Origin of the sequence: Actinoplanes sp. NPDC049802 (genome assembly GCF_040656595.1) — a bacterium.
Classification (GTDB): Bacteria; Actinomycetota; Actinomycetes; order Mycobacteriales; family Micromonosporaceae; genus Actinoplanes.
The window spans coordinates 55,686-104,320 of record NZ_JBFAMR010000029.1 but is presented as its reverse complement, the minus strand read 5'-3'; the positions used below and the strand labels follow the sequence as shown (position 1 = coordinate 104,320).

General features: G+C 71.9%; 40 protein-coding genes (1 of these 40 only partly in view). 21 read left to right on the top strand and 19 right to left on the bottom strand.

The annotated features are described in order from the left end of the window. Positions 1-230: 230 nt before the first annotated feature. Complete coding sequence (gene eccCa / locus AB0I88_RS21365; protein ID WP_361027001.1) at positions 231-4,181, bottom strand: type VII secretion protein EccCa; 3,951 nt, start codon at positions 4,179-4,181, stop codon at positions 231-233. Between the two features lie 91 nt (positions 4,182-4,272). Here eccCa and eccD point away from each other — a divergent pair, with 91 nt between their 5' ends. The 5 genes from eccD (at position 4,273) to AB0I88_RS21340 (ending at position 9,623) form a co-directional block, all read left to right on the top strand. Then, entirely contained in the window at positions 4,273-5,682 is a 1,410-nt protein-coding gene (gene eccD / locus AB0I88_RS21360; RefSeq protein ID WP_361026998.1) for a type VII secretion integral membrane protein EccD, read from the top strand. Between the two features lie 5 nt (positions 5,683-5,687). Next, positions 5,688-7,046, top strand: a complete 1,359-nt coding sequence (gene eccB, locus AB0I88_RS21355; protein ID WP_361026995.1) for a type VII secretion protein EccB — start codon at positions 5,688-5,690, stop codon at positions 7,044-7,046. A 276-nt stretch (positions 7,047-7,322) separates the two neighbouring features. Then, positions 7,323-7,838: a hypothetical protein gene (locus AB0I88_RS21350; protein ID WP_361026992.1), complete on the top strand. Its 516-nt coding sequence runs from the start codon at positions 7,323-7,325 to the stop codon at positions 7,836-7,838. A gap of 706 nt (positions 7,839-8,544) precedes the next feature. After that, a complete protein-coding gene (locus tag AB0I88_RS21345; RefSeq protein WP_361026989.1) occupies positions 8,545-8,955 on the top strand; it encodes an NUDIX domain-containing protein in 411 nt (136 codons plus the stop codon). Positions 8,956-9,200: 245 nt separating this feature from the next. Beyond that, the gene (locus AB0I88_RS21340; protein WP_361026986.1) at positions 9,201-9,623 is read left to right on the top strand and encodes a hypothetical protein; all 423 of its coding nucleotides are present in this window, start codon (positions 9,201-9,203) and stop codon (positions 9,621-9,623) included. Positions 9,624-11,635: 2,012 nt separating this feature from the next. Here AB0I88_RS21340 and AB0I88_RS21335 read toward each other — a convergent pair. The 4 genes from AB0I88_RS21335 to AB0I88_RS21320 form a co-directional block, all read right to left on the bottom strand. After that, positions 11,636-11,797 (bottom strand): hypothetical protein, encoded by a 162-nt coding sequence (locus AB0I88_RS21335; protein WP_361026983.1) that lies wholly within the window; start codon positions 11,795-11,797, stop codon positions 11,636-11,638. A gap of 312 nt (positions 11,798-12,109) precedes the next feature. After that, positions 12,110-13,351 (bottom strand): S8 family serine peptidase, encoded by a 1,242-nt coding sequence (locus tag AB0I88_RS21330; RefSeq protein WP_361026980.1) that lies wholly within the window; start codon positions 13,349-13,351, stop codon positions 12,110-12,112. A gap of 74 nt (positions 13,352-13,425) precedes the next feature. Then, entirely contained in the window at positions 13,426-13,710 is a 285-nt protein-coding gene (locus AB0I88_RS21325) for a WXG100 family type VII secretion target (RefSeq protein ID WP_361026977.1), read from the bottom strand. Positions 13,711-13,730: 20 nt separating this feature from the next. Continuing rightward, positions 13,731-14,090, bottom strand: coding sequence for a WXG100 family type VII secretion target (locus AB0I88_RS21320; protein ID WP_361026974.1), 360 nt, complete (start codon positions 14,088-14,090; stop codon positions 13,731-13,733). A gap of 201 nt (positions 14,091-14,291) precedes the next feature. Between AB0I88_RS21320 and AB0I88_RS21315 the strand changes: the two genes are divergently transcribed. Together AB0I88_RS21315 and AB0I88_RS21310 are read left to right on the top strand one after the other, a co-directional pair. Next, positions 14,292-15,302, top strand: a complete 1,011-nt coding sequence (locus tag AB0I88_RS21315) for a hypothetical protein (RefSeq protein ID WP_361026971.1) — start codon at positions 14,292-14,294, stop codon at positions 15,300-15,302. A gap of 4 nt (positions 15,303-15,306) precedes the next feature. After that, positions 15,307-17,490, top strand: coding sequence for a hypothetical protein (locus AB0I88_RS21310; protein ID WP_361026968.1), 2,184 nt, complete (start codon positions 15,307-15,309; stop codon positions 17,488-17,490). A gap of 18 nt (positions 17,491-17,508) precedes the next feature. Here AB0I88_RS21310 and AB0I88_RS21305 read toward each other — a convergent pair whose 3' ends face one another. Further along, the gene (locus tag AB0I88_RS21305) at positions 17,509-17,877 is read right to left on the bottom strand and encodes an RDD family protein (protein ID WP_361026965.1); all 369 of its coding nucleotides are present in this window, start codon (positions 17,875-17,877) and stop codon (positions 17,509-17,511) included. Between the two features lie 191 nt (positions 17,878-18,068). Here AB0I88_RS21305 and glnA point away from each other — a divergent pair, with 191 nt between their 5' ends. From glnA to AB0I88_RS21290, 3 genes are all read left to right on the top strand, one after another. Further along, entirely contained in the window at positions 18,069-19,493 is a 1,425-nt protein-coding gene (gene glnA, locus AB0I88_RS21300; RefSeq protein ID WP_361026962.1) for a type I glutamate--ammonia ligase, read from the top strand. 165 nt (positions 19,494-19,658) lie between these two features. Further along, positions 19,659-20,855, top strand: coding sequence for a sensor histidine kinase (locus AB0I88_RS21295; protein WP_361026959.1), 1,197 nt, complete (start codon positions 19,659-19,661; stop codon positions 20,853-20,855). Continuing rightward, entirely contained in the window at positions 20,852-21,523 is a 672-nt protein-coding gene (locus AB0I88_RS21290) for a response regulator transcription factor (RefSeq protein WP_361026956.1), read from the top strand. The genes AB0I88_RS21295 and AB0I88_RS21290 overlap by 4 nt, the downstream gene beginning before the upstream one ends. Before the next feature lie 30 nt (positions 21,524-21,553). Here AB0I88_RS21290 and AB0I88_RS21285 read toward each other — a convergent pair whose 3' ends face one another. The 3 genes from AB0I88_RS21285 to AB0I88_RS21275 form a co-directional block, all read right to left on the bottom strand. After that, positions 21,554-24,082: an FtsX-like permease family protein gene (locus tag AB0I88_RS21285; RefSeq protein WP_361026953.1), complete on the bottom strand. Its 2,529-nt coding sequence runs from the start codon at positions 24,080-24,082 to the stop codon at positions 21,554-21,556. Between the two features lie 3 nt (positions 24,083-24,085). After that, positions 24,086-24,832, bottom strand: coding sequence for an ABC transporter ATP-binding protein (locus AB0I88_RS21280; RefSeq protein ID WP_361026950.1), 747 nt, complete (start codon positions 24,830-24,832; stop codon positions 24,086-24,088). A gap of 233 nt (positions 24,833-25,065) precedes the next feature. Beyond that, positions 25,066-25,512 carry a DUF1772 domain-containing protein gene (locus AB0I88_RS21275; RefSeq protein ID WP_361026947.1) on the bottom strand — a complete coding sequence of 149 codons (447 nt, stop codon included), beginning with the start codon at positions 25,510-25,512 and terminating at the stop codon, positions 25,066-25,068. Positions 25,513-25,598: 86 nt separating this feature from the next. On the opposite strand from AB0I88_RS21275, the gene AB0I88_RS21270 reads away from it, so the two are divergent. Beyond that, the gene (locus tag AB0I88_RS21270) at positions 25,599-26,177 is read left to right on the top strand and encodes a TetR/AcrR family transcriptional regulator (protein WP_361026944.1); all 579 of its coding nucleotides are present in this window, start codon (positions 25,599-25,601) and stop codon (positions 26,175-26,177) included. A gap of 246 nt (positions 26,178-26,423) precedes the next feature. Here the strand turns inward: AB0I88_RS21270 and AB0I88_RS21265 are convergent, their stop codons facing one another. The 3 genes from AB0I88_RS21265 to mptB all read right to left on the bottom strand — a co-directional run bounded on the left by AB0I88_RS21265 (position 26,424) and on the right by mptB (position 29,305). Then, positions 26,424-26,675 carry a hypothetical protein gene (locus AB0I88_RS21265; RefSeq protein ID WP_361026941.1) on the bottom strand — a complete coding sequence of 84 codons (252 nt, stop codon included), beginning with the start codon at positions 26,673-26,675 and terminating at the stop codon, positions 26,424-26,426. Between the two features lie 181 nt (positions 26,676-26,856). Then, positions 26,857-27,993, bottom strand: a complete 1,137-nt coding sequence (locus AB0I88_RS21260; protein WP_361026938.1) for a glycosyltransferase 87 family protein — start codon at positions 27,991-27,993, stop codon at positions 26,857-26,859. After that, entirely contained in the window at positions 27,920-29,305 is a 1,386-nt protein-coding gene (mptB, locus tag AB0I88_RS21255; RefSeq protein WP_361026935.1) for a polyprenol phosphomannose-dependent alpha 1,6 mannosyltransferase MptB, read from the bottom strand. The genes AB0I88_RS21260 and mptB overlap by 74 nt, the downstream gene beginning before the upstream one ends. A 57-nt stretch (positions 29,306-29,362) precedes the next feature. Between mptB and AB0I88_RS21250 the strand changes: the two genes are divergently transcribed. Continuing rightward, positions 29,363-31,222: a hypothetical protein gene (locus AB0I88_RS21250; protein WP_361026932.1), complete on the top strand. Its 1,860-nt coding sequence runs from the start codon at positions 29,363-29,365 to the stop codon at positions 31,220-31,222. A gap of 162 nt (positions 31,223-31,384) precedes the next feature. Here AB0I88_RS21250 and AB0I88_RS21245 read toward each other — a convergent pair whose 3' ends face one another. Continuing rightward, a complete protein-coding gene (locus tag AB0I88_RS21245) occupies positions 31,385-31,600 on the bottom strand; it encodes a hypothetical protein (RefSeq protein WP_361026929.1) in 216 nt (71 codons plus the stop codon). Between the two features lie 66 nt (positions 31,601-31,666). Between AB0I88_RS21245 and AB0I88_RS21240 the strand changes: the two genes are divergently transcribed. Both AB0I88_RS21240 and AB0I88_RS21235 read left to right on the top strand, forming a co-directional pair. Beyond that, complete coding sequence (locus AB0I88_RS21240) at positions 31,667-32,107, top strand: MarR family transcriptional regulator (RefSeq protein ID WP_361026926.1); 441 nt, start codon at positions 31,667-31,669, stop codon at positions 32,105-32,107. A 55-nt stretch (positions 32,108-32,162) separates the two neighbouring features. Beyond that, positions 32,163-32,936 (top strand): hypothetical protein, encoded by a 774-nt coding sequence (locus tag AB0I88_RS21235; RefSeq protein ID WP_361026923.1) that lies wholly within the window; start codon positions 32,163-32,165, stop codon positions 32,934-32,936. On the opposite strand, the gene AB0I88_RS21230 is transcribed toward AB0I88_RS21235, so the two are convergent. Together AB0I88_RS21230 and AB0I88_RS21225 are read right to left on the bottom strand one after the other, a co-directional pair. Then, positions 32,937-35,888, bottom strand: a complete 2,952-nt coding sequence (locus tag AB0I88_RS21230) for a bifunctional [glutamine synthetase] adenylyltransferase/[glutamine synthetase]-adenylyl-L-tyrosine phosphorylase (RefSeq protein ID WP_361026920.1) — start codon at positions 35,886-35,888, stop codon at positions 32,937-32,939. Further along, positions 35,888-36,673 (bottom strand): type 1 glutamine amidotransferase, encoded by a 786-nt coding sequence (locus tag AB0I88_RS21225; RefSeq protein ID WP_361026917.1) that lies wholly within the window; start codon positions 36,671-36,673, stop codon positions 35,888-35,890. Before AB0I88_RS21225 ends, AB0I88_RS21230 begins: the two co-directional genes overlap by 1 nt. Positions 36,674-36,707: 34 nt before the next feature. Between AB0I88_RS21225 and AB0I88_RS21220 the strand changes: the two genes are divergently transcribed. Together AB0I88_RS21220 and AB0I88_RS21215 are read left to right on the top strand one after the other, a co-directional pair. Continuing rightward, a complete protein-coding gene (locus AB0I88_RS21220; protein WP_361026914.1) occupies positions 36,708-37,622 on the top strand; it encodes a zinc-binding dehydrogenase in 915 nt (304 codons plus the stop codon). Between the two features lie 335 nt (positions 37,623-37,957). Further along, positions 37,958-38,326 (top strand): VOC family protein, encoded by a 369-nt coding sequence (locus AB0I88_RS21215; protein WP_361026911.1) that lies wholly within the window; start codon positions 37,958-37,960, stop codon positions 38,324-38,326. A 4-nt stretch (positions 38,327-38,330) separates the two neighbouring features. Here AB0I88_RS21215 and AB0I88_RS21210 read toward each other — a convergent pair whose 3' ends face one another. Next, complete coding sequence (locus AB0I88_RS21210; RefSeq protein ID WP_361026908.1) at positions 38,331-39,023, bottom strand: WYL domain-containing protein; 693 nt, start codon at positions 39,021-39,023, stop codon at positions 38,331-38,333. Between the two features lie 202 nt (positions 39,024-39,225). Then, complete coding sequence (locus AB0I88_RS21205) at positions 39,226-39,651, bottom strand: DUF350 domain-containing protein (protein ID WP_361026905.1); 426 nt, start codon at positions 39,649-39,651, stop codon at positions 39,226-39,228. 165 nt (positions 39,652-39,816) lie between these two features. Between AB0I88_RS21205 and AB0I88_RS21200 the strand changes: the two genes are divergently transcribed. Both AB0I88_RS21200 and AB0I88_RS21195 read left to right on the top strand, forming a co-directional pair. Next, the gene (locus tag AB0I88_RS21200) at positions 39,817-40,452 is read left to right on the top strand and encodes an RNA polymerase sigma factor (protein WP_361026902.1); all 636 of its coding nucleotides are present in this window, start codon (positions 39,817-39,819) and stop codon (positions 40,450-40,452) included. Further along, on the top strand, positions 40,449-41,156 hold the full coding sequence (locus AB0I88_RS21195) for a hypothetical protein (protein ID WP_361026899.1): 708 nt from the start codon (positions 40,449-40,451) through the stop codon (positions 41,154-41,156). Before AB0I88_RS21200 ends, AB0I88_RS21195 begins: the two co-directional genes overlap by 4 nt. A gap of 200 nt (positions 41,157-41,356) precedes the next feature. Here AB0I88_RS21195 and AB0I88_RS21190 read toward each other — a convergent pair whose 3' ends face one another. Continuing rightward, positions 41,357-42,709: a glutamine synthetase family protein gene (locus AB0I88_RS21190; protein ID WP_361026896.1), complete on the bottom strand. Its 1,353-nt coding sequence runs from the start codon at positions 42,707-42,709 to the stop codon at positions 41,357-41,359. Positions 42,710-42,821: 112 nt separating this feature from the next. On the opposite strand from AB0I88_RS21190, the gene AB0I88_RS21185 reads away from it, so the two are divergent. Beyond that, the gene (locus tag AB0I88_RS21185) at positions 42,822-44,567 is read left to right on the top strand and encodes an NAD+ synthase (protein ID WP_361026893.1); all 1,746 of its coding nucleotides are present in this window, start codon (positions 42,822-42,824) and stop codon (positions 44,565-44,567) included. Positions 44,568-44,669: 102 nt separating this feature from the next. Then, positions 44,670-45,500: a 3-methyl-2-oxobutanoate hydroxymethyltransferase gene (gene panB, locus AB0I88_RS21180; protein WP_361026890.1), complete on the top strand. Its 831-nt coding sequence runs from the start codon at positions 44,670-44,672 to the stop codon at positions 45,498-45,500. 119 nt (positions 45,501-45,619) lie between these two features. Here panB and AB0I88_RS21175 read toward each other — a convergent pair whose 3' ends face one another. Further along, the gene (locus AB0I88_RS21175; protein WP_361026887.1) at positions 45,620-47,134 is read right to left on the bottom strand and encodes an RNB domain-containing ribonuclease; all 1,515 of its coding nucleotides are present in this window, start codon (positions 47,132-47,134) and stop codon (positions 45,620-45,622) included. A gap of 389 nt (positions 47,135-47,523) precedes the next feature. Between AB0I88_RS21175 and AB0I88_RS21170 the strand changes: the two genes are divergently transcribed. Beyond that, positions 47,524-48,635, top strand: the start of a protein-coding gene (locus AB0I88_RS21170; RefSeq protein WP_361026884.1) for a hypothetical protein. 1,474 nt of this gene lie beyond the right edge of the window; 1,112 of the gene's 2,586 nt are visible here — the first part of the coding sequence; the start codon lies at positions 47,524-47,526; its stop codon lies off the right edge, out of view.

Below are 48,635 nucleotides of genomic sequence, written 5' to 3'. Positions count from 1 at the left end.
CGCTACCCGGCACCCACGTCGTGCGGCCTGGCAAAGCGGGGCCGGACCGGATATGCGCTGGTAGCGAGCCTTTACTGATAAGCCAGCAGGGTCAGCACTGAGAACGAGCCGAAACGCGCGCGTCAGCCCGGCGGGCGCGGCACGGGCTTGACCCGGCAGTGGGCCGCGTGGGTGCCACGGGACTGTCGTGGTTGCGTTTGAGGGCGGGCTCACGCGTACCGGAAATGATCTCAACGGGCCGGTGGGGACCAGGCGAGCTGGACCAGCCGCGCGCCGTGCCGTCGGGTGATCATCCAGGCGCGGCCCGGCGGCAGCGGCTGGGGTTTGATGTTGCCGAAGAGCGGGCCCTCCTCGCGGGAGCCGGACATCATGATGCCGGGCGAGGCGAGTTCGCGGATGCGGCCGATGACGGGGTCGAACATGGCGCGGCCGGCGCCGCCGATACGGCGGGTGATGATCACGTGGAGGCCGATGTCGCGGGCCTGTGGCAGGAATTCCAGCAGCGGGGTGAGCGGGTTCGGGCTGGCCGAGGCGATCAGGTCGAAGTCGTCGACGAGGACGTAGAGCTCAGGGCCTTTCCACCAGCTGCGGTTGCTGAGCATCTCGGGGGTGACGTCGGCGCCGGGCAGTCGTTCCCGCATCGCGACCGCCACCTGGTTGACCAGGTCGGCGGTGACCTGATGCGACGTGCCGTAGCCGATGGTGTGTTCGGGGGCGACGCAGCCGAGCAGGCTGCGCCGCAGGTCGATGAGGAGCAGCCGGGCCTGGGCCGGGGTGTGCGAGGCCGCGATCGACCGGGCCAGGCTGCGCAGGAAGGAGCTTTTGCCGCTTTCCACGTCGCCGAAGAGCAGCGCGTGCGGTTCGGCGTCGAAGTCGAGGTGGACCGGTTGCAGGTCGACTTCGGCGATGCCGATGGGGACGGCGCCGCCGCGGGCCGCGGGCAGCGCCTCGAACGGCAACTCGGCCGGAAGCAGGCGCACCGGCGGGGCGGGTGTGGTGGTCCAGTGCTCACCGACGTGCCGGACCAGTTCGGCGACGGCGTCGGCCAGGTCGTCGACGCGTTGTTCCCGGTCGATGCGGGGCAGCGCCGCGAGGAAGTGGTAGCCGTCGGGGGTGAGGCCGCGGCCGGGGGCGCCCTCGGGCACGTTCACCGCCTCCCGCCGGTTGATCACCGAGTCGCTGGCCTCGCCGAGACGCAGTTCGATGCGGGTGCCGAACACGTCGCGGATCTGCGGGCGGACGTCCATCCACCGGTTGGTGGCGGCCAGGATGTGGATGCCGAAGCCGAGCCCGCGGTTGGCCAGCTCGTGCACGGTCTGTTCCAGGTCCTCGAACTCGGCGCGCAGCGTGGACCAGCCGTCCACCACGAGGAAGACGTCACCGAACGCGTCCTCGGCGAACCGGCCCTGCGCCTTGGCCCGCCGGTACGCCGCGGCGCCCTCCACGTTCGCGGCCGCGAACATCTCCTCCCGGGCCCGCATCAGCCCGTGCAGCTCGGCGATGGTGCGGCGGACCTTGTCGACGTCGCGCCGGGTCGCCACGCCGCCCACGTGCGGCAGGTCGGCGAGGGCGCTGAGCGGGCCGCCGCCGAAGTCGAGCCCGTAGAACTGCGCCTCACGCGGGGTGTGTGTGAGCGCCAGGCTGACCACCAGGGTGCGCAGCAGGTTGGACTTGCCGGACTGGGCGGACCCGACCACCATCACGTTGCCCGCGGCGCCGGCCAGGTCCAGCCACATCGGGTCGCGGCGCTGCTCGTACGGCTTGTCGATGATGCCGCCGAGCGCGTGCAGGGCGCCGAACCGTTCCTCGGCGTCGACGGTGAGCCCCCGCTCCGGCATGGTGATCGCGGGCGGCAGCATCTGGCCCAGGGTGGGCGCCTTGTCCAGTGGCGGCAGCCACACCTCGTGGGCGGGCGCGCCCTTGCCCTCCATCTGCCGGACCAGCACCTCGATGAGGGTGTCGCCGACGGCGGTCTCCTCCTGCGGTGTGTCCTCCTCGTCCCGTGAGTCGGAAAGCAGCGGGGCCACGTAGAAGGTGGAGAACTCACGGATCGGGTTGCCGCCGCGGCCGCCGGTGCCGGGCAGGTCGCCGTTCTGCCGGACGGCGCCGGAGACGTAGGCGGCCTTCACCCGGATCAGGCCTTCGGTTCCGGTACGCAGGTAACCGTGGCCGGGCGAGCGGGGCAGCTCATACGCGTCCGGCACCCCGAGCACGGCCCGTGACTCCATCGACGAGAAGGTCCGCAGGCCGATCCGGTACGACAGGTGCGACTCCAGCCCGCGCAGCCGCCCCTCCTCGAGTTTCTGCGAGGCGAGCAGCAGGTGGATGCCGAGCGACCGGCCGACCCGGCCGATCTGGACGAACATGTCGATGAAGTCGGGCCGGGCGCTGAGCAGTTCGGAGAACTCGTCGACGATGAACAGCAGGCTGGGCAGCGGGGCGAGCGGCACCCCGGCGGAGCGGGCCCGCTCGTAGTCGCGCTGGGACGCGTAGTTGCCGGCCTTGCGCAGCAGCTCCTGCCGCCGGGTCAGCTCGCCCTGGATGGCGCCGAGCATCCGGTCGACCAGGGGCAGCTCGTCCTCCAGGTTGGTGATCATCGCGGCGGTGTGCGGCAGGCGGTCCAGTGAGGCGAACGTGGCGCCGCCCTTGAAGTCGACCAGCAGCAGGTTGAGGATCTCCGGGCTGTGCGTCATGGCGAGCGCCAGCACCAGGGTGCGCAGCAGCTCCGACTTGCCGGAGCCGGTGGCGCCGACGAGCAGGCCGTGCGGGCCCATCCCGTCCTGCGCCGACTCCTTGAGGTCCAGCTCGACCGGCCGCCCGTCCAGACCCACCCCGATCGGCACGCGCAGCCGGTCGCGGTTGGGGCGGCTGGCCCACAGCTCGTTCAGATCGATCGAGTACGGGTCGGGCTGCTCCAGCAACTCGGCCAGCCCGGTGTCCTGGGAGATGGCCGGCTGGTCGGCGAACGAGGCCGCGGACAGCCGCAGCGGGGCCAGCTCCCGGGCCAGCACCTCGGCCTCCGGCAGGCTGAGCACGTCCGCTTTGCCGACCTCGGTGGGGCCGTCCATGGTGGTGCCGGTGACCGTGCCGTCGGCGGCGATCTCCAGCACCACCGAACTGTCGTCGAGCAGCCGGGGCGGCGGCACCGACAGGTCGACGAGGGTGACCCCGGCGACGCCGCCCTCGGTCATCAGGTGGTCGGAGCCGGCCGTCGAGCCGCCGTCGATGATCACCATGACGTGCGGGCCGCCGCCGGGCGCGCCGGCCGGGTCGAACCGGGGCCGGTTGACCAGCACGTCGTCGAGCATCGCCTCGAGCGCCGGGATGCTCGGCGCGACCAGCCGGACCGGGCCGATGGCGTCGGTCTTGCCCGGATGCTGGCCGTGCGGCAGCCATTTCACCCACTCCCACCGGGCCCGCTCGTGGTCCGGCACGCAGACGCCGATCCGCAGGTCGTCGGGGGCGTGGAAGGTGGCCATCTGGGCGATCAGGGCCCGGCTGAAGTCGTGCGCCGGCTGGGCGGCGCCGCGCACGTAGATGTGCGAGAAGTCGCGCAGCGCCACCGACACCGGCAGGTCCGGCACCACCGAGTAGGTGTTGACGAACTTGCGCAGCGCCATGGCGCAGAGCGGCTCCAGCTCGTCGACCGGCCGGGTCTGCGGCGGCACGAGACGGGTGGCGACCTCCTGCGGGCCGACCGCGATCCGTACGACGGTGAAGTCGGCGTCGCCGCGGCGGCGCTCCCACAGACGGCCGCTCTCGGTGAACGTCCACAGGGTCTCCGGGTCCGGGTTGCGGTAGTAGAGGGCCTCCCGCTGGCGGCGGATCGTGTCCCGCAACTGGGCCCGCAGCTGGGAGAGATGCCGCAGGTACTGCCGGCGTGCCTCGATCATCTCGCGTTTGCCGGGGCCGGTCTGGTTGCTCGCCATCATCGCGATCATGCCGAGGATGGACACGCCGTACATCGCGCCGGCCACGTAGGCGATCGGGCCGCTGCGCTGGGTGCCCATCATCAGGCCCATGGCCGCCGCGCCGGCGCCCATCGGCAGGATCATCAGCATCCGCTGCCAGCCCTTGCCCTGCGGCGGCGGCACCTCGGGCGGCGGGTCGAGGGGGACCTCGCCGGAGGGCATCACGGGCGCGGGCCGGCGCGGCGGTCGCTTGATGATCGTTACTGTCACGCTGGGCTCCCCGTCGGTGACGTAGCGACGACCATCCTAGCGTTCATCCGTAAGCGTGAATGGATCTTCGCAGCTTGCTACGTTGTCCACTGTGAGCGCACCCGCAACGAGCGGGCCCTCCCTGGCCCGGGTGACCATCGCGGCGCCGACCCGCCGCCTCGACCTCGCCCTGCCCGACAACATGCTGGTCGCCGAGCTGCTGCCGCACCTGCTCCGGCACGCCGAGGGCGCGCTCGGCGAGCCCGCCGAGCGGTACGGCGGATGGGTGCTGCGCCGCGCCACCGGCACCGCCCTCGAACCGGGCCGCAACCTGGCCGCGCAGGGTGTCCGCGACGGCGAGCTGCTGCACCTCAACCCGGCCCGGGAGGACTGGCCGGAGCTGGCGTACGACGACGTGGTCGAGGTGATCGCCAGCGGCTCCCGGCGGGCCGCCCGGTCGTGGAGCCCGGCCGCGACCCGGCGCTGCGGGCTCGCCGTCACCGCCGCCGCCCTGCTGCTCGGCCTGGCCGGGCTGGCCGCGACCGGGCCGTCGTGGGTGCTGCCGGGCGTGGTCGCGCTGGTGGTGTCGCTGTCCTGCGCGGTCCTGGGGATCCTGCTGTCCCGGGCGTTCGGTGACGCCGGCGCCGGCGGGGTGGTGGCGGCGAGCGGCCTGCCGTACGCGTTCTTCGGAGGCGCCTGGCTGCTCACCCAGCCCGGCGGCGGATTCCTCAGCGTGAGCGCCCCCGGCCTGGTTCTGGGCTCGTCGGCGCTGCTGGTGGTGAGCGTGATCGGGCACGCCGGGGTGGCCGGGACGGCCCGGCTGTTCGTGGCCGGCATCGCGGCCGCCCTGACCGGCCTGCTGTCGGCGACGCTGGCGCTCGGGGGGATGTCCGCGGAAGGCGCCGCCGCGGTGGCGATGACCGCGGCGATCGGGCTGCTCCCCGCCTATCCGGTGCTGGCCGGCTGGCTGGGCCGGCTGCCGTTCCCGGACCTGCCGAACCGGGCCGAGGAGATCCTGGCGGACAAGCCGATGCCGCGCCGGGCGGACGTGTTCGCGGCCGTGGTCCGCGCCTCCGAGGTGCTGACCGGGTTCATCCTGTCCGCGGCGATCTGCAGTGTGGTGGCGATGGCCTGGCTGGCGCTGTCCGGTCCGGACACGGCGGCCGTGCTGCTGATGGTCGCCGCGATCACCGCGCTGCTGCTGCGCGCCCGGCTGCTGCCCACCCCACAGCAGCGGGTGCCGCTGCTGACGGCCGGGCTGATCGGGCTGGCCGGGCTCGGTGCCGGGCCGGTCGTCACCGGCGCCGTCTCCGGAGTGGTGCTGGTCGCCGGGGCCGCCCTGGTGGTGGCGGTGGCCCTGCCGTCGGCGCTGATCTACAGCCGCAAGGCGCCGTCGCCGTACCTGGGGCGGGCCGCGGACATCCTCGACATCGTGGCGATCATGGCGCTGATCCCGCTCGCCTGCGCGGTGATCGGCGTGTTCGACGACATCCGCGGCCTGTTCGCCTCGTTCGGGGGGTGACGCCGGTGATCTCACGTCGCGACCAGTTGCAGTCGTACCAGTTCATGAACCAGCGGGTCATCTCGGCGCTGGTGATGCGCGAGACCGATCCGGCCCAGTCGCCGCTGCGCCGCGGCATCGGCGCCCTGTTCGGCGGTCTCATGGTGGCGATCCTGGTCGCCGCCGGGTTCGGCATCTACGGGCTGCTCACGCGTACCGGCTCGAACCAGTGGCAGCGCGAGGGCTCGGTGGTGGTCGAGCGGGAGACCGGCGCCAGCTTCGTCTATCTCGGCAACCGGCTCAACCCGGCGCTCAACTTCACCTCCGCGAAACTGGCCGCCGGCCGCCCCAACCCGCCGGTCTTCCGGATCGCGGCGAAATCCCTCACCGGCACCCCGCGCGGCGTCACCATCGGCATCGCCGGCGCCCCCGCCTCACTGCCCGAGGCAGGCCGCCAGGTGCGCCTGCCGTGGACCATGTGCGCGGTCCCCGGCAACCGCCCCACCACGGTCCTGCTGGTCGGCTCCGGCGGCCCCACCGCCACCCCCACCGGCGACCGCGCGCTGCTCACCACCGACGTCATCGCCGGCGACGTGCACCTGGTCTGGCAGGGGCGCAAACACCAGATCCAAGATCCGCGTACGACGGTGCAGGCTCTGTTCGGCGCCGCCCAGCCCATCCGGATGGGCACCGCCTGGCTCGACGCCCTCCCGTCCGGCGCCGACATCGCCCCGATCAACGTCAACGACCGCGGCGACCCGTCACCGGCCGCCGGGGGCTTCGACAACGGCGACATCCTGGTCACCCAGACCGGCAGCGGCCAGCAGTTCTACCTGATCCTGAACGACGGCCGGGCCGCCATCACCCCACTCCAGCAGGCGGTCCTCAACGCCGGCTTCCCGGCCCGGCCGAAACAGATCTCGGTCAACGACCTGACCGCCATCCCGGAGAGCCGCGCCCTGCAGAACGACGACCCGTCCGTCCGCGGCCCGCAGATCGTCCCCGAACTCGCGGCCATCGACCAGGGCGCGTCGGCGTGCGCGGTGACGACCGCCGCGGACAAGCCACCGGTCGTCTCCACGGGCGCTCCCGCCGCCGCTCTGGGCGCGACCATCCCGACCGGCGGCGCCACCGGGAACGGCCGCCCTCTCGCCGACGCGGTCCAGGTCCCGGCGGGCCGCTTCGAGCTCGTGCGGGTCCCGGGGTCGGGCGGATTCATGCTGGTCACCGACGTCGGGTTGCGGCATGCGGTGCCCGATGCGGAGACTCTGGCACGCCTCGGATATGCCGCCGGCAACGCCATCGAGGTCCCCACCGCCTTGATCAACTCACTGCCGGCGGGGGTCACCCTCGATCCGGAGGCCGCCGGCCAGCCCGCCACCTGACCATGGGGCCCCGGTGCGGCGCTCGCTCTTCCGGTGCGGCGTACGGCAGCCTGATCAGCCCACCGTCCCACCTGGCTGCTTCCCGGACGGTGGCCGGGCCGTCCGCTCACCGATGACACCGTCGCCCGACGGCTGCACGAACATGGGGACCACAACCACGCCAAGCCCGCAACACGCCCTGTTCATGCTCGGCACCGGACCTCCTACGCCGCCGACGTCAGTGCCCGCTCGTCGTCTTCCGTCAGCCCTGCCACCTCGAACAACAGGACACCCCCGATGAACCCCGACTCTCTCGATCCACGCTGGGTCCGCACCTGGGCCGCCGGCATCACCACACACCTGCAAGCAGTGCTGGCCGCATTCGACACCTACTACCCGTTCCCGCCCGGACGAAATGAGGTCGTCCTCGCTGGTCCCAGCCAGGGCCCTCTCGACATTCTCCGGGCACGATCGAGCGCCCCATCGGACCTCATCGCCTTGTATCAGGTGATCCAAGAAGTGACCATGCCCGACATCGGAAACGGCATCTTCATCCACGCGCCCGAGGACGTCATCGTCGGGCTCGCCGACGGCCCTGTCCCGCTTGACGACGGCAACACCGGCACCACCTTCGCCAGCAACGGCGGCGGAATCCTCTACGCCATCGACCGCAGCAACAGAGTGCACCGCTCACACGACGCTTCCACCGACAGCGGCTTCGAACCCGTCGCCACCGACCTACGCGTCTTCCTCGAACACGTCCTCGATACCGTCGCAAACTTCGCCGCTACCAGAACCGCCGGCGACATCTGACGCTCATCTCGCGACCGACGGCAGGCATTCCAAGACTTCCGATAGCCGATCTCACCATTACACGGGTCCGGAGACTTTCATGAACACGGCCTTGCGCAAGGCCCTCACCCCGGCGTTCGACACGCCGCACGGGCAAGAGAAGGAGCGGTAGACGGCGGCCAAGCTCGACTATCGATGGAATCTGTGGCAGGTGATGGCCAGCCGGGAGATGTTCCAGACCACAGATCTGCTCGAACCGCTGGCCCAGCGCGAGATCCGGCTGTCGTCCAGTCGGATCTACCGGCTGGTGGCCGCGGGCATGCCCGCCTCGGCGACCAAGGCACCTCGCGTCGGCTGTTCCCAAGCGGAGAACCCGAGCGGCACGTCAACTCCTCCCGTCTCGCCGAACGGCTCCGTCGACTCGGGCCTACGGCCAGGGCAGATGGGCCGCCGCGCTGTTTCAACTCAGCACCGAACTCCCCGCAGCTTTGCTTGCCCGGATGCCTGGCATCCACATCACCGTCGCGGTCGCCTGGCAACGCGCCTCGGCAGGAGACCGGGCCATCTACGCAGCGGACGTCAGCCGCCGGTGAAGCAGATGTCAAGCGGCAGAGTCCGCACCGGCCCAGGATCACCACAGCGGTGTTTTCAACCACCCCGGACCGCATTGGCTATCCGGGCTCAGTCATCGAATCCAGTGCCGGCAATGCCATGACACGATCTTGCGATGGCCACCTACGAAGTCGCACTCGTGATCCTTGTCGATCCGTCAGGATCCGTGCTCATGCAGCACCGCGATGAGCATGCCCCAGTGTCGCCGAATCAGTGGAGCCTGCCAGGTGGCCGTCTGGAACCGGGAGAGACGCCCGCGGAGGCGGCTCACCGGGAACTGCTGGAAGAGACCGGCCTCACGGCCGACTGTTTGCACCCGCTGTGGAGCGGTCCGCGGCCATACGAGGCCGGGTTCCCGCACACCGTGACGGTCCACGTCTTCCGCGGCGCAACCAACGCCCGGCAGGACGACGTGGTACTCGGCGAGGGACGCGCCATGGTCTTCGTCCCGCGGAACGACCTCCTCGAACGCGACCTGGCGGTCACAACCGCCGCGATCCTGCCGTTCCACCTCAACGGCGGATGAACCCATCGACGTCACGGACCAGCCGCGCACCGATCCCGCGGGCCGGCGCCGCAGTCGACAAGCCGTGGGCACACACGAAGTTCGTCCGATCAGCACTCTCTACAGCTGCGGCCAGCCCGACACCTCGCACGCGATCGGCCACCGATGCCGCTCCGCCGGCAGGGAAGGAGCGTCGAGAGCGCCGACCCACGTTCGGCATCATCCGACGAGACCACTGACGAATCGCGCGGCGCGAAGACGGGCACGTGCGCGAGCGGTACCGGCAAACGATACGTCTCATCCCGGACCGGCACGATGTTCCGAACAAAACCGACACACTGAACAACTCCCATCCGGCCCCGGCCTTGCGCCGCACAAGAAGACGCACGATCACCACGGGCTCGGGAACCTCGATGTCGGCGCCGACCCAAACCTCAGCGGTGCTCCCCGAGGGAAGCCACGACGCCTCCGGCACGGACTTGATCGACTTCAGAGAGTCGATCAAGCAGCCCCTGTTGCCCGGCACTGTCGACGCCGATCAGGATCTTGCGCCGGTAGCCGGCCGGGAGCTGGACGATCGCGGCGCATTCAGGCTGAACAGCCGAGGCCAAACGGGCAGAACCATTGTTGGGCAGCGCTCGTCGATCCGGTTTCGTGTTCCTGTCGTCATCGTCATGGCCCTTCCGTAGGCGCTCGTCTGCGGAAGGCGGCCGGGTTGTGGCCTCGCTGCCCATCGGCGGTCGCTGAGCGGACGGGCTGCGGTCAGGGTAGTCGGGCAGATCGGCGTCGGTGGCCGGGCTTGCCGGAACCGGGCGTACTCACAAGCCTCGACCCGCTCCTCGGCGGGCCGACGATGCTCCGTCGACGAGGGTGCTGTGGCCGCATCGCTCAAGTTGTCGCATCGATACGCGGCTGCCGCATAGAAATCCTCCAGCACCCTGAGATTGGCATGATCTACTTCCTGGCCGGGCTTACACTTTTCGGCGCGGGCGCAGGACAATTCATGCATGCGGCAGATACAGCTATTCGGCACCGGGCAGTTGGCCGCAATACGCGACCGGAACGCACGGCGGAATTACTCTCCGGCCGCTGAGAGTTTTCGTCGGGAGCATGAGCGTCACCGGGCTTGGGGATTGACTCAGCGTCACGCTCAGCGGTTGCGGCGCGCCCGCGCCGAAGCCAGCGCCCGCCAGTCTGCCGCGGCGGCCGGCGTGGTCCCAGGATGCGACAAGGGTGACGGTTCGGCGGCGAGACCGATGTCGACGACCACGTCAACGACGGTCGTTCGGGACGGGGCGTCTCGCTCTTGCCGGGCCCTCACCGAAATCGGTTCCCAGGCGCTGGGCGGCGGGGGCAGATCGCACGCCGATCCTGACCGGCCACAGCATGGCCAACCGCAGATCGCTGCGGCAAAGGCCACGGGCCCGGGTCGCTCGCCTGCATCTCCGGCAACCCAGAGTTGTGAGCCTGGTCATGACAGGCGCCCTTGCCGCGAGCCGAGCGAACAAGCGAGCTCCGGCCATCACTCATCGAGCATCGGGAACCAGGCCCCCACCCGAACGAACGCCCAGACCTCAGCCGTCGGCCTGCACGGACTCCGAGCCGTGGCTGCACGACGGTTGAACGAGCAGGCAGACGTCCTTTCGAGTTCGGGCCCGGAGGTGAGAGCTGCCCCCTGAGCGAGTCCGTCAGGCCTGGGGAGCTCTGCGCTACCTCCTCTGGCCAGGGCAGCCCGGCAGTCCGAGCCGGAGGTGAGGGCGATGCGCCGGCCGATCTCGGCGGCCGGATTCGCGCGCTGTTCGAAGCCGGGCGGCCGGGTGGGCTTACGGCGGAGTCCTTTGATCCGCAACGTGCACGGCCTGGATCTGGTGGGCATGGAGCAGGCTCCGAGAGGCCCGCCCGAAGCGCCGATGCCAACAATTGCAAAAGATCGGGCACCCCAGCGACGTCACTACGGATTGTAGTCAACCATCAGCCCACAATCAGGCCTTGACCGCTTTCGAAACGGCTGACACGTAGGGGTCTGAGCCGTGGATCGAAACGGCGCTTCGAATGAGCTCAGGGCCATTATCCAACACCATCGAAAATCTCGGCCGCCCAACCCTGGAAACACATTCGGCAGCATTTGCGGTCACCGCCGCTTTATCCTGTCCGTTTCGTGGGCACGTTCCCGTAGTGGCCCAGGCAGGCGTTGACGCTGATGCCGCTTGCCGCAAGCTGATCAAGATCGCCGGATCCGCGGCGGTGGCCGGTGCGCGGCGCAGCCGAACAGGGACGATACGAGGAAGGCTTCGCCTAGGCCGTAGGACTGAGGGCTCGGGCTGCACCGCCCGTATTCAGAACAGGGGTGACCGGACTTCGAGGCCGTCGCCGATCTTGCAAGCTCACCCCGGCCGAAGATCACCTCAGCCTCGACCAAAGAGTCGTCGGCGAGCGGTGTTTCGGCACGAGGCCTGCATGCCGGCTCCGGGCGGTGGATCGGACAGACTTCGCCGGCTGGCGCCTACGAAGGTTGCGCTTGGTGCCGCTGCAACGTGATGGTCTCAGCGAGCGGGATGCGGCGGGCAGGAGCCGACAATCATGTGGCCTCGAGCGCCATGAATACAGCCGCAGGCGGTATTTTCCCAGGCCACGTCAGCCAAGATGAAAGCCCGTGACCGTGCAGGCTCGCAGCAGCCGAACGCTATGCCGGAGACCACGGTCAGCGATCACGCAGGCTGCCCAGCGCTACGCCGACGACGAACACAAAGTGATCATGCGGGCCGGCCAGGTTTGGGGCCGCGCCATGCAGGGTCGGAACATCGATCAAGACAACGAGACGGTGAAGCCGCAGCCGCCGCATCGGAACCGCCCGCAGCGACATGGAAGATCGTCGCGGTAGACGGCGGCCGACGGTGGTTCAGCCGCGTTGAAAGCAACGAACACCGTGCAAGAGGGGGACGGTGCGGGGTCCGACCCCGTGTCCGAAGCCCCCTACCGGGGACGGAACCTGGAAGGAACGCCGGAAGAAGGCGGCCAGGAAACGCCGGGAAGGAACGCTGCCCGGCAACTGCAGGCAGGGGCGTTGCCAGCAACAGCGTGCAGGGCGGGACCAGGCGCGACGGGCAGGACGCAACCAACAACAGGGACGCGACCAAGCAACAGCGGACAGGACGCGATCAGCGATGAGGCGGGGTCAGGGGCGGCGGGCGGGTTCGGGAGGCTTGGGCGGGTCGTCGAGGAGCATGATCGGCGGGCCGGGTTCCAGGGGCTCCGGTGGGGTGTCCAGGTGGGGGGCGAGGCCGGGCCGCCAGTGACGGCGGCGGCTTCGGCGTAGGGCGGTGGCGGCCAGGAGCAGGGCCGGCACCAGGACGGCGGCTGTCGCGGCGCTCGTCAGTGCTATCGACCGGCGCCGGAGTTCGGCGTCGTCGACGGCGGGTGGGGGCGCGTCGAGTGCGGGCAGGCGGCGGGCGGCGACATCGACGACCTGGGCGGTCAGTGCCGCGTACGGGTTGACCACGCCGGCGCCGAACGCGGGGCCGGTGGGGGCGGGGCTGGCGGTCGCGACCAGGTGCCGGGCGGTTTCGGCGGCGTTCAGGTCGGGGTGGCGGGCCCGGGTCAGGGCGGCGGCCGCGCCCACGTAACCGGCGGCCACCGCGGTGCCGTCGACTTCGACCAGGCCGCGGCCGGTCTGGAGGGTGGGTACGGCGACGCCGGGTGCCACCAGGTCGACGTAGTCGCCGCGCTGGGAGTCGGGCCAGATCCGGCCGGTCTGGTCGATGGCGCCCACGCCGAGGACGTTCGGGTAGGAGGCGGGGTACGGCTTCGGGTTGCCTTCGTCGGGGCCGCCCAGGTCGCCGACCGCCGCCACGACGACGACGTTCCGGGCGGCCGCGGCTTCGACGGCGGCTTCCAGATCCCGGTCGTCGTCGTAGACGGGAGCGGCGACCACCACCACGTCGGCGCCGTTCTGCACGGCGACGGTGATGCCTTCGGCGAGTGTGCCGGGGGTGGGTTCGGAGCCGGCCGGGTCGTCGAGCATCACCCGGACCGGCAGGATCCGGGCCGCCGGGGACAGGCCGGCCACGTCGTTGTCGCCTCCGGATCGCTGGCCGCTGATCACTCCGGCCACCTGGGTGCCGGTGCCGGTGCAGTCCTGGGCGGCGCCACCGGCACCGATGACGCCGGCGCCGGCGAGGACCCGGTTGCCGAGCTGCGGCTGGCCGGCGTCGACTCCGGTGGAGAGGACGGCCACGGTGACGCCGGCGCCGTTCTCCAGCGGGGTGACGGCGTCGGCCCGCAACATCGCGCGCGGCCATGATCCGTTTATCTGGGCACGGCCGGGTTCGGCGCAATTCTGGCCGGGCGCGGCGAACGCCGGAACGGGCGCCGAAAGAATCGGAACAATGATCGACAGGAACAGCATCGAAGGTTTCATGAGACCCACCCGGGGAAATGGGAACGGCCGTCGGCGGAATGCCGACGGCCCGGTCCTCGCGTTACCGTTTCCGATCACATGTTGCTGGCGATCTGCGCGTCCACCTGCTGCATGCGCTCGGCGGAGGCCCCCAGCCGGACGCCGACGCTGGCCAGCGCGGATTTGATCTCGGTGGCGCCCTGGTTCCACTTCTGCCGGGCCTCGTCGCAGGCGGTGCCCGCGGCGCCGGTCCAGTCCTGGGCGAACAGCTGGGTGAAGGCGGTGTACAGGTCGTTGAGCTCGCGGTCCATCTGGCCCTGGAAGGTGTTGATGGCGGCCGACACGTCGGCGATCTGGCCGAAGTTGTAGGTGATGTTCATGGTTCGGTCTCCGTTCCGGGTCAGCCGCGAAGGGCGTTGATGACGGCGCTGTCGGCGCCACCGGCGGCGGCGGCGCGCAGGTCCTGGGCGGCTTCCTCGTCGTTGGTGCCGTACGTCTGGGAGGCGGCCGACATCTTGCCGCCAAGCTCCTCGAGCGCCTGCATGATCTTCGCGAGTCCGTCGTTGAGCTGCGCCGAGACGTCCTGGAGGGCGTTGTTCGCGGTTCCGGCGAAGGCGCCGCCGCTGAGACCCTGGATCTGGCCGAGCAGCTGGTTCATGCCCCGGGAGATGTTCTGCCCGGTGTCGGAGCAACGGCCGGCCATCGCGTTGAGCTGTTCCTGTGTGGCATGGACCTGACCCATGCCCGGAGTACCTGCCACGATCTTCTCCCCGATTCTCGTGAGTGGGTTATGCCAGTCCGTACGCCCACCGTACGGATCCGGTTCGAAGCTTTTTCAGGGAAATTCCGTCGAACCCGATCCGGGGATCCGGCGTACTCTCCTGCGTCACCTGCTCACCGCGATCGACAATCAATTTGATCAATTGCGGTGACGAATCAACGACAGTCCGGGGGAGGCGTGATGAGCGTAGACAATCCTTACGCGGACCAGACCGCGCAGAACACACGCGCGCCGTGGCTCGGCGGTGGCCCGCCGGTCGACGTCGACCTCGACGGGATCCGTGAATACGCGACCCTCATGGCGAACCAGCAGACGGACATCATGTCCCGCGCCGCGTACCTGGCGCCGCTCGGCCAGATGCCGGCCGCCGCCTTCGACGGCGACGTGCTGGGCGAGGCCGACGCGGTCCGGGCCCGGCTGGTGGCGAACGCCGGCGAGCTGACCGTCTACATGCAGAAGCTGGCCGAGTCGCTGGGCAACATCGGCAACGCGGCGCGGACCATCGCCGACAGCTACGGCAGCGGCGACGCGATTTCCGCGGCCTCGCTCAACGATGTGCTCTTCGCGTACGGCGACAAGAGCGTGCCCCGGCCGGAGGGCCTGCCGCAGGGCGTCGGGACGACCTTCCAGGAGCAGCAGGCGGCCGCCCAGCCGGCGATCCCGGCCGCGAACAGTGGTGAGTGGACGACGACGTCGGTGACGCCGCTGTCGGCGTACCAGTCGCTGGAGACGGCGGTCGGGCCGAACGGCGAGCGCCGCGAGGTGATGACGTTCAGCGCGCCGGGCAGTGGGGTCACCACGGTCACCACCACCATGTTCGGCAGCAACGGCGAGACGGTCTCGTCGGTCACCACCCGCACCTCGACCCGGCAGACCGGGAACGTCGAGATCAACGTCGAGGAGACCTTCGGACCCGACGGCAAGCAGACCGGCACGACGGAGACCCGGACACGGTACGACGGGGAGCACGTGATCGGCCGCAGTTCCGAGGTCCGCGACGCCGAGGGCCAGGTCGTCCACCGGACCGTCGAGACCACCGACGCGACGAATGGCGAACAGGTGACCGTCACCTCGGAACGCGACGAGAAGGGCCGGGTCGTCGACACGAACCGGGTGGTCACCGGCATCGCCACCCAGGGGCAGGAGGCTCCCACTCCGCCCATCGCCGAGAAGTACCGAGTGAACGGCTGATCCGATGGCTGACTACTACGGCGCGACCGCCAACCCCAACTACGGGTACAGCCCGTACAGCGGACAGACCCACTACGGCAGCTACCCGCCCTCGACGACGCCGTTCACCGGCGCGCCGGGCGGCGGCAACACGACGAGCATCGAGGAGATCCGGCAGCGGATCCGGAACATGCATCCGGAGCAGATGGCGGCGCTCGCCGACCAGTGGCAGAACGCCTGGTCGTTCCTGGCGGACGTGAAGACGTTCGTGCTGAGTCAGAGCAACGTGCTGCGGGACGAGGCGTGGCAGTCGCCGGCCGCCCGGGACGCCTTCCTCAAGCGGGGGCCCGGGGAGACGCTGGCCTACCTGGACGTGTGGATGGACGCCGCGCAGCAGAACGTGACCGCCCTCCGGCACATGGTCAACGTCTCCACCGAGGCCCGGTACGCGATGGAGCGGCTGGTCCTGGACTACGAGCAGGAGCTGCGGGAGGCGCAGCGGGTCGACTTGCTGGAACACGTCGGCGCGTTCTTCACCGAGGGCGTCAGCTGGAGCGCCGCGGAGCTGGAGGAGATCGAGGAGGACCAGTCCCGGGTTCAGGAGAAGTACCGGTTCGAGGCGCAGAAGCTGGCCGCCTACTACGGGGACCAGTTCTTCGACTACATCGCGCCGCTCTCCAGCGGTGTCGGTCCGCCGGTCCAGCCGATGAACGCGGTGCTCAGTCAGCCCGCCGGACTGCCCGGCGGTGGACTTCCGGGCGGGCTTCCGGGCGGGCTGGGGCAGGGCGGTCCGGGTTTCCAGCCGCTGCCGGTCGGCAACCCGCCGGCGGCTCAGCTGCCGCCGGGCACCCTTCCGCCGGGCGGCCTTCCGCCCGGGCAGCTGCCGCCCGGAGTGGAACTTCCGGCGCCGGGGCAGCCTGGCGTCGTACCCCCGGGGTCTCTGCCGCCCGGTGTGACGCCTCCCGGAGCCTTGCCGCCGGGCCTGTCGCCGCCGGGTCTGCCGGCGCCGGGTGGTCAGCTGCCGCCCGGTGTCGTGCCGCCGCCCGCGACGCTCCCACCGGGGACGTTGCCGCCGGGAACGCTGCCGCCGGGCACCCTTCCGCCCGGGCAGCTGCCGCCGGGCGGTGGGCCGTCGGTCATTCCGCCGGGCAGCATCCGGCCCGGGCTTCCGCCACAGCTGGGGCGGCCGGGGCGGGGGCCGAACGCGGTGCCGCCGGGAAGCCTGCCGCCGGGACGGACGATCCGGCGCCCGATCGGGCCGGTCGCGCCGGTCGCGCCGCCGGGTGGGCGCGAGATCCGGCGTACCGGGCCGGCGGGTCTTCCGCCGACCTCTCCGGCCGGCCGCCCGGGACGTCCCGGACGGACCACGCCGGGTGTCACCCCGCCGCCCGGACGGACCACGCCCGGCGTCACCCCGCCGCCCGGACGGACCACGCCCGGCGTCACCCCGCCGCCCGGACGGACCACGCCGGGTGTCACACCGCCTCCCGGCCAGCCCGGGCGGACCCCACCCGGTGTCACGCCGCCGCCGTCGCAGGCCGGCCGCCCCGGGCGGAACGCGCCCGGTGTGACGCCGCCTCCCGGGCAGACCGGGCGGCCCGGTGACCGTGGCCGCGGGCGCCCCGGCACACCCGCCCGGCCCACCGGCTCCGGAGTGGACGCGTTCGGCCGCCCGCCCGGCCAGGCGGCGCCCCCGGTGCTGAAGAATCCGGCGGAGGAACGCGGCGCCCGGCCAGGCAGCGCGGCCGAGATGCGTCACCCGGCCACCCCGCAGCGGCCCGGCGGCACCGCGCCGCCGGTGCTGAACCGGCCCACCTCGCCGGCCGCTCCCCCGCCCTACCGGCCGACCCGCCGGGATCGCGGCCTGCCGCCGTGGTCCGATCTGTTCGGTGCCGAGGAGGCGCGCAAGCGGGGCGGATCCGGCGTCGTCGACGCGCCGGAACGGGCCAGGCCGGACGGCGGCCCGTGGGGTCTGCGCAGCCGGGCGGCCACCCGGCCGGAGACGCCGGCCGAACCGAACCGGCCCGGAACGGTCGCGCCCGAACTGGGCCGGCGGCGGGGCGGCGGCGACCCGGTGCCGGTCCGCGAGGACCACGACCTGGTCACCGACAAGCAGGCTTTCGAGGTACGGACGCCGGGCGGCAACGTGGTGACCGGCCGGGGCGAGGAACCGCCGGAGCCGGAGATCCGCCGGGCCTTCCGGTCCTGAACGGCCTTTGAAACGGCGTCAGGGCCGGGGCACTGCCACCACGATCGAGCCGGCGGCCCGGTCGTGCAGTCCCCGGCCCTCGCTGTTGAGCAGGATCGCCGGCACGAAGAGCGCGAGCAGGCAGGCGCGCAGCAGGCCACGGCCGAGTCCGATCACACCCCCCTCGGGGTACGCGTCACAGCGGATCCGGAACAGGCGCATGCCCGGTGTCTGGCCGAACAGTCCGAGGAAGAAGGTGTTGGCGGCGACCAGCACGAGGACCGCGGGCCAGGCCTGCTCCGACGGGCTGGCGTAGAGGCTCGCGATCAGCAGGCACAGCACCCAGTCGATGACCAGCGCGCCGAGTCGTGGGCCCAGACCGGCCGTCTCGTTCACTGAAGCCGCCACGGCCGACGAGCCTACGCGATAGGGTCGCGGATGATCGGCTCGCGCCCCGCCGTGCCTGCTCGAAGCGTTACGTAACACGGCGGAAACAATCGGGATACGCCGGGGCAACTCCGTACCCATAACGTCGCGACCAGCCCTGCCAGGTGGCGGCCTGTGCCGCCCGGTATCGGAAAACTGTGCCAGGAGGACGTGTGTTCGCCAATCCCGAGGAACTCCTGCGATACCTCAAAGACGAGGATGTCAAGTTCGTCGACGTACGTTTCTGTGACCTTCCGGGTGTGATGCAGCACTTCAACATCCCGGTCGAGTCGTTCGACGACAGCGTCGTGACCGACGGCCTCGCCTTCGACGGGTCCTCGATCCGCGGCTTCCAGGCCATCCACGAGTCCGACATGATGCTGCTGCCGGACGTCGCCACCGCCTTCGTGGACCCGTTCCGCATCCAGAAGACGCTGGCGCTGAACTTCTTCATCCACGACCCGTTCACCCGCGAGGCGTACTCGCGTGACCCGCGGAACGTGGCGAAGAAGGCCGAAGCCTACCTGGCGGCCAGCGGCATCGCCGACACCGCCTACTTCGGTGCCGAGGCGGAGTTCTACATCTTCGACTCGATCCGTCACGAGACCTCCGCCCACCAGGCGTTCTACTACATCGACTCGATCGAGGGCGCGTGGAACTCGGGTCGTGAGGAGCCGGGCGGCAACCTGGGCTACAAGACCACCTTCAAGGGTGGCTACTTCCCGGTCTCCCCCGTCGACCACTACTCCGACCTGCGCGACATCATGGTCCGCAAGCTGATCGACACCGGCTTCACCGTCGAGCGCTCGCACCACGAGGTCGGCACCGCGGGCCAGGCCGAGATCAACTACAAGTTCTCGACCCTGCTGCACGCCGGCGACCAGATGCAGCTGTTCAAGTACATCATCAAGAACACCGCGCGGGCCGAGGGCAAGACGGTCACGTTCATGCCGAAGCCGCTCTTCGGTGACAACGGCTCCGGCATGCACACCCACCAGAGCCTGTGGCTGAACGGCGAGCCGCTGTTCTACGACGAGACCGGCTACGCGGGTCTGTCCGACATGGCCCGGTGGTACATCGGCGGCCTGCTGCACCACGCGCCGTCGCTGCTCGCGTTCACCAACCCGACCGTCAACTCGTACCGGCGTCTCGTGCCCGGCTACGAGGCCCCGGTCAACCTGGTCTACTCGCAGCGCAACCGCTCCGCCTGCACCCGTATCCCGGTGACCGGCAGCAACCCGAAGGCCAAGCGCGTCGAGTTCCGCGTCCCGGACCCGTCGTCGAACCCGTACCTGGCGTTCTCGGCGATGATGATGGCCGGCCTCGACGGCATCAAGAACAAGATCGAGCCGCCGGCCCCGATCGACAAGGACCTGTACGACCTGCCGCCGGAGGAGTGGGGCAACGTCAAGCAGGTTCCCGGCTCCCTCGACGCCGTCCTCGACTCCCTCGAGGCCGACCACGAGTACCTCACCGCCGGTGGCGTCTTCACCGAGGACCTGATCTCCACCTGGGTCGACTACAAGCGCACCAACGAGGTCGACCCGGTCCGGCTCCGCCCGACCCCGCACGAATTCGAGATGTACTACAACGTCTGAGCGCTCAACACCCTGGACCGCGGTTGCACCATCGCTGCGGGCCGCGGGAGCGAGACGGGAACATCCGGCGAGCCGTCGACCGCCCCACCGAGGGCGCGGTCGACGGCTCGCCGAGCCTTGTCCGGTGCCGGCGGCTAGGCTCGGCTCGTGATCATCCTGCCGACGATGTTCCGGACACGTTCGGACGCATTCGACGTGCTGGTGGCCGCGCTCGTCGGTGCCCTGGCACTGATGGCCTGGAACATCGGGCCCTCCGCCGTCCCGCTGACCGTCCTCGGCCTGGCGATGGCGGCCGTGCTGCTGGTCCGCCGCCGCCGCCCGCTGACCGTGCTTGCCGTCGTCAGCCTCCTGGCCCTGGCCCAGGTCCTGCTCTACCCGCCCCGGTACGACCCGATGCCGCACGACGTGGCGGTGCTGATCGCCATGTACACGGTGGTCGCGGGCGCGATCCCGACGTGGCACACCGTGATCGCGGTGGCGCCGGTTGCCGCCGGTTGCGGCATCGAGGCGTACCGGCACAGCGAGTCCTTGACCTACCAGCTGTCGATGTACCTGGCGGTCACGGCGGGCACCTGGCTCGGCGCATACGCGGTGCGTACCCGGCGGCTGTACGTGGCCGGGCTGGAGGAGCGGGCGGCCGCCGCCGAGCGGGAACGCGACGCGCTGGCCCGCGTCGCCGTCGCCGAGGAACGTGCCGCCATCGCGCGCGAACTGCACGACGTGATAGCGCACAGCCTGGCCGTGATGATCGTGCAGGCCGACGGCGCGGCCTACACCCTGGACACCGACAAGGAGCAGGCCCGCGCCGCGATCCGGCAGGTGGCCGGCACCGGCCGGGAGGCTCTGCAGGACATGCGCCGCCTGGTCGGCGTGCTGCGCCACGGCGGCCCCGACGCGTCGGCGGCCGAAGCCGAGCCGCGGGCCGGAGCCGACCGGCGAAGCCTGCACCTGGGCGGGCTCGACGCGCTGGTGGAACGCGCCCGGTCGGCGGGTGTACGCCTGACCACCGAGGTGGACGAGAACCGCCCGGACCTGCCACCCGCGCTGGAGCTGACCGCGTACCGGCTCGTTCAGGAGGCGCTGACCAACGTGCTGCGGCATGCCGGCGCGAACCCGCGGGCCACCCTGCGGCTCGGCTGCACGGCCGGCGCCCTGACGATCGAGATGGTCGACGACGGCGGCGCCGGGCCGGCCCGGGAACCCGTGCACCCGGGCGGGCACGGACTGATCGGCATGCGCGAGCGGGCCGCCGTGCACGGTGGGCGGTTCACCGCCGGGCCGGTCCCGGGCGGCGGCTGGCGGGTCGCCGCGACCCTGCCACTGCCGGCGTGCACCGCCGCGGCCGAGGCGGTCGCCGCGTGACGATCCGGGTCGTGGTCGTCGACGATCAGGCGCTGATCCGGGCCGGTTTCCGCATGGTGCTGGCCGCCCAGGAGGACGTCGAGGTGGTCGGTGAGGCCGCCGACGGTGCGCAGGCCCTGCGCCTGCTGCAACGGGTGCGGGCCGACGTGGTGGTGATGGACGTACGGATGCCGGTCATGGACGGGGTGGAAGCCACCCGGCGGCTGGCCGCACGCGGCGGGGACGCGCCTCGCGTGCTGGTGCTGACCACCTTCGACACCGACACCGACGCGTTCGCCGCGCTGCAGGCCGGGGCCAGCGGGTTCCTGCTCAAGAACGTGCCCCCGGAGGACCTGCTGGCGGCGATCCGGGTGGTGGCCGGTGGGGACGCCGTCGTCGCGCCGCGGATCACCCGGCGGCTGCTGGACCGCTTCGCCGGCCAGCTGGTGCCGCGGGCCGGGCGTACCGGCGCGGACGACCGGCTCGCCCAGCTCACCGAGCGGGAGCGGGAGGTGTTGATGCTGGTGGCGCAGGGGCTGTCCAACTCGGAGATCGCCGGTCGGCTGGTGCTCGCCGAGACCACGGTGAAGACCCACGTGGGACGGATCCTGACCAAACTGGGCCTCCGGGACCGGGTGCAGGCCGTGGTGCTGGCGTACGAGACGGGCCTGGTGCGGCCCGGCGAGTGACCGCCGGACCGCACCAGGCGCCGCAACCGCTCAGGTGTCGGCCATACCCGCCACGATCGAGGATCGGGCCGCCAGGCGGGCCGGCAGGACCGCCGCCAGCACCGCGGCCCCGGCCGCCACCGCGACGTAGCAGGCCAGCCGTCCCCACGGGACGGTGATGGCGGTGGTGAACCCGACGTACATCACCCGGCTGGTGGCCGACCCGTACAGCAGCCCGAACCCGATCCCGACCAGGGCGCCCACCGCGCCCATCAGCAGCGCCTCGAGAAGCATCGTGACGCGCAGCCGGCCGCGGGTCAGGCCGAGCGCCCGCAGGGTGGCCGACTCGCGGGTGCGTTCCAGCACGGACAGCGACATCGTGTTGACGACACCGATCAGCGAGATCACGATGGCGAACCCGAGCAGGGCGTCGACCACCCCGAGCAGCTGGCCCAGCGTCGCGGTGGTCCGCTGCCGCCAGCCGGCCAGGGAGTTCATCGTCACCAGCGGGTAGTCCGCGGTGACCGTCTCCACGGCGGTCCGGGCCCGCGGGACGCTCCCGTCCGCGGCCTTCACCCCGACCATGGTGTCTCCGTCCGCACCGGCCACGGCGGTGAGATCCGGCCAGTTCAGCAGCAGGTCACCGAACTGTCTGGCGGCGTGTGCCACGGCCACCACGGTCACCGTCGTGGAGCGGCCGTTCCTGGTGACCGTGACCTGGTCGCCGACCTTGCGCGCGCCGATCGGGCCGCTGCCGGCGAAGGCGATGGCGGTACCGGGCCGGAACCGGGCGTACTCGCCGGCGGAGACGTACGGCCGGACCAGGACCCCGGTGCCGCCGGGGTCCACGGCGCCGGCCTCGACGCTCGAGCCGTCCACGGTGGCCGTGACGACCCGTACCTCGGCGACCGCGCCGATCCCGTCGGCGCCGCGCAACCGCTGCGCGACCGCGGCCGGGACCCGCGCGTCCGGGCCGCCGGCCCGGTCCGGCTGGAGGATGAAGTCGACCGGCAGGTACGTGGTGATCTGGGTCCGCGCCGTCTGCTCCACCGACGACAGGGTCACGCTCGCCGCGGCCATCAGCCCCACCGCGATCATCAGCGTCGCCGTGGTCGTCGCGGTACGGCCGGGGTTGCGTCGCCCGTTCGCCACCGCCAACCGCGCCGGCACCCCGAGCAGCCGGACGGGCAGCCAGCCCAGCACCGTGATCAGCCGGCCGAGGAACAGCGGTGACAGCAGCAGCACCGCCAGGAAGTTGACCATGCCGCCGATCACCACCTCGAGAATCGCGGTGTTGCCCTCCCCCTGCGAACCGGCCACGGTCAACAGGGTGCCGGCGACCGCGCACAACGCCGCGGTCGCCGAGAGCACGACCCGGGTCCGCCGCCGGGCGCCGGTGACCCCGGCCGACACGGCCAGCGCCGCCACCGGCCGGACCCGGGTGGCCCGGATCGCCGGCACCACCGCCGACACGGCCGTGACCGCGACGCCGAGCAGCAGACCGGCCGCCACCGGAGCGGCGGTCAGCACCAGCGGGTGCGCGGGCAGCGTGGTGACCAGCCCGTTCAAGCCGTGGAACAGGCCGTAGGCGACGAGCATGCCCAGGGCGACCCCGCAGACCGCGCCGACCAGGCCGACCACGGCCGCCTCCAGCAGCACCGACGCGAACACCTGCCGGCGCCCGGCGCCCACGCAGCGCAGCAGGGCCAGTTCACGGATCCGCTGGGCGATCAGGATGGTGAAGGTGTTGTAGATGACGAACACCGCCACCACGCAGGCGATGATCGCGAAAACCAGCAGGACGTGCTGGAACGAGCCGAGCTGACCGATCGCCGCGGTGGCCAGGTCCTCGCGGTACCGGGTGCCGGTGCTGATCCGGTCCTGGTGCGGCAGGGCGGCGCGGACCCGCTCGGACAGGGCCGCCTGGGACACCCCGGGTGCGGCGGCGATCACCACCTCCCGGAAACCGTGGGCGCCGGTGAGCGCGGTCAGGTCGGCGTCGGTGAGGACCAGCACGGAGCGGTCGGCGTACTGCCGGGCGGCGCCCAGACCGGCGATGCCCACCAGGGTCAGGGTGTGCCGCCGCTGCCGGGCGTCCAGCACCGTGACGGTGTCGCCGACGTGGTAACCGGTGTGCCCGGCCGTGTCGCTGTCCAGCAGGGCCTGGCCCGGCGCGGCCGGTACGGTCCCGGACACCACGTCGTACGGGCGCAGCTTCGGATGCTCACCGGCGGACAGGGCCAGCCCGGAGTGCTGGGCGTCGCCGACCACCTTGCCGTCCCGGGACAGCAGCGGCAGACTCTGCGAGTTGCGGCCCTCCACCGCGGAGACGCCGGGAACGGCACGGATCGTGTCGACGACCGAGCGCGGCAGGTCCGAGCGCGACGAGCCGTGCGGCGCGCGGACGGCCACGTCGACGTTGCGGGCGGTGCGGGCGACGCTGTCGTACAGGGCGGCACGGGCGGTGTCGCTGAAGATCAGAGTGCCGGCGACGAGGGCGACGCCGAGCACCACCGACAGCGCGGTGGCGGCCAGGCGCAGCGGGCGGGCCCGCAGCCGGGCCAGGGTGACGCGGACCATGGGTCAGGCCCCCAGCAGCTTCAGCGCGGCCAGCACCGAGTCCGGTGTCGGCTCGTCGATCGAACCGGCCGGCCTGCCGTCGCGCAGCAGGACCACCTCGTCGGCGTACCCGGCGGCCACCGGATCGTGGGTCACCATGACCACCGTCTGGCCCATCTCCCGGACACAACGACGCAGGAACGCCAGCACCTCACCACTGGCCGCGGAGTCCAGGTTGCCGGTCGGCTCATCCGCGAAGATCACCTCGGGGCGGCCGAGCAGCGCCCGGGCGCAGGCCACCCGTTGCTGCTGTCCGCCGGACAGCTGCGCGGGCCGGTGCCCGAGCCGCTCACGCAGGCCCAGGACGTCCACGAGGTGCGCCAGCCAGTCCCGGTCCGGGGTACGGCCGGCCAGTTCCAGCGGCAGTGTGATGTTCTGCTCGGCGGTCAGCATGGGCAGCAGGTTGAACGCCTGGAAGATGAAGCCGATCCGGTCGCGGCGCAGCCGGGTCAGTTCGGCGTCGCGGAGCCGGGTCAGGTCGGTGTCGCCGAGGCGTACGGTGCCGCCGGTCGCCGTGTCCAGCCCGGCGGCGCAGTGCATCAGGGTGGACTTGCCGGAGCCGGACGGGCCCATGATCGCGGTGAACCGGCCGGCGGGGAAGTCGAGGGTCACCCCGGCCAGCGCGGACACCGCCGTCTCGCCGCTGCCGTACACCTTCGTCAGGTCGCTGACCTGCACCGCGGGCTTGGTTTTCGTAGTGGAAACGCTCACGGTTCGACGCTAGGGACGGCGGCGCCCGCCGTCGTCGACCCGCAGATCGGTTCTGCGGTACACCGCAGGTACCACGGTCGCCCCCGGGGTGGTACCCGAGGACGACCCGCGCACCGGTCAGTAACCGAAGCCCCGCGTCAGGCGTTCGGCCCGGCGGGTGGCGACCGTGATCACGTCGGCCGGGTTCCGGGGCAGGGCGGTGCGGCAGGTCGGCATCCCAGCTCACGGCCGGCTCAGGTGAGGGCGGAGACCAGCAGGACGAAGGCGGCGATGATGACGGCGACGCGGACGTAGTGAAAGCGGTCCCAGCGGCTGGTCTGCTGCTTCCAGTCGGCGGGCCGGTTCTCGGGGGTCCACGTCTTGCTGCGGTTGTTGATCGGGACGAGCAGCAGGATCGACATGATCACACTGAGGATCAGAAGTGCGCCGGCGGTGACGACGAGGCCGACGTCATGGTGGCGCCATCCGGCGGTTGCCCAGATCGCGACGAGGATGAGCGAACTGATGTACCAGACCGGCATCACGGCGCCGAGCATCCGGCCCCCGTGGGCGCGGCCGAGTTGGCCACTGTCTGCGGGAAGGGCGTTGAGGATCGGGTTGATGACGAAGGCGACGGAGAACTCCACCCCCACCATCACACCGACGACCACGGTGGTGACGACCTCGAGTGCGCTGAGCATGACGCCTCCCGTTCCTAGCATTGCTAGATTCTGGGGCAACGCTAGCATTGCGTCGCTCGATTTCCTAGCGATGCTAGGATCGTGTCATGTCGGTTCAGGAACGCAAGGGACGCGAACGAGCGGAGCGTGAGCGCCTCATCGTGGCGACAGCCCGGGATCTCGCCGAGCAGCAGGGCTGGGATGCGGTCACCACCCGTCGGCTCGCCGAGTGCATCGAGTACAGCCAGCCCGTCCTCTACAGCCATTTCCGCGGCAAGCGAGAGATCATCGGTGCCGTCGCCCTCCAGGGCGCCACCGAGATGGCCGCGGCGGTGCGGGCCGCGACCGACGCGATGGGCAGACCTCGCGAACGGGTCGCCGCCCTCGCGCGCACCTACCTTGACTTCGCCGCACGCAACCCGGCGGTCTACGACGCCCTGTTCCAGCTCGACGGCGGGCTTGCATACGCGCAGGAAGGCACCCCACAACCGCTCAAGGACGCTTTCGCCGCGCTGCTGGAGTGCCTGAGCGAGGTCGCCGGGGATGACGTCGACCCCGCGCTGTTCACCGAGGTGTTCTGGGCGTCCCTGCACGGCCTGGTCACCCTGACCCGAACTGGACGGCTACTGCCGGAGAACACCGAGCCGAGGGTGGAGTTGCTGCTGGACAGGCTCGCCCTGCTCTGACACATCAGCCGACCATCAGCCTGGCTTGATCAACACTTGGCGCCGATCATAGGCAAGCCCTCGCACGCCGCCGGCATGACGGAACGTCAAGGCTCTCACCCCAGCGAACGAGACCAATCTGCCCACTCGTCAGTCGTGCGGAGTCCTCGCCATACGAACCGTCGGGCGGGCGGCCATCGCCCGGGGAGCACCCCATGGCTGGGGACCGATCCGGTCGTCTCCCGGCTCGGCTGGCCGTGACGCCGCTCAGTGGTAGGAGCGTTTACCCGTCATGCGGGCGAGACCCCACAGACGTTCGGCGCGGCGGGTGGCGATGGCGATCACGCGCGCCGGGTCTCGGGGCAGGCCCGCACTTATCAGGCGGCTCACCGGCATGGCCAGCGGACTCTCTGGCACGCCGCCGGGAACAACGACGCCGAGGTACGGGCGGCGCAGCGCCCGCGGGGCGACCACCACCAGGATGCGCCGCAGGTGACCGGCCTGGGCGACGATCGCCACCGGACGGTCGTCGGGCCGGTCTTCGTCGCCTGTGGTGAGCGAGGGATGACTGGTCTCGGACTGACACCTGCTCGACGTCCGCCCCGGACCGCCCTTCGACGGTGCCGTCAAGGGGTGATGTTGACGGGTGGCTGAAGCTGCGCGAGATAGGTGCCGCCCGGCGAATGGACATGCGCATGGACTACACGGTGATCTTGTCCGGTTCGTGGACGCCGGACGGACGGCGGGCGCCGAGCGGTGTCCGGATCAGCAGCGCCAGGCTCAACCAGACATAGGTGTTGCCGCCGATGAGCTCCAGCGGGGGCCGGGGCCGCGCCTCCCACAGCCACGTCACGTGCGAGGTCATCAGAAGGTACGCCGACCAGCCCAGATAGGGGCGGCCGAGGAGGATGCACCGGGCCAGCGCCGGGATCAGCCACACACAGTGGTGGATCCAGGTGACCGGGCTGATCAGGCAGCCCAGGATGCCGGTCAGGGCCAGGCCGCCGAGCACGTCGTCGCGGTGCGCCGACACCCGCCAGGCCCACAGCGCGAGTGTCGCCAGGACGCAGGCCAGCCACACCCGCGACTCGATCGTGTCGATCGGCAGCCGGGCCAGCAGGCCGCGTTCCGACTGGTTGGACAGGTAGTAGAGCGGGCCGACCCGGTTGGTGTCCCACAGCGCCGACGTCCAGAACTCGCGGGACTCGTCCGGGAAGACCGCCCCGGCCAGCAGGGTGGCCCCGGCCGCCGCGCCGATCGCCGTGGCCGCGGCCCGCCAGCGCCGGGTGACCAGCAGGTAGAGGATGAAGACGCCGGGAGTCAGTTTGATCGCGGTGGCCAGGCCGATGCCGACGCCGGCCCACTTCCGGCCGCGGGCCAGGCCGAACAGCATGTCCCCGGCGACCAGGGCCAGCAGCAGCGTGTTGACCTGGCCGAAAGTGATCGTCTCGCGGACCGGTTCGAAGGCCAGCGCCAGACAGACCGCCACGGCGAGGGCGAACCGCGGCGTCCACCCCCGGCGCTCGATCTCCGGCCCCACCAGCCAGTACGTCAGCAGCGCGGTGGTCACCACCGTCATGACCGTCGCGACGGTCATCACGCCGAACAGCGGCAGCAGGGTCATCGGCGACATGATCAGACCGGCGAACGGCGGGTACGTGAACCCGTACGGGGTGCCCGGCCGCAGGAAGTCGTAGACCATGCCGCCGTCGCGGAACCAGTAGACGATCGCCCCGTAGTAGACGCGCGAGTCGAACCAGGTGTTACGGAGCCCGCTGACGACGATCAGCGTCACCGTGATCAGCACCAGGACGGCGACTATCGCTTTTTGCTTCATGTAGCACTTTCCACGCTAGGTAACCGGCGAGCAGGGTCATCACGATCGCGCCCTGGGCCTTGGTGGCCAGGGCCAGGTTGTAGCCGTCCGGCAGGCACAGGGCAGCGGCCACCGCGGGCGGCGCCACCAGCCACCGGGTGTCCCGCCGCACGGTGACGGCCAGGACGGCCAGCGGCCACAGCGCGTACCACGGGTGGAACACCGGCGCGAGCAGCACGGTCGCGGCCAGCGCCAGGCCGGCGTACAGAAGCGGGTCGCGTCGGCGGGCGCGCAGCCACAGGGCCACGAGTACCCCGGCCAGCGCGATCAACCCCAGGATCCGGGTGACGGCCACCGCTCCGGGCACACCGAACAGCTCCAGCGTCATCCCGATCGCGGTCGCCGGTGCGGTCCACTGCACCGACACCCCGCTCCCGGCCAGGCCGGACACCCAGCCCAGGCCGAGCCCGGACCCGAACGAGACGGCCGCCAGCGCGCCCGCCGCACCCCCGGCCAGCACCGCCTTCCGGGACAGCGACGGGAAGAGCAGCACCGCGAACGGCAGCACCACGCCCGCGGTCGCCTTCACCCCGACGGCCAGGCCCAGCAGGATCCCGGCGAGCAGCGGGCGGCGGGCGACGGCCGCGGTCAGCCCGCCCACCATCAGGGCCACCATCACGGCCTCGTTGTGGGCGCCGGAGATCAGGTGGATCGGCACCAGCGGGCACGCCGGCACCAGCCACACCGCACGCTCGGGCTGCACCCCGGCACGGCGCGCGAGCTTCGGCAGACACCAGCCGAGCGCCGCGACACCGAGCACGGCGATCAGGCGGAGCATGGCGACGGTCCCGGTGAGCGAGCCGCCCAGCTTCGCGGCCGTCGCCGCCAGGACCAGGAACACCGGGCCGTACGGGGCCGGGGAGGTGCGCCAGGTCGGCGCCACGGCGTCGGCCCAGGGACAACCGACGAGATCAACCCCTCCGGCGTACGGGTCGAGCCCGGCCGCCTGCTGCCAGCCCTGGCAGGCGTACGAGTAGACGTCGTAACTGCCCAGCGGCAGGAACGGAAGCAGCGGCAGTGCCCACAGCCCCGCCGTGACGTAGGCCCACCGCAGGCCCGGCACCACCCGCCGCCCGGCCCACCAGGCGCCGATCAGCAGGGCCGTGCCGAGCAGCCAGCAGAGCGGCAGCAGCACCCCGTCCCGCCCGGCCAGAATGGTGCGCGGCGTCACGGTGGGTTCCCACGGGCTGCTCGCCCCGCCCAGCCAGGCCGCCCCCGCCAGCGACAGACTCCCTGCCAGGCCCAGGTAACGGACGAGACGGGGTCGGGGCATGACAGGGACCCTACCGTGACAGGCTGCTACCGATCGTCTGGCGGTAGTGTCGACGGGATGTGGGCCCGGCACCGGCTGGAGTGGATCACCGCGCTGGTGGCGGTGCTCCTCGCCGTCGGCTACCTCCTGTCGCCGCCGATGGGCTCGGACCTGGCCGCCCAGGTGGCCCGGGCCGGATTCTTCGCCGAGCACGGCCTCACCCCGGTCGATCTGCGGTGGTACGCGGGGGTCGAGCAGTTCGGCTACAGCCTGGTGTCACAGCCGGTGATGGCCCTGCTCGGGGTCCGGGTGACCGGCGCGCTCACCCTGGTCGCCGGCCCGGTGCTGCTGGCCGTCCTGTTCCGCCGGACCGGCGCGGCCCGGCCCCTGCCCGGCGCGCTGCTCGGGGTGGCCGGATTCGCCGGAAACCTGATCAGCGGCCGGGTCACGTACGGCCTCGGGGTCTGCTTCGGGCTCGCGGCGATGGTGCTGCTCACCTTCCCGCGGTGGCGCCGGTTCGCCGCCGTCGCCGCATTCCTGGCCGGGGCGGCCAGCCCGGTCGCCGGCCTCTTCACCGGTCTGGCCGGCGTCGCACTGATCCTGTCCGCCGTCCTGCCGGGCGTCTCGCCGGTCCGGGCCCTAGCCCGCCGGGACCGCCACGGAGCACCGCCGTCCCCACCCCGCGCAGGTGGCGACGGGCCCACACCGGCCGCCCACCGAGACGCGGACGAACCCACACCAGCCACGCTGGCCGGACGGCGGATCGGGGACGGGCTGCTGCTCGCGGTGCCGGCCGCCGTGCCGCTCGCGATCACGGCGCTGTTCTTCGGCGACGGCGGGTGGATGAACATCAGCCGCACCGACACCCTGCACGCCGTGGTGACCGGGCTGGTGGTGGCCGTGCTCGTGCCGCTGCGGCCGGTCCGGATCGGGGCGCTGCTGTCGTCGGCCGGGGTGCTGGCGGCCGCGCTGCTCCACACCCCGGTGGGCCTGAACGCGACCCGCCTCGTGACGATGTTCGCGCTGCCGGTGCTGGCGGCCTACGCGGAGATGCCACGTCGGCTACTCACCCGGTCGCCCCATCACGCGATTCGCCACGCGCCCGAACGAGCGGGTCCACGTGCCGCTGAACACACGACATCCCACGCACCCGAACGAGCGGTTCCGCGTGCTTCTGTGGACGCGGTTCCCCGTACCCCGGCTGGTGGGGAAGGAACGCCTGCCGGGACACGCCGCGGGATGCCGGTGCCCGTCCTGATCGCGGTGATCGTCGCGGTGGCGTGGTGGCAGCCGGTGGTCGTGCCGGGTGACGTGCGCGACATCGGGAACCCGTCGACGGATCCGGCCTACTTCCGGCCGCTGTTGGACCGGCTGGCGAGCGAGACGCTGACCGGCCGGGTGGAGATCCCCACCACCCGGGCCTACTGGGAGGCCGCCTCGATGGGCGGCGTCCCGCTGGCCCGGGGCTGGCTGCGGCAGGCCGACATCGACCGGAACCCGCTGTTCTTCACCACCGTCCCGGGCGCGGCCGGAACCGGCGTGGCGCTGACCGCCGACTCCTACCGGGCCTGGCTGGACGAGGAGGCGGTGCAGTTCGTGGCCGTCCCCGACGTCGAGCTCGCCTGGCCCGGCCGCACCGAGGCGCGGATGGTCACTGACGGTCTGCCGTATCTGTCGCTGATCTGGAGCGACGCGCACTGGCGCCTGTACGCGGTGGCCGACCCCCGACCGATCGTGGCCGCCCCGGCCACCTTGACCAGCCAGAACGCCGTGGCGATCGTCTTCGACGCGCCCGTCGCCGGCGACGTCGCCGTCCGGGTGCGGCACCACCGCTCGCTGACCGCCTCCGGAGGCGCCACGGTCACCGCCGACGGCGAGTGGACCCGGGTCCGGGTCCCGGCGGCCGGGCGCTACACGCTGACGAGCAGCCTGTTCTGAGCTGCGGCGATGTTCGCGGGCATCGACTGGGGTTCGCAACGATGCCACCGGGTTCGGCATCGCCGAGGCGTCCGCCGGCGGGCCGGCCGCCGACCTGGCTCCGCTGTTCCGCGAGGCCCTCCTGGACCGCGAAAGTGCTGACGAGCGGCTGCCGGGCGGCGCTCAGTTGATCCCGGTCTGCCGGGCCTCGCGCTCGGCGCGTTTGCGCTCGCGCTGCTCGCGGGTGTAGCGCTTCCGGTTCTCCAGGTCGCGTTTCCACTGCTCGCGTGCGGCCTCGTCGCAGCCCTGGACGGCGCCGTCGGTCTGTGCCGGGCCGATGAAGGACCGGAAGGCCCAGTCGTCGAAGGTGCGGTGGAACCACTCCGAGAACCTGGACACGACACGCTCCTCAAACAGTTTGCAGGCCAATGGTTGGTGCCCCAACGGTTGCTAGAGTAGCCGGTGATGAGTGATCCCGTCGCAGATCCGCTGGCGCTGGAGCAGCAGGTCTGCTTCGCGTTGTCGGTGGCCGCCCGCAGCGTCGTGGCGATCTATCGCCCGCTGCTGGAGCCGATGGGCCTCACCCACCCTCAGTACCTGGTGATGCTCGCCCTCTGGCAGCACGCCCCGCTCTCCGTGCGCCGCCTGTCCGAGTTGCTGCAACTCGACCCGGGCACGCTGTCGCCGCTGCTCAAGCGCCTGGAGGCGATCGGCTACCTGCGCCGCGAGCGGGACCGCGCCGACGAGCGCAGTCTGGCGATCACGCTGACCGAGCGGGGCCGGGCGCTGCGGGCCGAGGCGGAGCGCATCCCGCCCGCCGTGGTCGCACGCCTCGGCATGCCGATAGAGGAGCTGCGACAGGTGCACGCCGCGCTGACAAGGGTGATCGCTGCCGCGACCGGATGACACCCGCACGCGTGACATCCGCCGCCCTGGATGGGCCGGCCTCGTTGTCAGATGCATGTGGGTCTGTATCGATTGCGGGGAGCGGAACACCGACGTCCCGGACGAGTGCCGCGTCTGCCGCCGTCCCCGCCCGGCGCCGCGGCCGTGGGACGCCCCGCCGCGGGCCCGCGTCTGGGAACCGCCGGAACCGGCGCCGCTGTGGATCCCTCAGGCAGCCGACCCGGAACCGCCGGCGACGGAGGGCCGGAACCGGCTGCTGCCCGCCCTGCCGATCGCGGTCCTGGTCGCCGCCCTGATCACGGCCGCTGTCGTGGGTGGGCCACGCCTGCTGGGCTCGGAACGGACCGCCGCCGTCGCCCCGCCGCGCACGGTCGCACCGGTGCCCAGCGCGACACCCGCCCCGATCCTGGAGAACGACGGGGCCGGCCTGGTCACCGTGGACGCCGCCGTCACCGATCCGCGGGCCCCGGACGTGGCGGCCATGTTCGACACCTATTTCGGCGGCATCAACGAGCGCGACTACCGGGCCGTGGCGGAAGTCCTCGACCCGGCCGGCGAGATCGATCCGCGGAACGCCCGGCAGATGGCGGCCTTCGCCGAGGGCACGTCGACCACCCGGGACTTCGACATCGTGCTGGTCCGGCTCACCGAGGCGGCGTCCGGCCGGCTGCGGGCCGAGGTGACCTTCCGAAGCCGGCAGAAGGCAGGGCACGGGCCACCGGAACGGCTCGACGAGACCTGCACCCGATGGCGGGCCGCCTACCTGCTCAGCGCCGCCGGGAAGACCTACCGCCTGCTCCGGGGAAACGCCACCAGCAAGCCGTGCTGATCAGGAGTCCAGCACCCGCTCCATCGCGGCCCGGGACCGCCGGGTCAACCGAAGGTACCGGTCCACGAACTCACCCGGGTCGCCGCCGCCCAGCAGGAGCACCGCGCCCGCCAGCTCGACCCCGTGCCGGGGCAGCTGGTCGGTGGGGCGGCCACGGACCAGGGTGAGGGCGTTGCGGACCTGGGCGGCCAGCGTCCAGCCGGCCGTCATCTCGGCCGCGTCCGAGGCGCTGATCAGATCCGCCCCGGCGGCCGCGTCCAGTGCCTCCAGGGTCCGGGTCCGGCGCAGCCCGGGCACCGCGTGAGCGAACCGCAACTGGGTGAGCTGGACCGCCCACTCGACGTCGGAAAGACCGCCCCGGCCCAGCTTGGTATGCGTGTTCGGGTCCGCGCCGCGGGGCAGCCGCTCGGTCTCCACCCGGGCCTTGATCCGCCGGATCTCGACCACCTGCTCGCGGGTGAGGCCGCCGGACGGGTAGCGGATCCGGTCGGCCAGCGTCTCGAACCGCCGGCCCAGCTCGACGTCGCCGCAGACGAAACGGGCCCGCAGCAGCGCCTGCGCCTCCCACACCTTCGACCAGCGGTCGTAGTACTGCCGGTACGCCTGAAGGCTGCGCACCAGCGGACCCTGCCGGCCTTCCGGGCGCAGGTCGGCGTCGACGCCGAGGGCCGGGTCCGGGGCGGGCGCGCTGAGCAGGCGCCGCATCTCCTCGGCGATGGCGTGCGCGGCGGCGCTGGCCTCGTTCTCCGGGCAGCCGGCCGGCGGCTCGTAGACGAACAGCACGTCGGCGTCGGACGGGTAACTCAACTCGTACCCACCCAGCCGGCCCATGCCGATGATCGCGAACCGCAGCCCGTCCGGGGCCGGTTTGGCACGCCGGGCGATCCGCAGCGCCGCGTTGAGGGTGGCGTCGGTGACATCGGAGAGGGCCACGCCGATGGCGTCGACGCCGAGCGGCCGATCCGGGGCCAGCTCACCACCCTGGCTCAGGATGTCCGCACTGGCCAGCCGGAACAGTTCCCGGCGGCGCAGCGCGCGGACCGCGCCGATGGCCTTGACCGGGTCGGTGTGCCGGTCGCCGGCCGCCGCGAACCCGTCCAGCAGCGTCTCCCGGGGCCGGGGCTGCAACTCGGTGTCCTCGGCGAGCAGGCGCAGCGCCTCCGGGTCGCGGGTGAGCAGGTCGGTGGCGTACCGGGAGAGGCTGAGCACCCGGGCCAGTCGGCGGGCCACCGGGCCGCCGTCACGCAGCAGCCGCAGATACCACGGCGTGCTGCCCAGCTTGTCCGACACCTGCCGGTAGTTGAGCAGGCCACGATCCGGTTCCGGGGCGTCGGCGAAATCCTGGAGCAGCATCGGCAGCAGGGTCCGCTGGATCGCCGAGGTCCGCGTCACCCCGCCGGTCAGCGCCTCCAGATGCCGCAGCGCACCGGCCGGGTCGGCGAACCCGAGGATCTCCAGGCGCTTGCGGGCCGACTCCGGGGTCATCCGCAGCTCCTCGGCGGGCACCCGGGCGACCGCCTCCAGCAGCGGCCGGTAGAGCAGCTTGACGTGCAGGCGGCGGACGTTGGCGGCGTGCCCGACCCAGTCGGACCGGAAGGCCTCGACGGCGTCCCGGCCGGGCTGGGCGGTGTATCCCAGGGCGGCCGCGAGCCAGCGCAGACCGTCCGGATCGTCCGGCACGGTGTGCGTACGCCGAAGGTGCTGAAGTTGGAGCCGGTGCTCGACGCCGCGCAGGAAGCGGTAGCCACGCAGCAGCGTCTCGCCGTCCTCGCGGCCGACGTAGCCGCCGGTGACCAGGGCGCGCAGCGCCGGGAGCGTGCCGCCGCCGCGCAGCGTCTCGTCGACGCGGCCGTGCACGAGCTGAAGCAGCTGAACCGCGAACTCGATGTCGCGCAGCCCGCCGGGACCGCGTTTGATCTCCCGGTCCAGTTCCTTCTTCGGCACGTTGTCGATGATCTTGCGGCGCATGTCGCGGACGTCGGCGACCGCCTCCGGCCGCTCGGCGGCGTGCCACACCAGCGGCGCCAGATCGGCGATCCACTCCTGCGCGAGCGCCAGGTCACCGGCCGCCGGACGGGCCTTGAGCAGCGCCTGGAACTCCCACGTCCGCGCCCAGCGCCGGTAGTAGGCCTGATGGCTGGCGAGGGTGCGCACCAGCGGGCCGCGGTTGCCCTCCGGGCGCAGCGCGGCGTCCACCGGCCAGGCCACCTGCCCGCAGATCTCGATGATCCGGGCGGCGACGGTGGTACCGGCGCTCAGGTCCTCGTCACCGGCCGCCACGAAGATCACGTCGACGTCGGAGACGTAGTTGAGCTCGTTGCCGCCGCACTTGCCCATCGCGACGACCGCGAGGCGTGGCTCCGCCACCCTCTCCGGCAGGGCGGCCACCCCGATCGCGTAGGCGGCGGCCAGCGTCTCGTCGGCCAGGCGGGAGAGCGCGGCCATGGTGGGCTCCAGGCCTCTGCCGCCGGTCAGGTCGGCCGCCGCGATCCTCAGGAGCGAGATCCGGTACGCCGTACGCAGAGCCGGAACGGTCAGCTCCGTGAAGCCGGCCAGGCCCCCGTCCGCGTCCGGCGGCCCGCCGCTGCGCCCGGTGGACAGCGTCCGCCACTCCCCCGGGTTGGCCACCAGCAGGTCGCCGAGGGTGGACGAGGCGCCCAGCACGGCGAGCAGCCGCCGCCGCAGCCCGTGGTCGTCGGCCAGCGCCCCGAGCAGCTCGCCGGGATCCTCGCCGCGCCGTTCCACCGACTCGACGATGCGGTGCAGCTGGCGCAGCGCCAGGTTGGGGTCGGCGGCCTTGGAGAGCGCGTCGAGCAGCCCGGCGGCCCGCTCGTCGACCGGCGCCTGCGCCTCGCCGTCCCACAGTCGCAGCCCGTCCGGGCCGAGCAGGTCGGTCGCGCGGGCGCCGTTGTCGGCGAACCCGTACCGGGCCAGCCGGGTGGGTCTGGTCATCACTGCCCCAGCAGTGGCAGGGTGCGGCCGAAGACCTGGTTCGGGATGTCGGCGTCCGGCAGGGTGCCCAGCGCCAGGGAGGCGAACCGGACCGCGAACGGCTGCCAGACCTCCTCCACGTCGGCGAGCGCCCCGGCGGTTGCCAGCACCACCGCCTCCGGGTCGTAGCCGAGCTCGGCCAGGACGTCGCTGTCGGCGCGCACCCAGTCGGCGATCATGTCGGCGTCGCACTCGATGTGGAACTGCAGGCCCCAGGCCCGGTCGCCGATCCGGAACGCCTGGTTCGGGCAGCGCGACGACGCGGCCAGCAGTGTCGCGTTCAGCGGCAGCTCGGTGATCTCGTCGCGGTGCCACTGGAGCACGTCGGGCAGCAGCGGCACCCACTTGAACAGCGGGTCGCTGTCGGCGGCGTCGCGCTTGCCGACCAGCCCGGGCCCGATCTCCGGCCCGGACGGGGCGCGCTCGACGAGCCCGCCGTGCGCGGTGGCCAGCAGTTGCCCGCCGAGACAGACCCCGAGGGTGGGCACCCGGTGGCGGACCGCCTTGCGCAGCAGCCCCTCCAGCGCCGGGAACCAGGGGGCGCCGGGGGTGCCGTCGGGCGCCGGGTACGCGCTCTGATCGCCGCCCAGCACGATGAGCGCCAGACAGCCGTCGAGCGTCTCGGGCAGCCCGTCACCGGCGTGCGGCCGGAGCACGGTGAGCTCCAGGCCGGCTTCGGTCAGCCAGTCGCCGAGGCGCCGGAGGTCGTCACTGGGGTCGTTCTCGATGACTAGTGCGGTGGCCACGTGTCGAGGCTAGCCGGTGCTGTTTGAATGGGGCATGCTCGCCGCTGTGATCACCGCGTTCGGTGGCCCCGGGGTGTTCGCTCTCGCCGAGACGCCGGAGCCGGACGGCGACCGCATCGACGTGGCCCTGGCCGGGGTCGGCCACGCCGACGTCCACCTCCGCCGCGGCGAGCACGGGAAGCCGCCGCTGCCCGCGATCCTCGGCGGCGACGTGGTGGGCCGCCGCCGCTCGGACGGCCGCCGGGTCGCCGCCCTGCCCGGATCCGGCGGGTACGCGCAGGTCACCGCCGCCCGCCCCCGGCACACGGTCGAGGTGCCCGAGGACGTCGGCGACGAGCAGGCCCTGGCGGTGCTGGAGCACGGCCTGACCGCCTGGCACAGCCTGCACACCCTGGGCCGGGTCACCGCGGACGACGTGGTGGTGGTGACCGCCGCCGCGGGCGGGGTGGGCCACCTGGCCGTGCAACTGGCCCGCGCCGCCGGGGCCCGGGTGATCGCGACCGTCTCGACCCCGGCCGAGCGCGCACTCGCCGTGGAGCTGGGCGCACACGCGGCCGTCGACGCGAACCACCCGCTCCTGGACGAGGCGCCCACCCTGGTGCTGGACGGCGTGGGCGGCCCGGCGTTCGGGCGGCTGCGCGCGGAGCTGGCGCCGTTCGGCCGGATCGTGGCGTACGCCGGGGTCAGCGACGTGCGCGGCACCGTCGCCGTGGACGATCTGATGACGTCGTCGACCGGGGTGCTCGGCTTCCGGCTGCAACGGGTCCTCGACGACGAGGAGCTCTACCGGTCCAGCGCGGCCCGGCTGTTCCACCTGGCCGGTCGGGGGCTGCTGACCGCCCGGATCGGGGGGCGCTACCCGCTGTCCGGGGTGGGCCGGGCGCACGCCGACCTGGAGGACCGGGTCACCACCGGCAAGCTGGTGATCGACGTGCGGAGACTGGTCTAGGTTCCGTCCCGTGGGAGCGGGGCGCAGGCGACGGTCGGCGTGGTGGGCGGCCACCGATCTCCCCCGGCGCAGACGGCGAACCCGCACTGAACAGACGCAACGGCCCAACCCGCGTGTGGGTTTCGGGCGCGTACCGCACCCGAAAACCACACCGACACAACGCACGCACGACCCAACCCGCGTGTGAGTTTCGGGCGCGTACCGCACCCGAAAACCACACGCCGGGCCGGTGGGCGGCGTCACGCGTACCCCGAGATCTTTTTGAAAACGCCGACAGGACGCTGTCGTGGCGCTTGACCAGAGTGGTCGTTGTTCCGACCACTAGGGAGAAGACGATGACGGCAGTCAACCAGATCGGCTGGTTCCAGATCGGCACCGACCAGCCGGAGGTCGCCGAGCGGTTCTACGGCGACCTGTTCGGATGGACGTTCGCCGACGACGAGACGGCGGGCGCGGCCTACCGGATCATCACGACACCGGGTGAGGGCGGCCTCCAGGGCGGCGTCGCGAACACCCGGGGCGAGGGGCCGAACCACGCGGTCTTCTCGGTCGTGGTGGCCGACACCGAGGCCACCTGCCGGCAGGCGGAGGCGGCCGGCGGGAAGGTGCTGGTGAAGCGGACCACGCCGGACGGTCTGGCCCTCGCCCACGTGCTCGACCCGTCGGGCAACCAGTTCCAGATCTTCACCCCGCCGGCGGGGTGACGACTCAGCCGAGGGTCAGCGGCCGCAGACGGTGCGGGATGTCCAGCCGGACCTCCTCCAGCGTCCGCGGCCGCACCGTCTCCCGGGTCGGCGTCACCGTGCTGATCCGGTCGGCGCGGAAGATCCGCACCGACTCGCGCAGCCGGCACCAGGCGATCAGATACCACTTCTCGTGAATCCCGACGTAGCCCAGCGGCTCGATGTCCCGGGCGGTCACGGCGCCGTGCCGGTCGGCGTAACCGATCCGCAGCACGCAGCCCACCGGCAGCGCGGCGCCGCCCAGCCGTGGCAGCGCGCCGGGAACGACGTCACCGGCCAGATGGATCCGGTCGGCCAGGTCGTGGGCCACCGCCACGTCCTCCGGGCGCATCGCGGCGAGCAGCTTGCGCAGGGCGCTCGCGGCGGGATGCCGGAACGGTGTGCGGGCCATGCCGCGCAGCGCGAGGGCCATGGCGACCGCCTCCTCCGGCGTCAGATTGACCGGTGGCAGGGTGTGCGAACGGTCCAGGCAGTAGCCGCCGGTCCGGCCGGTCTCCGCGTAGACCGGGGTGCCGGACTGCTGGAGCGCCGAGATGTCCCGCTCCACGGTGCGCACGCTCACCTCGAAACGCCGCGCCAGCCAGCGGGCGCTGCGGGGGCGGGGCGACACCGCCCGCAGCTCCTCGACGAGGGCGTACAGCCGGTCGGTGCGGTTCATGCCACGCACGATAAAGCGGGGGTACGACATTTAGCCGACCGTGACGATCATGGCGGCCGGGGCGATCACGGAGGATCCGCCCCGGCGCCGTCTGAGCACGGCCGGCGCCGTCTGAGCACGGCCGGCGCCGTCTGAGCACGGCCGGCGCCGTCTGAGCACGGCCGGCGCGCTCGGTGACGTCGGCCGGAACGCCCGGGGCGGGTCAGGCGATACAGGCGCAGACGATGATCGCCGCCCCGAAATGCGACGCGGCGCTGACCAGCGCGCCCGGGTGCCGCTCCTGGGTGCAGATCACCTCGCCCAGCTTGCCCGGTGTCAGCCAGTCCAGCACCAGGAAGGCCAGGCCCATGATGCCGATGCCGACCAGTCCGAACAGCGCGGTCGACGCCAGCCCCTGGCCGAACGACTCCCAGGTGGTGAAGATCGAGGTGAACACGATGGCCGCGATGCCGAGCTGATTCGAGGCCAGCAGCAGCGCGGCGTTCGGGTTCTTCTCCACCCAGATGAGATCGCGCAGCTTGCCCGGGGTGAGCACGTCGATCAGGACGAACCCGACCGCCATCAAACCGATGCCGGTCAGCCCGAACACTATGCTGCGCCCGGCGCCCTCAAGCAGATCCTCCAGCACGGCAAACTCCCTTTTCACGAAATCGTCGACCCAGACCGTATCGGAGCCGATCTACCGCGTCGATCGGACTCGGATCATGGCGGTGACGTTTTTTCATCAGGGGGCGCTGTACCAGAGGAGGACGCATGCCGGGGTGCGGCCGACGAGAGGCGCGGAGGTCTTCGCATGGTGGCATCGGAGGACCTCGACGACGTACTCGCCGCGGCACAGTCCGGTGACGAGCAGGCGTTCCGTCTGCTCTACCGGGCTCAGCAGCCGGCGCTCGTACGCTATCTTCGCGTGCTGGTCGGCGAAGACGCCGAGGACGTCGCCTCCGAGTCCTGGTTGCAGATCGCCCGGGACCTGCGGACGTTCTCCGGCGACTGGGACGGGTTCCGTGGCTGGACCGCGACGATCGCCCGGCACCGGGCCATGGACCTGCTGCGGGCCCGGCGGCGCCGCCCGCAGGCGATCGCCCCCGTCGAGTTCCTGACCGAGATGAGCGCCGCCGACGACACCGCCGACCGGGCCATGGAACTGGTCGGCACCGACGCGGCGGTGGCGCTCATCGCGACGCTGCCGCCGGAGATGGCCGAGGCGGTGATGCTGCGGGTGGTCGTCGGACTGGACGCCACGAGCACCGGCCGGATCCTCGGGCGCCGGGCCGGTGCGGTGCGGACCGCCGCCTACCGCGGGCTGCGCCAGCTCGCCGCCAAGCTCGCCCAGCGGGAGTCCCGCCACCCGCCCGAGCCGCCCCGGGCCCCGTCCTGGAGTCCCGCTGTGACGACTTCGGCTGCCGCGGCGCTGAAGGAGATGAGATGACCAGCGGCGAGGAGTGGACCCCCATGGACCGGAAGACCGCGGAGAGCCTGCTGCGCGGCGACCGGACCGGGCTGCCCCTCGACCGGGTGCTGTCCGCCGCCAGAGGGCCCGCCTCGGCCGGTGAGCTGGCCGGTGAGGCCGCCGCGGTGGCGGCGTTCCGGGCCGCCGCAGGGGCCCGCGGCAGACCCGTCCGGCGATTCTCGATCTTCCGGTCGGCTCTGACGAGACCGCTCACCGTCAAGGTGGTGGCGGCCGCGTTCGCGACGACCGCCACGGTCGGCGGGGTGGCCCTGGCCGCGAACACCGGTGCCCGGCCCGCCCCGGTCAGCGCCCCGGCCGCGTCCGTCCCGGCGAGCCCGTCACCGTCGCCGTCCGTGGCGCCGTCGGTGTCGCCGTCGGTGTCGGTGTCGGTGTCGGTGTCCCGGTCCCGGCCGGCCGGCTCGCCGAGCGCGGCCCCGGACCGGATCGCCGACCTCTGCCGGGAGTTCAGCCGCCGGAACCGGGAGAACCGGCGGCGGGCGCTCGACGACGACCGGTTCGGCGAGCTGATCCGGCAGGCCGGGGACAAGGACCGCGACCGGGTCGAACGGTACTGCGGGGCCCGCCCCGGCGGCTCGGCCGGCAACCGCCCGGATCGGGAGGGCGACCGGAAATCGTCCAGCCGGCCACGGAGCACCGGCAGCATGACGCCGCGCCGCGAATAGACCGGCACCCGGTGGACCGGATCTGGGGAACGGGCGGTCCACCGGGTGCCCTAACGGTCAGTTGCCGGTATGGGTCGCCCCCACCCAGCGCCCGGCGGCTGCACCAGCCAGACGGTGGCGGCTCGGACACCGCCGCCGTCTGGCGCCCGCGGAGAAGGGCCGGGAGCGCACACTCCCGGCCCTTCTCTCGTCCCTGCGTTCTACAGAGCGCCCAGGTACCGCTGGCGCTCGTACGGCGTGACCTCGCGGCGGAACTGCTCCCACTCGGCCCGCTTGTTGCGCAGGAAGAAGTCGAAGACGTGCTCGCCGAGCACCTCGGCCACCAGCTCGGAGCCGGCCATCACGTCGATCGCCTCGGACAGGTTCTCCGGCAGCGCGTCGTAACCGGCGGCCTTGCGCTCGGCCGGCGACAGCGACCACACGTCGTCCTCGGCGCCGGGGGGCAGCTCGTACCCCTCCTCGATGCCCTTGAGGCCGGCGCCGAGCATGACCGCGAAGGCCAGGTACGGGTTGGCGGCCGAGTCGATGGACCGCACCTCCACCCGGGCCGAGCTGGGCTTGCCGAACGCGGGCACCCGGACCAGCGCGGACCGGTTCAGATGTCCCCAGCTGACGAACGCCGGCGACTCGGTGATCCGGTCCGGCAGCTGGAGCGGGAAGAGCCGCTTGTACGAGTTGACCCACTGGTTGGTGATCGCCGTGTACTCCCGGGCGTGCACCAGCAGCCCGGCGATGAACGCGCGCGCCGTCTTGGACAGCCGGTGCGGGTCCTCGCTGTCGAAGAAGGCGTTGCGCTCACCCTCCATCAGCGACAGGTGGGTGTGCATGCCCGAGCCGGGCTGGTCGGTGTACGGCTTCGGCATGAAGGTGGCCCGGACGCCCTGGGACAGCGCCACCTCCTTGACCACGTGCCGGAACGTCATGATGTTGTCGGCCGTGGTGAGCGCGTCCGCATACCGCAGGTCGATCTCCTGCTGGCCGGGCGCGACCTCGTGGTGGCTGAACTCGACCGAGATGCCGATCCGTTCCAGGGCCAGCACCGCCTGGCGGCGGAAGTCGCGGGCCACCGCGTGGGTGGTGTGGTCGAAGTAGCCGCCGCTGTCCACCGGCACCGGCACCGCGCCGTCGTTGACCCCGTCCTGGATCAGGAAGAACTCGACCTCGGGGTGGGTGTAGAAGGTGAAGCCCTTCTCGGCGGCCTTGGCCAGGGCACGGCGCAGCACGTGGCGCGGGTCGGCCCAGGCGGCGCTGCCGTCCGGCATGAGGATGTCGCAGAACATCCGGGCGCTCTCGCCGCTGGAGCCGCCCTCGAACGGGAAGACCTGGAAGGTGGTGGGGTCCGGCATCGCTATCATGTCGGACTCGTAGACCCGGGCGAAGCCCTCGATCGCCGAGCCGTCGATGCCGATGCCCTCCTCGAAGGCCGACTCGAGCTCGGCGGGAGCCACCGACACGCTCTTCAGGGTGCCCAGCACGTCGGTGAACCAGAGCCGGACGAAACGGATGTCGCGCTCCTCGAGCGTGCGAAGCACGAACTCCTGCTGTCGGTCCACTGCCACCCCTCGTCCGGATGTCTACCTATCGAGGTGAGACTACGCTGCACACGCCCTGTGACGTCGGCCCGGGTCAGGATCGAAACGCCCGTCGTGGGGGAAGAATGAGGGCATGCCCACGCTGCGCATCGCCCTCGCTCAGGTGAACTCGACAGTCGGTGACGTTTCCGGCAACGCGGCCGCGGTCCGCCGCTGGTCCCGGGAGGCGGCCGACGCCGGCGCGCACCTGGTGGCGTTCCCGGAGATGATGCTGACCGGCTATCCCATCGAGGATCTGGTCTTCCGCAACTCGTTCGTCGAGGCGTCCCGGCAGGCGCTGCGCTCGCTCGCCGCCGACCTCGCCGCCGACTGCCTCGGCGACGTGGCCGTCGTGGTCGGCTACGTCGACGCCGACGGCCCGGCCGCCATCAGCTCCGACGCCGAGCCCGGTGTCGGCCGGCGCGACGCGTCCGCGCTGCTGTACCAGGGTGAGGTGGCGGCCACCTACTACAAGCACCACCTGCCCAACTACGGCGTCTTCGACGAGGACCGCTATTTCGAGCCCGGCGACACGCTCACCGTGGTCCGGCTCGGCGGGATCGACGTGGCCCTCACCGTCTGCGAGGACATCTGGCAGGCAGGCGGGCCGTTCACCGCGGCGCGGCGGGCCGGCGTGGGGCTCGTCGTCAACATCAACGCCTCTCCGTACGAGCTGAACAAGGACGACGTCCGGCTCGCCCTGGTCCAGCGTCGGGCGGCCGAGGCGGGTGCCGCGGTCGCGTTCGTCAACATGGTCGGCGGGCAGGACGAGCTCGTCTTCGACGGCGACTCGATGATCGTCTCCGCGACGGGGCAGCTGCTCGCCCGTACCGGTCAGTTCACCGAGGAGCTGCTGGTTCACGACCTGGACCTGCCGCCGGCGGCCGATGACGTCCCGGCTCCGGAGCACGGCGACGGGATGTCGATCGACCGCGTCGAGATCGGCGCCGTGCTCGCCCGGCGGGACGATGTCCGGAAAGCCGGTATCGCCGATCGGTCCTCCGACGAGGCGGAGATCTGGTCGGCCCTCGTCCTGGGCCTGCGCGACTACGTCAACAAGAACCGGTTCCGTTCGGTGGTGCTCGGCCTCTCCGGCGGCATCGACTCCGCGGTGGTCGCCGCGATCGCGGTCGACGCGCTCGGCCCGGAGCGGGTCGTCGGGGTCTCGCTGCCCAGCGGCTACTCGTCCGACCACTCCAAGGACGACGCCGCCGACCTGGCCAAGCGCACCGGCCTCGACTACCGCACCGAGCCGATCCAGGCGATGGTCGACGCGTTCCTGGCCAACATGTCGCTCTCCGGCCTCGCCGTGGAGAATCTTCAGGCCCGGGTCCGCGGCGTGATCCTCATGGCGCTCTCCAACCAGGAGGGGCACCTGGTCCTGACCACCGGCAACAAGAGCGAGCTCGCGGTCGGCTACTCGACCCTCTACGGCGACTCGGTCGGCGGGTTCAATCCGCTCAAGGACGTGCCGAAGACCATGGTGTGGCAGCTCGCACGGTGGCGGAACACACAGCCCGGCACACCCCCGATCCCGGAGAACTCGATCACCAAGGCGCCCAGCGCGGAGCTGCGCCCCGGCCAGAAGGACTCGGACTCGCTGCCCGACTACGAGATCCTCGACCCGATCATCAAGGGTTATGTGGACCGCGACCTGGGCCGTGCCGAGCTGATCGCGGCCGGCAACGACCCGGCTCTGGTCGACCGGACCCTCCGCATGATCGACCTGGCGGAGTACAAACGCCGCCAGTCCGCCCCCGGTACCAAGATCTCCGGCAAGGCGTTCGGCCGCGACCGCCGGTTGCCCATCACGAACCTGTTCCGTGAAGGAAAGTCTTAATTCACTTTTTGGGGCGGGTGCCCGGGTGATCGGATGGCGAAAGTGCGACCATGTGCGGACCCGGGGACCGCATCCGCGCGGCCTCGAGGGAGGAGCTGAATCATGTCGGAGATTCCGACCCTGTACGGCGGCCCGCCCACCCGCCGGGTCCGCACCCGCGACCTGCTCAACGCCAAGGTCCGCGGCGACCGCTGGCCGATGCTGACGTCGTACGACATGTACACCGCGCAGATCTTCGACCAGTCCGGCGTACCGGTGCTGCTGGTCGGCGACTCGGCCGCCAACAACGTGTACGGCTACGAGACCACCGTGCCGGTCACGGTCGACGAGCTGTTGCCGCTGGTCCGGGCCGTGGTCCGGGCCACTTCGACCGCGCTGATCGTCGGTGACCTGCCGTTCGGCAGCTACGAGGAGGGCCCCACTCAGGCGCTGCGCACCGCCGTCCGGTTCATGAAGGAGGGCGGCTGCCACGCCGTCAAACTCGAGGGCGGCCGCCGGATGGTTCCGCAGATCGAGGCCATCACCGGCGCCGGCATCCCGGTGATGGCGCACATCGGTTTCACCCCGCAACGTGAGCACGCCATCGGCGGCTACCGCGTCCAGGGCCGGGAGAACGAGGGCGCCGAGGTCATCTCGGACGCCCGCGCGGTCGCCGACGCGGGCGCCTTCGCGGTGGTCCTCGAAATGGTTCCCGGCGACGTGGCCAAGCAGATCACCAAGGAACTGCCGATTCCCACGGTCGGCATCGGCGCCGGCCCCGACACCGACGCGCAAGTGCTGGTCTGGCAGGACATGGCCGGCCTCCGCACCGGCAAGGCGCCCCGTTTCGTCAAGCGTTACGCCGACCTGGCCGGCGCTCTGACCGAGGCGACGCGGCAATTCGCCGCCGAGGTCCGCAGCGGCGAGTTCCCGGCCGCGGAACACACCTTCTAACCCCATTTTCGGTACGGGGTCCGCAGGCGAAATCCACGCGGACCCCGTCCGGTCAGCCGTACTCGGCCCTATGCCGCGGGCAGGTGGCCCACGGCTTCACGTCGAAACCGGCCCCACGGTCACGCGCGTTCGAAACGAACCGTGCGGCTCGCCGGGTCGGCCACCGTCAGGCGTACGTCGATCCGGCTTCCCAGTGGCAGGTCCCCGAGGCACTTGGCCCGCACGGCCGGATCGTCCAGCGCGATCGTCCCCCCGGCCGGGCGTTTTCCGGAGGGCTCGTCGCGGTCCAGCACGGCCGCCTCGAACACCTCCCCGACCCGGCCGTGCAGAAGAACCGCCTCGGCCAGGTCGATCGCGCCCCGGTCCGCCGCCGAGGCGATCCGGTCCGTGGCCGACATCGCCTTCGGCAGGCGCGGCAGGGCTTGGGCCGCCCAGCCGGGCACCGGCCGTCCGGCGTGCAGGGCCAGGCAGATCTCCGTCGCGTACCGGTCCGCCAGCCGCCGCAGCGGGGCTGTGACATGCGCATACGGGGCACCGACTCCGCCGTGCCCCACTTCCGCGGGCATCAGGCGGCCGGCTACTCCGCCGCCAGGCCCTCCGCTGCCGTGCTCCGCTCTCCCGGACGCCGCACTACCGGGATCGCCGCTGCCGGGTTCCTCGCTTTCGCTGCCGAAGGCGGTGTAGGCGGCGCCGCGCAGCAGGTCGGCGGCCTGGTCGAGGAAGGCGGCTCCGCGCGGGCTGGACGGATCGACCGTCGCGACCACCTCACCCACGGAAGCGCCGTCCGGCCAGCGCACTCCGAGCGACTCGACGGCGGTTCGCAGCGTCCGCACCGCGTCCGGTTTCGGTGACGGCATGGTGCGGAGCAGGCCGATTCCGCCGTCCAGCATCATCCGGGCCGCGGCCATGCCGGTGAGCAGGGAGATCTGCGCGTTGTGCTCCTCGACGGGCAGCGGCGCCCGCAGCACGAGCCGCCAGCCGTCACCGTCGCGTTCCACCTCCTGCGCGGGCAGCGGCAGATTCACCGCTCCGCGCGCGGCCGCCCGGCGGGCCAGCAGGGTCCCGATCTCCGGCAGCAGGGCAAGCGGCTCCGGCACGGTGCCCGCGTCGACCTGCCGCTGCACGGTCACGTAGTCCAGCTTGGCCCGGCTGCGCACCCGGGCCCGTTCCACGTCGACCGCGACGGTCTGCCCGTCACCGTCCAGGTCGATGGTCCAGACGACGGCCGCCCGCTCGCCGTCCGGCAGCAGGCTGACCACGTCCTCGCTGAGCACCGGCGGGTGCAGCGGAATGCGCCCGTCCGGCAGGTAGACCGTCTGCCCCCGGGCCCAGCTCTCCGCCTCCACCACCCCGCCCGACGGCACATAGGCGGCGACGTCGGCGATCGCATAGCGCACCCGGTAGCCGCCCCCGGCCCGCCGGCTCAGATGAACCGCCTGGTCCAGATCCCGCGAGGTAGCCGGATCAAGGGTCACGAACTCCACCCCGGTCCGGTCCGTCTCCGGCAACGGCGTGGCCCGTGCGGCCCGCTCAGCCTCGTCCAGCACCGCCGCCGGGAACTCTCCCGGCAACCCCAGCTCCCGCCGCAGCCCTGAGAAGTCGATCTGCGGAGCCACCACCAGTTTGATCGGCACGCGACATTCCTATCAGGCCGGCGATCCCGAACCCGGCTACGCCGCCACCGCGCGGCGAAGCCGGCCCCGGCTTACCACCACCCGATGCCGCCACTCACCCTCCACGGCGAACACGACGGTTCGGACATTGGCTGGTCTTGTTCGGCTGGTCGTGGGGCTGTCTCAGCACCGCTGAGACAGCCCCCAGCGCCAGCCGAGGGGCCCGCCGACCGAGCCGGCCCGGCGAACCGCTGGGTTGCGGCGGATTGCCCGGTATTGCCTGGGTCGGAGCGGTGGACGCCTACGGCGGCCAGCGCTTTGACTCCCGCGGCGCAAGGAAATCGGCCGAGTCGAAATCGGACGCGGGCCACGCCGGTCAGCATGGCCCGCGATCCGCTCACCTGCGGCGGGTGGCCGCCCGTGAGGCCGTAGCCGGCTCGATTCTGGCGGTGTTGCGCATGCTCCGGGCACCGGCAGGCACGCTGTTCGCCACCGAATCGGCGCCGGAGACGCGCGGCATCCGCGTGGCCTTGGCCGCGTTTCCAGTGGCCCGGCCCGCTCCGCTCGTCGCCGCCCTGTTGGTCGCCTTGCTGGCCGCCGACCTGCCTCCGGCAGTGTTTCCCGCCGTCTCGGTCACCTTCGCCGGAGCCGCTTTCGCCGCGTTTGTCTTCGCCGTGGCTGTCTTCGCCGTGGCTGTCTTCGCCGTGGCCTTCACCGCCGTGGACCTGGTTCCTGCCGTCGTGCTTGACGAGGTTCCGCCTGATGCCGCCTTCGTCGGTGTGGCCTTACCGCTGGTGGTCTTGGCGGTCCTGCCTGGTCCGATCGCGACAGCAGTCTTTTTCGCCGCTGACCTCACCGAAGCGGCCGCCCCGCTTGCCGTGGTCTTCGCCGCCTTGCCCACCGCCGTCTTGGCGGATGCCTCACCGTTGCGGGTCGTCCGGGTCGCCGCGGCTTTCGCGGTTGCCGCAACAGACTTGGCCGCGGCCGACACCTTGGCTGGCCTCGTCCTGGCTTCGGTCGTGGTCGCCTTACCGGCTGTCGACTGGCCACGCGTGGTCTTTGTGGCGTTGGTACCGGCCGCGGACGCCTTGGCAGCGGTGGACCCGCCCGTCGTGGCTTTACCCGCAGTCGTTCTGCCGGCAACGACCTTCGCCGCCTTCATCCCATTCGCCTTGGTAGCTGTGGCCTGGGTGCCGACAGCCTCAGTCCCAGGGGTCTTGGCCCTTGCGGTTCGAGCTCCACCAGCCTTCGTCCCGGTCACCTTCGTCGCCGCGGTCTTCGTCGCGGCCGTCTTCATCCCAGCGGCCCTCGTCGCGGCTGTCTTGGTCCCGGCTGCCTTCGTCGCGGCCGCCTTCGTCCCAGCGGCCCTCGTCCCAGCGGCCCTCGTCGCGGCCGCCTTCGTCCCAGCGGCCTTCGTCCCAGCGGCTTTGGTGCCGGAGGCCTTCGCCGCAGCGGTCTTGGTCGCAGCGGTCTTGGTCGCGGTAGTTCTCGTCCCGGCTGCTTTGGCCGTCTTCGTCGCAAC

What these genes read in the sequence shown, in the direction of transcription:
- AB0I88_RS21215 (WP_361026911.1), top strand. Translation starts at nt 37,958, where the DNA reads ATGACGGCAGTCAACCAGATCGGCTGGTTCCAGATCGGCACCGACCAG.
- AB0I88_RS21230 (WP_361026920.1), bottom strand. Translation starts at nt 35,888, where the DNA reads ATGACCAGACCCACCCGGCTGGCCCGGTACGGGTTCGCCGACAACGGC.
- AB0I88_RS21200 (WP_361026902.1), top strand. Translation starts at nt 39,817, where the DNA reads ATGGTGGCATCGGAGGACCTCGACGACGTACTCGCCGCGGCACAGTCC.
- mptB (WP_361026935.1), bottom strand. Translation starts at nt 29,305, where the DNA reads ATGCCCCGACCCCGTCTCGTCCGTTACCTGGGCCTGGCAGGGAGTCTG.
- AB0I88_RS21220 (WP_361026914.1), top strand. Translation starts at nt 36,708, where the DNA reads ATGCTCGCCGCTGTGATCACCGCGTTCGGTGGCCCCGGGGTGTTCGCT.
- AB0I88_RS21275 (WP_361026947.1), bottom strand. Translation starts at nt 25,512, where the DNA reads ATGCTCAGCGCACTCGAGGTCGTCACCACCGTGGTCGTCGGTGTGATG.
- panB (WP_361026890.1), top strand. Translation starts at nt 44,670, where the DNA reads ATGTCGGAGATTCCGACCCTGTACGGCGGCCCGCCCACCCGCCGGGTC.
- AB0I88_RS21240 (WP_361026926.1), top strand. Translation starts at nt 31,667, where the DNA reads ATGAGTGATCCCGTCGCAGATCCGCTGGCGCTGGAGCAGCAGGTCTGC.
- AB0I88_RS21345 (WP_361026989.1), top strand. Translation starts at nt 8,545, where the DNA reads ATGGCCACCTACGAAGTCGCACTCGTGATCCTTGTCGATCCGTCAGGA.
- AB0I88_RS21335 (WP_361026983.1), bottom strand. Translation starts at nt 11,797, where the DNA reads ATGTCGCTGCGGGCGGTTCCGATGCGGCGGCTGCGGCTTCACCGTCTC.
- AB0I88_RS21210 (WP_361026908.1), bottom strand. Translation starts at nt 39,023, where the DNA reads ATGAACCGCACCGACCGGCTGTACGCCCTCGTCGAGGAGCTGCGGGCG.
- AB0I88_RS21350 (WP_361026992.1), top strand. Translation starts at nt 7,323, where the DNA reads ATGAACCCCGACTCTCTCGATCCACGCTGGGTCCGCACCTGGGCCGCC.
- AB0I88_RS21315 (WP_361026971.1), top strand. Translation starts at nt 14,292, where the DNA reads ATGAGCGTAGACAATCCTTACGCGGACCAGACCGCGCAGAACACACGC.
- AB0I88_RS21250 (WP_361026932.1), top strand. Translation starts at nt 29,363, where the DNA reads ATGTGGGCCCGGCACCGGCTGGAGTGGATCACCGCGCTGGTGGCGGTG.
- AB0I88_RS21285 (WP_361026953.1), bottom strand. Translation starts at nt 24,082, where the DNA reads ATGGTCCGCGTCACCCTGGCCCGGCTGCGGGCCCGCCCGCTGCGCCTG.
- AB0I88_RS21260 (WP_361026938.1), bottom strand. Translation starts at nt 27,993, where the DNA reads ATGAAGCAAAAAGCGATAGTCGCCGTCCTGGTGCTGATCACGGTGACG.
- AB0I88_RS21310 (WP_361026968.1), top strand. Translation starts at nt 15,307, where the DNA reads ATGGCTGACTACTACGGCGCGACCGCCAACCCCAACTACGGGTACAGC.
- AB0I88_RS21185 (WP_361026893.1), top strand. Translation starts at nt 42,822, where the DNA reads ATGCCCACGCTGCGCATCGCCCTCGCTCAGGTGAACTCGACAGTCGGT.
- AB0I88_RS21235 (WP_361026923.1), top strand. Translation starts at nt 32,163, where the DNA reads ATGTGGGTCTGTATCGATTGCGGGGAGCGGAACACCGACGTCCCGGAC.
- AB0I88_RS21270 (WP_361026944.1), top strand. Translation starts at nt 25,599, where the DNA reads ATGTCGGTTCAGGAACGCAAGGGACGCGAACGAGCGGAGCGTGAGCGC.
- AB0I88_RS21295 (WP_361026959.1), top strand. Translation starts at nt 19,659, where the DNA reads ATGTTCCGGACACGTTCGGACGCATTCGACGTGCTGGTGGCCGCGCTC.
- AB0I88_RS21325 (WP_361026977.1), bottom strand. Translation starts at nt 13,710, where the DNA reads ATGAACATCACCTACAACTTCGGCCAGATCGCCGACGTGTCGGCCGCC.
- AB0I88_RS21330 (WP_361026980.1), bottom strand. Translation starts at nt 13,351, where the DNA reads ATGAAACCTTCGATGCTGTTCCTGTCGATCATTGTTCCGATTCTTTCG.
- AB0I88_RS21195 (WP_361026899.1), top strand. Translation starts at nt 40,449, where the DNA reads ATGACCAGCGGCGAGGAGTGGACCCCCATGGACCGGAAGACCGCGGAG.